This window comes from Terrabacter terrigena (genome assembly GCF_042676085.1).
Lineage (GTDB): Bacteria > Actinomycetota > Actinomycetes > Actinomycetales > Dermatophilaceae > Terrabacter > Terrabacter terrigena.
On record NZ_JBHTKH010000001.1, the window covers coordinates 849,515 to 905,271 of the forward strand.

Below are 55,757 nucleotides of genomic sequence, written 5' to 3' on the forward strand. Positions count from 1 at the left end.
GCAGGACAAGGCCCTGACGGCGCCTCGGCCCACACGCTCCGCCGACCCACGAGACCGGGCACCGGCTGGCTCTTGCGAGGCAACAGCACGAAGAGGACGCTCGTGGCATGGACCCGCAACACGAGGCCGCCGAGATCCAGAACGTGCAACAACGGCTCGCGGAGCGGTTCCCGGACCTCGATCCGGGGGAGGTCCGGAGCGCCGTCACCGAGGTGCACGCCGAGCTCACCGGCAGCATCCGCGACTTCGTCCCGGTCCTGGTCGAGCACGGCGCCAGAGACCGTCTGGCCCGGATCGCTCGATCAGTCGACGACCAGCACTGATGTTCACCGGTCACCCTGGCGACGTCCGGCCCGACTGAGTTCGTCACGTCGGAAGTTGGGCAAGGGTCATCCATGGGTTCCTTGCAGCAGAACGAGACCGAACGCAAGTTCGACGTCGATGAGCACACCGTCTTCCCGAACCTCGCAACGGTCGCCGGGGTGGCCTCTGTCGACCAGCCAGGGCTGTTCGAGCTCAGGGCCGTCTACTTCGACACCCCGCAGCTCGACCTGGCCAGTCGGGGCATCACCCTGCGCCGACGCACCGGTGGCACTGACGAGGGCTGGCACCTCAAGCTGCCGGCCCGCGGCGACACCAGGACCGAGGTGCGCGAGCCGTTGAGCACTTCCGACGATGCCGTTCCCACTGAGCTGCTGGCACGCGTACGCGCGATCGTCCGCGAGCGCCCCCTGGTCCCCGTCGCCGTCGTGAGCACCACGCGTCGCGAGTACGCCGTGCGCGACGACGAGGGAGTCGTCCTCGTCCGCGTGTGCGATGACGCCGTTCGTGGTCGTCGCCTTCGCGACGACCACGAACGTGCCTGGAGGGAGTGGGAGGTCGAGCTCGACGCCGGCACCGCATCGGTCCTGGACACCGTGGCCGACGCCCTGCTCGCGTCAGGCGCATCCCCCGCCTCCGCGGCGTCCAAGCTGCGCCGCACCCTGGGCAGGATCCCGACTGCGGACACGGCTGAGCTACCGAGCGAGCAGCTCGGGAAGGGCACCGCCGGCCGCCTGCTGACGGCGCATCTCGCGGCACACGTGGCCCGGCTGCACGAGCACGAAGCCGGGCTGCGGGCCGGCCATCCGGAGGGGGTCCACCGGCTGCGCATCGCCGCCCGACGTCTCCGGTCGTCGCTCAGCACCTTCCGGCCGATCCTCGACCGGGCCGCCACCGATCCGGTGCAGGCTGAGCTGCGTTGGCTGGGAGCCGTTCTCGCGCCGGCCCGGGACGCGCAGGTGCTGCGCGAGCACCTGCTCACCGTCGCCGCGTCCGAGCCGGCAGAGCTGGTCATCGGACCCGTGACCCAGCAGATCGACGACCGCCTCAGGGCCGACCACGCGGCCGGGATGGAGGCCGCCCGCGGCGCTCTCGACGGCGACCGCTACCTCCGCCTGCTCGCCACGCTCGACGACCTCGTCGCCAGTCCCCCGCTGAGGGCTGAGGCCGACGGGCCTGCCACCGAGGTGCTGCCGCACCTGCTCGCGCGCGACCTGAAGCGTCTCGGCCGTGCGGTGCGCGCCATCACGGCTGCGCCGCAGGGAGGTGAACGAGACGAGGCGCTGCACGAAGCCCGGAAGAAGTCCAAGCGCATGCGGTACGCCGCCGAGGCCGCCGCGCCGGCCCTCGGCAAGCGCGCCCGCTCGCTCGCCGAGGTCAGCAAGCGCGCCCAGAAGCTGCTCGGGGCGCACCAGGACTCGGTGAACGCCCGCGCGCGGCTTCGCGAGCTCGCGGTGCAGGTGCACCTGGACGGCGGCAACAGCTTCACCTTCGGACGGCTTCACGCCCTGGAGCAGGCCCGCGGCGAGCGTGCCGAAGCAGATGTCTCAAAGGTGTGGAAGAAGCTGCACCACAAGGGTTTCCGGAACTGAGTGGCGGACGGACCAGGACGACAGCGGCCCCACGTTTCCGTAGGGCCGCTGCCATCTCCTAGAAGCCGAGCTTGTCGGCCAGTCCCCCGGCTCCCCCGAGGAGGTCCTGCGGGTTGATGCCGAAGCGGCTCAGCAGGTCGGCGTGCTGGTCGGTGTCGACCTGGTCGGGCAGCTCGCCCTCGGCCTGCTGCGCCTGATCATGGTCGCCACGGTTCTTCAGGAGCTCGATGATCTGCTGCTTGTCGATCTGCATGGTGTCCTCCTTCTGTCGCGATGGAGGATGCACTGGTCCTTCGCTGGACCGGCACATCCGCCGGGATTAGGTCAGTGGCGGGGGTCGTAGCCGCCGTCGACCTCGGTCGCCCGGGTGGCGCCGCCGGTCATCCGGGTGTCTCCGTCGAGCGGGCGGTCGTGGTAGAAGTCGGCGTTCGCCTGCGCCTGCACCGACGCCGGCACCTCCTCGCCCACCTGCACCGGCTCCGAGCCCTTGCCCGCGTGCTGCGACTGGTCGAAGCGCGCCTTGGCCGCACGGGCCTGGTCCTTGGCCGACGGCGCCGACTGGACCTGAGCCTTGATGCGTCCGGTCTCCTGCGACATCGTCTCGAGGTACTGCTCCCAACGGGACTGCATCGGTCGCACGAGTCCTCCGCCGACGCCGACGATGAGGATGCCGGCGATCGTGGCGAGCACCGCGATCAGCACGGGAGTGGTGACCGTGGTGGCGATGCCGACCTGGTTGAGCGCGGCGATGATGCCCAGGCCGAGGATGAAGACGCTGGCGATGTTGGCCAGGACCTTCACGTAGGACAGGCCGCCGAGGGTGTTGCTGATGAGCTCACGCACCGCGGCCGCGATGGCGGCGGCAACCACGATGATGATGATCGCCACGATCGCCTTCGGCAGGAAGGCGATGACTCCGGTGATCAGGTCACTGATCGGGTTGGGGCCGAACACGCCGAACGCCAGCTGCAGCACGAAGAGCAGCAGGGCGTAGTAGACGAGCTTCCCGACGATCCCGGATGCGTCGTACTGGCTCTTGGCGAGGGCCTTCTTCACACCGCCGCGCTCGACGGCGCGGTCGAAGCCGACTCGTTCGAGGACCTTGTCGACAGCCTTGCCGATGGCCTTGGCGACGAACCAGCCGATCAGGAGGATCAGCAGGAATGCGATGAACTTGGGGACGAAAAGCGCGACCGATCTCCAGAGATCAGTTGCCGCAGCACTCAAGTTGTCAGTCATGGAAAGGACTCCCTTACGTTGTAAGTCGTTCGGGACTTCCCTTACCCGCCACCACCGTCTGGCTCACATCGCCAGCGACTTTCTGCTTCGGCCGGACGCCCGGTGGACGCGTCAGGCGCACCCCTACCCGTTCCGAGCGGCCCTGTCCCGCGATCGTCGACTCCCCCGACACCGTCGCGACCAAACTGTCCCGGGGGCGGTCACCCGTTTCAGGCGCCCGCGGGTCGCCCACGTCGTCGATGAGGTAGACAGGGAGCACAGGCACGAAGGGAGAGGGCCATCACGTCATCAGAGAGGGCCGCTGGAGCAGGGCAACCAGCATCCCGGCCTCCCTTGACCCGCGCCCGGATCGTCGAGACGGCGACGAGACTGATCGACACCGAGGGCGTGGCCGCCCTGACGATGCGCCGCCTGGGCGCCGCCCTCGACGTCGAGGCCATGTCGCTGTACCGCTATGTCAACGGCCGCGAGGACCTGCTCGAAGCTGTCGTCGACGCGTTGGTGGACTCGATCGAGATCCCGGCGGCCTCGGACCTGCAGCCCGTCGACGGCTGGCAGGCGTTCCTCCAGGTTCTCGCGCACAACGTCCGGCAGGTGGCCATCGAGCACCCCGCCGCCTTTCCCCTCATTGCGACGCGCCACCCGGCGGCGCCGTGGCTCCGCCCGCCGTTGCGCAGTCTCCGGATGGTCGAGGCGTTTCTCACCGGGCTCGAGGCGCGCGGGTTCTCGCAGAGACAGGCAGTCGGGGCCTACCGCTCGTTCACCAGCTTCCTCCTGGGGCACCTGCTGCTCGAGGCCGCCATGCAGGGGGCGCCGCTGGCTCCTGCGGAGGAGCCCTTGGACGAGGGGGACGCACACGTGCCCAACCGCGATGCCGAGCTGGATGTGCGCGAGTTCCCGACCGTTGCGCGGCTACGCCGGCCGCTCGCCGAGGACCACACCGACGAGGAGTTCGAGACGGCGCTCGAGCACCTGCTGGTGCGGCTGGACCTCGAGAACGCGCAGTAGCGGCTGTCCAGCGACATCGGGGCGGCCCCCTGTGAGCAGCGCGGTGACGGGCCTCCACGTGGGCCACAGCGCGCTCCGGCACTCGGCGCCACAGCTCCGCACGCCGCGCCGTGGCAGCGCTGGCATGGGCGGTATGCGAGTCGGCGCCGGCACCGCCGGGGCTGGCACGGCGGCCCGGACGGGAATGCCCTCGAGACGCAGGGGTTTCCCGACGCACCCAAGCAGCAGGGCTTTCCCTCAGCCGTGCTGCGGGTCGGCCACACGTACGTGCGCACCCCGATCTGGCGCCTTGGCCGCGAGGTCTGAGTCCCTGATCACATCCACCAGGATCGCGCGCAGGAGTGGATGGCCCGGAGGAGGAAACTCCTCGAGGCTGAACCATCCGATGTCGTGATGTTCCTCGGGAGCGACGTTCGCCGGCGTTCCGTGCCAGTCACGCACAGCCACGCGCTCAGGATGGCCGGTTCGTCTGGAGGTCCTGCGTCGTCGCCGCCGAGCGCTACCGCCGTGACCTCGCCAGGCTCACCCGCGAGCAGAAGCAGCGCGACTCGATCCTTCCCCGCGACCGGTGAGGCGCCCCTCAGGCTCGGGTCGGACGTGTCCCTCGTCCGGCGGACGTCGCGGTGCGCGTCAGGCGGAGGGCTTCTCGACGACCCGCCCCGAGTCGGGGTCGTAGCCGGCCGCGATCTCGGACAGCACCTGCTGGAAAGCCATCTCGGTGGCCGCGCGCACGCGGTCGAGCCGATGCGCGACGAGCACCCGCCGGTGCGGTGCGGTGTCGCCGAGTGACACGATGCGCACGTTCGGGTGCTTGTTGACGACCGCAGTGCGGGGTGCGAGCGCGATGCCCAGCCCGACGCTCACCATGGCCTGCGCCTCCTGGTAGTCATTGGCCTGGAAGGCGATCTGCGGCTCGAACCCGGCTGCCAGTGCGCTGCGGCTCAGCACCTCCACGACCGGGTGGTCGTCCGAGCGGATGATCCAGCGCTCGTCCGCCAAGGCGTCCATGGCGACCTGGCGGCGCCGGGCCAGAGGGTGGTCGGTGGCGACCACGAGGACCGTCGGGTCGATGAACAGGGTCGTCAGCGAGAGCTGGTCCGCCTGGATGCGGCCCCACTCGTAGTCCCACAGCATCGAGAGCCCGACCAGCCCCTCCTCGAGCATCTCGATGAGCTCGGCTTCGCGCGCACTGCGGATGTTGAGCTGGATCGACGGGTAGAGCTGACGGAAGCGCTTGACGGCCAACGGCAGGAAGCTGCTGCCGACCGTGGGAAACGTCCCGAGCTCGAGGCTCCCGCGGCGTAGTCCCGCGATGTCACGCAGGTCGTTCTCGGCGGCGGCCATCTGGCGAAACAGCTTGCGGGCGTGGACGGCCAGGACGTGTCCGGCCTCCGTGGGCACCATTCCGCGGGCGTGGCGCTGGAGCAGGGGCATCCCGACCTCGAGCTCGAGCCGGCGCAGCTGCTGCGAGACGGCCGAGGGCGTGTACGTCATGGCATCGGCCGCCGCTGTCACCGACCCGTGCTCCACGACCTTGAGAAGCACCTCGAGACGCCGGATGTCCAACACGAAGCCGCTCCTTAAGTGTTCCTACAGGTCATGTAAGCGAGGTTCCCGGGGACTGAACCGTGGGGCGTCGAGCGCCCTGCCAGCACGTCACCACCCAACCCGTCGACCACGTGTCAGGTGCGGATGACGTCAGTGGGGATCAGCATGCCCTGACGTTTTAACCAACAGTACAGCCCCGTGCAGAAATGCGTGCTGGTGCTTCAGTGGTGCGGCCAGCAGTCTGGAGAAGTCAGTCACTGCCGAACCCGTGGAGTTCCCATGAGCGCCGTTCCGGCCACCTGGATGCGCGGAGGCACCAGCAAGTGCTGGGTCTTCCGCCGCGCCGACCTCGACGTCCCCGGACGCACCCTCGACGCCACGCTCCTGGACCTCTTCGGCAGCCCCGACCCGCGGCAGATCGACGGCGTCGGCGGGGCGACGTCCACGACGAGCAAGGCCGTGATCCTCAGCCCGTCGCGTCGCCCGGACATCGACGTCGAGTACACCTTCGCCCAGGTCGGCATCGACGAGGCCAAGGTGGACTGGGGCAGCAACTGCGGCAACTGCTCGGCCGTCGTCGCGCCGTTCGCCGTGCGCGAGGGCTGGGTCACCCCCAGCGGCGAGCACACCAGGGTCCGCGTGCTCAACACCAACACCGGCCAGGTGATGGTCCAGGACGTACGCACCCGCGACGGCCTGCTCGACGAGACGCCCACCACGACGATCCCCGGCGTGACCGTCCCGGGCCCCCGAGTCGATCTCGGGTTCGTCTCCCCCGCCGGCCGGAGCACGGGCTCCCTCTTCCCCACCGGGTCACCTGTCGACGCCCTCACGGCACGAGGCGTACGCGTGGAGGCCAGTCTCGTGGATGCCGGCGCGCCCGTCGTCATCGTGGACGCCACCGCTCTCGACCTCACCGCTCGCGAGACCCCGGCGCAGCTCGACGCGCAGCTCGACCTGCTCGCGTCCCTGGACGCGATCCGGCGGGCCGGCGCGGTCGCCATGGGACTGGCCGACGCGCCGGATCTGGCCGAGCGGGCCGTCCCCAAGCTGGCCCTCGTTGCTGCGCCCGACGCCGCAGAACGCTCCGGGGGCGCCGACCTGGTGGTCCGGATGCTGTCGATGGGCAGGGTCCACCCCGCGTTGCCGATCACCGGCAGCGTCGCCCTCACCCTCGCCGCCCGCGAGGCGGGCACCGTCGTCTCCCGGCTCCTGGGAGGTACGCCGGTCGACGCCGACGAGTTCACCATGCTGACGCCGGCCGGCCCGGTCACCACCACCTACTCACTCGAGGCGGGCGAGCCGGTCGTCGCCGCCGTCCGCACCTATCGCCGCCTCGTCGAGGGCTCCATCGAGCTGCCCACCGCGGCCGCCGCGTCGCCAGAGCCACTGCGCGTCATCGCCTGACCGGGCCGTCGCCCCGCACCACCACGACACGAACAGACCCCAGCAGGTCCCGATGCCTGCACCGCCGGCCGAAATCAGGCCAGCAGACCGTTCCGGCACAGCGCCGTCCGAGAGAAGGTCATACCAATGAACCGTTCCACCCGCCCGCGGCTCCCCTGGTCGAAGGGGGCCGCACCAACCCCGACACCGTCACCGACCTCGGGACCCGACTCCGGCCCCCGTGCCGGGACGACTCGCGTCGCGGAGCCCGACGCCACCCCCGAGCGTGACGACGACGTGCCGTCCACCGACGACGACGAGACCGGCGACGACCTTCCCCTGCCGAGCCGCCGCACCGCCCTCGGCGTCATGGGAGGGTTCGCCGTCCTCGCCGCCGCCGGCACACTGCTCGGCAGCGACCTGCTCCATCCGCCGGCGTCGACCGCCGACGGCGACTACGCGGGCGAGACCGTCGAGCTGCTCATCCCCCTCGCCGAAGGCGGCGGAACGGACACCTGGGCACGCTTCGTGGGCACCCAGCTGACACACGCCATCCCGGGCTCGCCGGGCTTCGCTCCCACGAACGAGTCCGGCGGCGAGGGCATCACCGGCACCAACCACTTCGTCAGCTCAGCGCGCGCCGACGGGACCGAGCTGCTCGTGAGCACCGCGACCACCGTCGTCCCGTGGCTGCTCAAGCGGCAGGCCGTCCGCTACGACTTCACGAGGCTCGTGCCCGTCCTCGCCAACGGCACCGGTGCCGTCGTCTATGCCCGAACCGCGGCCGGCGTGTCGGGCCTGAAGGACGTCGTCGACCGCCCGTCCCCACTGAAGTTCGGCGGCATCGCGGCCACCGGTCTCGACCTGACGACCCTGCTCGCCTTCGACCTGCTCGAGATGGACGTCAGCGCGATCTTCGGCTTCGAGGGCCGCGGCCCGGTCAACCTCGCGCTCCAGCGCGGCGAGATCGACATCGACTACCAGACCACGTCGGCCTACCCGTCAGCGGTGAAGACCCTCCTGGAGGAGAAGAGCGCCGTGGCGCTCTTCTCCCTCGGCCAGCTCGACGAGAACCGCAACGTTGTTCGTGACCCGAACTTCACGGACCTGCCGACCGTCGTCGAGGCCTACGAGACGCTCCACGGGAAGGCACCTTCGGGGCCCAAGCTCGACGCGTACAAGACCGTGCTCGGCGTCACCTACACGTACCAGAAGGGTCTCTGGGTGCCGCCCGAGACACCGCCCGAGGCGATCGAGCTGCTGCGCACCACGGCAGAGAAGCTCGGCGCGTCGGCTGCTTTCAAGAAGGCAGCGAAGAAGGTCCTCGGCGGCTACCCGCTCGATGCGGGGGCCGACCTCCGGAAGCGCATCGAGACGGCATACGCCGTCAGCCCCGAGGTCCGCGAGCACGTCGTGCAGCTGCTCACCTCCACCTACAACGTCAAGATCGATTGAGGCCGTCATGTTCGACTCAGCGTTGAGTGCCCTCCAGTCCCTGGCCCAGCCGTCACTGCTCCTCATGCTGCTCATCGGAGTGGCCGCCGGCCTGGTCATGGGGCTCATCCCCGGCCTCGGCGGCACGGGCGCGGTCGCCATCCTGCTCCCGGTCACCTTCGGCATGGAGCCCGCCCAGGCGTTCGCCCTGCTCATCGGGGCACTGGCCGTCGTCCACACGTCCGACACCGTCTCCGCCGTCCTCCTCGGCGCGCCGGGATCGGCGTCCGCGAGCGTCACGATGCTCGACGGCTACGCCATGGCCAGGAGAGGACAGGCCAAACGCGCCCTCTCGCTGGCGTTCCTCTCGTCGATGGCCGGCGGCATCATCGGCGCCCTCGGGCTCACCCTCGCCATCCCGCTCGCAAGACCGCTCGTGCTCTCGTTCGCGAGCCCCGAGCTGTTCATGCTGACCGTGCTCGGCGTGTCCCTCGCCGCCGTCCTGTCCCGCGGCAACGTCGTCAAGGGCGTGCTCTGCGGCCTCCTCGGCCTCCTGCTCGGCATGGTCGGCACCTCGCCCACCACCGCCGAGGAGCGGTTCACCGGCGGCAGCCTCTTCCTCGGCGACGGCCTCTCCCTCGTCGCGGTCGCCCTCGGCATCTTCGGGCTGGCCGAGATCGCCACCCGCGTCGGCCAGCGACGCACCAGCCGTAACCTCATCACCCTCGGCGGTGGGTGGGGCGCCGGCATACGCGAATGGCTCACGCACTGGACGCAGGTCGTCCGCGGGTCGCTCATCGGCATCTGGGCCGGGGTGCTGCCCGGCGTCGGCGCCACCGCCGGCACGTGGCTCGCCTACGGCCAGGCTGTCGCCACCGCGAAGGACAAGCGCAAGTTCGGCAAGGGCGACCCTCGCGGCATCGTCGGCCCGGAGAGCGCCAACAACTCCGTCGAGGCCGGCGACCTCATCCCCACGCTGCTCTTCGGCATCCCCGGGGGTGTCCCCTCCGCGATGCTGCTCGGGATGCTGCTCACCTACGGCATCCAGCCGGGGCCGTCCATCGTCACCGAGCATCTCGACCTGATGTACCTCATCATCTGGTGCTTCGCGATCGCCAGCGTCGTCGGCGCCTTCCTCTGCTTCCTCGGTACGCCGACACTGGCCAGGCTGACGAAGGTGCCGTTCGCGGTGCTCGGCCCGGGGCTGCTCGTCGTCATGCTGCTCGGCGCCTTCCAGGGCGAGGCGCAGATCGGCGACCTCTGGGTGATGATCCTGCTCGGGGTGATCGGCTGGGTGCTCAAGGCCACCGACTCGCCCCGCGCCCCCTTCCTGATCGGCTTCGTCCTCGCGATCCCGATGGAGCGCTACTACTACCTGACCGAGTCACTCAACAACGGTCTCGGCTGGATGGCGCGACCGTGGGTCATCGTGTTCCTGGCCGTGCTCGTCGGACCCGCCCTCTGGGCGGTCGTCAAGCTGGTGCGGAGGCGACGCAACCTCGCGTCCGACGACGGCCACGCCGCGGCCGCCCAGCTCATGCACTCCGACGACGAGGCAGAGACCGATGGGCTGCTGAAGAACTCCCCCTGGTCGCTGGCGGTGGCAGTCGGCGCCCTCGTCGTGTTCGCCGGCGCCCTCTGGGCGAGCAGCAGCTTCTCACCCGAGGCCGCGCTGCTGCCCCGTCTCGTGTCGGTCGCGGGTCTCGCCGTCGGCCTCGTGCTGCTGGTGCAGGAGCTGCGTCACCGTCGGACGTGGGTGCGCTGGGGTCGCCAGGAGTCACTGACGATCAACACCGCGTTGCGCACCTTCGCCGTCATGATCGCCTTCCTTGCTCTCGTGATGCTCGTCGGGTACCTCGCCGCCGTGCTCGTGTTCGTCCCGGCATACCTGCTGTTCATCGCCCGAGCACGCACGCGCACGACCATCATCTACACGCTCGTGCTCGGCGGGGCGCTCATCGCGCTCCCCTCCCTCATCCCGGTCGCCCTGCCAACCGGGCTGCTCGGATGAGGCACGGCACGCTGCTCGTCCAGACCTCCCAGAGCCAGCAATGGCCCGCGACCGCCACCAGGAGAACCGCATGACCATCATCGCCGTCCACTCCGCGACGGAGCCCGGACGGGCCGTGCTGGCCCACGCCGGCCGGGAGGCACTCCTGACCGGGGACGACATCGTCGTGGTCTCCGCCGACTCCCGGCACCGGCCACCCACCGTCGACGAGATCCTCGGCGACCTCGGCGAGACCGCCGAACGGCTCGACGCCGCCGGCCTGACCGTCAGCCTCGGCCACTCCCCGCTGCCCGACTCCAGCGACGCCGTCGTGCAGGTCGCGCAGCAGCACGACGCCCGCCTCATCGTCCTCGGGCTGCGTCACCGCTCGCCCGTCGGCAAGCTCATCCTCGGGAGCACCGCCCAGCGCATCCTGCTCGAGGCCACCTGCCCGGTGCTCGCCGTCAAGGCCTGACCGGATCGGGCAGGTCGAGGTGCATCGGGCGAACAGCGGCATCCCGGGTGTAGCCCCCTCCACGAGGCGACGCCCGGGACACCGACGGCACCGTACCCACTGGCGCATGTCCCGTACGTCAGGACGCACGCCCACCGCACGGGCCAGCAGTCACGAGCCGAACTCCGGGCACATCGCGTCGAGTCGTCACCGATCGAGAGCGGTGGAGGAAGTCGACACCGCCGCCCCTGCTGGTTGAAGGGCGACGCTGCCGCAGCCTTCAAGTACCCAGACCTCAGCGGACCACGCGGACCACGCACCGCCAGTGAAGTGCCCCGCCCTGGAGCTGTGGGCAGGATCGCTCACTTCTGCACGTCGAGCGCTACGCCGGCGTTCCCGAGCTCCCGGACTCGCTCGCGGAGTGACTCGCGGCTGTCGGCAGGCACCCCTGCTCGATGACGTCGAGGGCGAGGGCGCTCAGCTTGCGGTTCTGGTTCTGGCTGGCCGTGCGCAGCATCTCGAAGGCCGCGTCCCGGCTGACCTTGTGCATGGCCATCAGGACTCCCATGGCCGCCCCGATGTCGCGGCTGTGCACGAGCGCCGTCTCGAGGTGGTGGACCTTCTGCTGCGACCGCTCCAGGGCGTGCCGCAGCTGGTCCAGCTCGTCCTGGTCGGGGGTGATGAGTACGAGAGCAGAACTTCGTCCCATGACTGCGCCTTCGGGGTTGAGGAGCGGGCGACGGCACGTGTCTGGACCCCGGATGCTCCAACACCCCATCGTATTCGGGTTCGGCTGCGCGCAGGGCCTTGCGAGTGACGCGGTCGGCGCGAGCTCAGGTGCCGTCGCCGGCCTGCTGAGGCCGGTCGGTACACCTAGCCCCGGCGCTTCGCCGCGGACGCTCGGCGAGTGTCGGACGTCATGGTGTGCTCCTCCAGCCATTGCATGAACAGCATGAGAGCGAAACCGATCAGCGGGGCGGTCAACGTCAGGACGATCATCGAAAAGCTCCATCGCGCGTCGTACCAGAGCATCCGCCCCGAAAGATGTCTGACAGTCCTTGTTGTGTCGACGTACCCCATCCCGCCCTCGTCAACCACCGCACGGAACGGGGCAAGCCCCTCATGGGGACGCCCCCTGTGGCGCCTGCCCGTGGATGCGTACCTGTCCGGCAAGCAGTGCGACCGTGCGGTCTCGAGCTAGCTTTGGTCGGGCCATCCGACCGCAACGGTGGGTACCCGCGCGGTCTCGGGTCGGCCCGCTCCAGGGCAGGGAGAAGGGAGCCGAGCATCACCGATGATGCTGACGCCACACGGTCTTCCGTGTGTTCAGTGCTGAGCGATGATCGGGCAGTTGACGATGAAACCGCTCGCACCCCACGGTCCTGAAGGAAAGGCAGTGACAAGACCTGCCTTGGCCAGGTCGGCGATCCGTGTGAACTCGGTCTGCAGGGTCGGAGTCTGACCGGGTGCCCAGGTCGTCAGGTGCACGTCCCACAGCGGGCTGTAGCGTCCTTGGTTCGGCGTCCACGCCAGCACGTTCAGCGGTGAACCCTCACCCAGCAGGGCCGAGTTCAGGCCCTGACGGTCGGGGTCGCCCACGCCCGTCCTGCCGTTCGTGAACGCCGCCAGGCTTGCCCGTGCCGAGTCGGTGCCGTCGCCATCGGCGAACGGTGCGGCGTTCAGGGCCGGCGCGAAGGTCACGTCCTCGATGGCGGCAGCGCCCGCGTCACTGGAGTCGGTCGAGGCGTAGACGACGGCGTTGCCCCGCGCGAAGCCGTCGGTGAGCTCGTACCGGACCGTGCGCCCGGCAACGTCCAGGACGGTCACCTTGTCGGCACGCCCAGTCGAGTTCGCCAGCTGCGGGGCGTTGAGGACAGCCCCGTCCGGCAGCTCGACGAGCGGGCTGTACCCGGGCTCGCCGACCGCTCCGGGCGCAGCAGCCGCGGGTGGGAACCCACTCGGACCGGGCGCGACGACGTGCTGGGGGCCGAAGTCGACCGTGGCAGGGAAGACGACTGTGCCGTCGCGGTCGACCGTGACCTTCTGCACCGCGTCAGTTCCGAGTGCGTTCCTGAGCTTCTGGGAGACCGAGGCACGCCAGGTCGCGGCGTGGGCCGAGTCGGAGGCCTCGGTGACGACGAACCACACGGTCTGGTCACCGGAACGGCCGCGATGCAACGGAAGAGTGACGGTGTGGTCAGCGTTCACGGTCGCACTGGGCACGAACACCTTGGCGGAGTCACCCGTCGCCGCGCCAGCAGTGGCAAGGCCGATCCCACCGGTCAGCACGACCGCGGTGAGAGCGCCGAGGAGGGGAGGTACGCGCATGATGGTCCTTCCTGAGGGGAGGCGCGGAAGGCGCCCACCCACCAGAGAAGCACCACGCCACCGAACGCGTCCACGCTTCGAGCCACCTCCGCCCGCAGGTGCCCGAGTTGCCGCCGTGCGTCCTCGACGATGTCCTTGGCGGTGTCCTCGAGCTGGCGACCTCCGGCCGTCGAGTCAGCGCCGTAGAGCTCGGCTCGGACCGCTCTTGCCGTCGCGGATCGCCTTCTGCAGGCGCAGGTCGTCCCGCAGCATCGGCGGCAGCGGCAGACCACGTCTGACGAGCTCGGCGGCGTACCTCTCCATGGATTGGAGCAGCACGCCACGTGCAGCCAGCAACAGCGCCGGATCGACCTTCCCGGTTCGTTGGGCGTGCACGTCATCACGAGCAGCGCGGACACGCGACAGGAGTTCGGTCAGCTGCACTCGAGGGGGCGTCGGAACGGGCCGATCGCCGGGCATCGACACTCCGATCTGTCGTCGCAAGGAGCGCCGACCACATCCCAGAGTACGCCCGGTGGGCCTCGTCCCGATCGACGGGTTTCCGTCTGGCAGGTCGGGGAGGTTGCCACACCCCCGTGACTCGCGTGGGGTGACGAGCGGCGGCTGCGCTTCCCGGGAAGGGGTGGCTCCCAAGGGTCGGTCCGTCCTCGGGGACACGTCATGACCCGTTCTGTTGCTCCAGCTCGTCGACGATGAACTTGGCCAGGGCCAGGACGTGGATGCCGGCTCGTGCCGCCGATTGGACGAGCCTTTCTCTGGCAGCGTCGGGCGCAAGCCCGTACCGAGCGACGAACACCCCGACCGCCATCTCCACCAGCGTCACGTCCGCGATACGACCCGGTGCCTTCGCCGCCTCGAGTCGTGTCGCGAACGACAAGTCAGCGTTCGCAACCGCACCCGGGGCCCATGCCCCGAAGACGTTGGCGACGGCTTGGTGGCGTCCACGGAAGGTGTCCTGGCGACTTCCGTACACGTTGACTCCGGCGATGACGTTCCCACCTCGGATGATCGGCAGTGACAGTGTGCTGAGCACTCCCTTTGCCGCACCCGCCCGGCCGAAGAGCACCCACGACTGCTCGTCGAGTGGATCCTCACGACCGAACTCGAGCGGCTTGCCTTCGCTCAGGGCGTCCTCGCACGGACCGCCGCCGAGGTACTGAACCGCATCGAGGAGGCGGAGGGACGGCTGCGAGGAGACGAATGTCAGGGTGATGCCCTCGGCAAAGACTCCAAGGCTGAAACCAATGGCGGTGGGGGCTGCTGCTGTCAGGTCGGTGCCCGCTCGGCGCATGTCGTCCGCCAAGTAGGAATCCTCGGTCCCCAGTAGCTGCAACGCGGCCTCTGTTTCCGGAACTGGCTCCACGAGTACACCTCTCGCCTCAGACTCAACGTCGAGGTCCCACTGACGTCCCATCGTTGTCGAGGGTTGCACGCAGGAGTCGCATGGGTACGGTAAGGGGACCCTCGTGTCGGATCCGTACCCACCCCGAGAGTGACGTGTCAGTCGGCCGCCGCTGACAACTGTGCGCACGCCGCCGAGCCAGGTCCGGAGGAGACGGAGTCCCGCAGATGGAAGACACGAGAAGAAGCCCCAGGACGAACTCAGAGCTGACCGAACATCTGAGTCGCGTGGCGCAGGACTTCCAGAGCCTGGGCCAGCAGCTCTCCCGGTCGACCCAGTCGAATGCGTTCGAAGCGGTCACGAGGCTGGCCGCTGAGCGCATTCCCGCTGCCAGGACCGTGAGCATCACCACGTACAAGCATGACCGCTTCATGACGGCCGCCGCCACGGATGACGTGGCGCGGCAAGCGGACGCCATCCAGTACAGCTTGGGGTCCGGACCGTGCATCGACGCGATCGTTGACGACACCGTGTACCAGCCGAAGGACCTCGCTGCGGACGACCGCTGGCCTGAGTACGGGCAGCGCGTCGTGTCAGAACTCGGGCTGCGCAGCATGCTGTCGTATCGAATGCATCTGGACCTGGCCGGCGTCATCGCCGGCCTCAACCTGTACGCCGAGGAGGACAACGCCTTCGACGACCGCGACCTCGCGGAGGGCCTGCTGCTCGTCACACACGCAGCGCAGGCGGTCACCGCCGCCCACCTCCGCGACAAGGCAGACAACCTGGAACGCGCCCTGGCAACCAACCGCGACATCGGAACGGCGATCGGGGTACTGATGGCCCAGCACCGGCTCACCAGAGAACAGTCCTTCGACCTGCTTCGGATCGCCAGTCAGAACACCAACCGCAAACTGAACGAGGTGGCTCTGGACGTCATCGACACCGGGGCGGTCGACATCACCCCGCACAGCCGCAAGTGATGCAGACCAGCGATCCCCGGTAGGTGAGCTCGCCACTCGAGTCTTCAGGCTTGGGTCAGGCGCAGTGCCGGGTGTTCCGAAGCGGTGCGCGCTGGGCGAGACAGACCCGGCCCGCGTGAACCCGTACGCCGTCGAGGCGTAGGCGTCGCGCTACGTGATGAGCGTCAGGCGCAAGAAGGAACACGCGGGCCGGGCAGCCTTGAGAACGGAAAGCGATGTAGAGCTGCTCTCAGGACACCACCGCCTCACTGACTCGGCTTGGGGACCGAGACGGGATCTCGTGGCCGCGCCGACGACCGCTCAGACCCTGCTCGGTCACTCCGTCTTCGTACTGCGCTCCTACCGGCATCCGCGAACCGCGAACGCCAAGGATCTCTGTCAGGTGCAATAGATTTGTTGTAGCACGCGTGGCATGCTGAAGCAAGAGGGACAACACGGCCCCGAGGATGGTGGATGCCATCAGATTGGAGGCTTTCCGATGACGGCACAGCGCCCTGACCCCCGTGTCGACGTCGCCGAGGCAGACCTGCTCGAGCAGGAGACGCCCGTGGCGCCTCTCGAGACCGACGAGGGCGTCGCCGAGGCGAGGTCCCTTCCCGCCCCAGGCACCGACTCCGCGGACGTGGTGGATCGTCTTGAACAGCTTCAGGACGTGGCCGACGCGGACGACGAGGAGTACCCGCACGAGGTCTAGCTCGTCACCGAAGGGTGGCAGGTAGGGGCCGTGACCCGCGCGTCGCGGGGCTACCCCTCACCGCCTTGGTCCGCGTCGTCGTCACTGTCGTGGCGCTCGTCCTCCAGCGCCTGCACGAGAAGGTGGGCCCGCTCATCGCGACCCAGTGTGTCCGTGTCCTCGTGGCCGTGCATCGCCTGCGCGAGAGCCCACTCCGGCAGGTCGAGGTCAGGTCCCTCAGCTGCTGAGCCCATCGCTGCCATCCGTTCCGTCGCGGCCCCTACACGGTCTCGACCGAGTGGCAGGCGAGCGACACCTCCCCAGTGTGCGCCTCCGTGGCAACGCGGTACAACGACGACTGGTCCACGGGTATGAGCCGTCGGGGCGGGAAGCGGCCGACCCGCACCGACAGGTAACACGGGGAAGTAGGGTTGGGCTGTCTCGCACACCGGAACTGTCTCGGACCGCGAGGGAGCCGAGGTCTCGAATGTCCACCGATCCGTTCGAGGGGCTCACTCCTGCAAGCGGTTCGTGGGCTGTTGTGGGAGACGCTGCGTCGTGCACGACTGACGACCTGGGGCTGCCCCCCATCGCCGCCAGTCGCAGACCGGGCGACTCGACCGACGAGTCCAGCTGGGGATGCCTGGCGTGGTCCGGATCAAGCCTCCCCGTCACGGAAGGTCATTCACTGACGGTGCGAACGAGGGTCAAGACATGATGCGCCGCCTGATCGTGCTGGACCTCTTCTCCGGGCCCGGTTGGCGCGACGCATCGAACATGGTCGGGCACGTTCCGCCCGGTGACGCCGGAGCATGGCTGTTCATCCAGGCAGACCGCATCGAAGTCGTGGCCGGTGAGCCCGACGACGCGCAGCTGCTACGGGATGCAGACGACGGGGGGCCGTCCTTCTACTGCCGTGCCTGGCGCACCACCTCGGGGCCCGACCGACCGACGGTCCACACCGTGGCCTCGGGCGACGCCGACCTCTACGAGGAGGTCCTGTTGAGCGTCGGTTTCCGGACCGGAGAGCCGGAGGGGATCCGGCTGGAGCAGGATGAGTCCGGCGCCTTCTGGGGCTACTACGCCTGAGGGCGCGACAACCCCCTACTCCTCGCCACCTGCTCCTGACCTACTACTCCTGGGACACCGACCTACTCCTGGGACAGCGGCCGGAACCAGGCCGCGGCCTCCGGCGACAGCAGGCTGGTGGTCGTTCCGGCGGAAACCCGCCCGGGCTCGCTGTTCAGGATGAGTCGCCCCGGGATCGGTGCTGGGCGCGAGGAGAAGTTGATCAGGCAGTGCCATTCGTCGGATCGCGCGAAGCGCAGGACCTGAGGGTCGCCGGTGTCGATCCACGAGAAGTGTTCGCAGTCCGCGAGGTCGCGGCGTAGGGCAATCGCTCGACGGTAGAGCTCGAGCGAGCTGTCGAGGTGGCCGCTCTGGGACGAGGCGGCGTAGTCGGTGAACCACGGGGGTTGCGGTAGCCAGGACCCGTTGCCCCCGAAGCCGAACGAGCTGCCGTCCGGGGTCCAGGGCAGAGGGACCCGGCAGCCGTCACGCCCCTTGAGGCGGTGACCCGTGCGTTCGTAGACCGGGTCCTGCAGGGCGTCGGCGGGCAGGTCAGCGACCTCGAGCAGTCCCAGCTCCTCGCCCTGGTAGAGGTATGCGGATCCCGGCAGGGCGAGCATCATGACGGTGGCCGCACGCGCCCGACCGCCGCGGTGACCGGGTTCAGGGGGAAGTGCGGCGTCGGCGCAGCACGTCAGCGACCCCGGGGCACCCGCCGCTCCGACCTGAGCGAACCGTCTCGAACCCGAGCCGGGGTGTGAGGGCGTCCCGGTCGCGGCCAAGCCCCTGCGCGGGACCTCGGACGACGACCGGGACGCTGTGAGCGACGTACCCGCAGCCCGGGGTGCTGACACCGCACCGGGCGCTTCTGCCGCGAGGCGGGAGCGCTGGACGCGGACACGACGCGACCTCAACGACCTCCTCAACGACTTGATCAATGACCTCGTCGCTGACGAGGCCGCCGTGTCGTCGTGAATCTGCGGATCGAGCTCCGAAGCCGTGCCCGAAGAGCAGCAGCGAGCAGGGCGAGGGCGCTCGGCGGACGAGCACCGACCTCCGGTTCTGCGCCAGCAGCCGCTTGGTCGATGGCGCGCGCGAAGTCCTCGAACATGCGCGTGCTCACGTCACCAGCGAGCGAGCGGCCAAACCCTGCGATGCGGCCGGTCAGGAACACCTTTGCGTCTGCGTGCAGCGAGGTGCCTGCTTCTGATGCTGTGGCGACCATGACGATCCCGGCCTGCGCGCTGCCGCCCCCAGTGTCCTTGCCCTGGGCGTTGAGGACGATGCGGTGGGGCTGCTGCTCGAGCACCTGCGCCACCCCTTGGAAGGAGAGACGCACCGGCCCGAGTGCGATGCGGGCACGTCCGCGGTACCAGCCATCACCCAGCTCATCCGTGAGCTCGGCGCCCGGGAGGCACCGGGCAAGCAGCCGCACGTCATCAGATGGGGACTGGCGTGGGCCAGCCGCTCGTGCGCGCCCTAGCGGAGCCCCGGAGCGTGGTGTGCGACGATCCCGGTGAGCCCCTCTGCTGATGTAGGTGCGGTCACCCAGCGAGATGGAATCTGCTGGCACAGCGCAGGATTGCATGTTCTCGTCCGGCCGCCGAAGACTGTCGAGAGTGACTGAGCCGACGGGGTGCCGTGAAGTCTGACGTACTAGAGGAACGGTGTGCACATGCGGCATATCGGGCACACTGAGCCCATGATCTTCTGCAATAGGCTTCCGTGCGCTAGTTGCGCGAGATGACCGCGGGCGAATTGGATGCTGGGCGAGAAGTCGAGCGCCGGATCTTGGTGGTCGACGATGACGAGCTCATTCGTGAAGTGGCGCAGATGAGTCTGGAGGTCATCGGCGGCTGGAGGGTGACGACGGCCGGAGGTGGTCAGGAGGCCATAGATCGGGCCCGCGCGGATCTGCCCGATGCAATCGTCATGGACGTGATGATGCCCGGCATGGACGGTCCAACCGCGGCCGTGGCTCTGCGCGCTGACCCGGCCACGGCCGGGATCCCCATTGTGTTGCTGACGGCCAAGGTGCAATCGATCCGCGATGGTGCCTTGGCCGGTCTTCCCGTCGAGGGTGTGCTCGGCAAGCCGTTTGACCCGATGCTGCTGCCCGGCGAGCTGTCAGCGATCCTGGGCTGGTCCTGATGATCCCCAGCCAAGGTGGAGCCCGCGATCGCGAGGCGACCGGAGTCGGGGGCGCCGGCGGCGAGTCATCCGAGTCCGGCCCCGTGGACTCGGCGATGGCTGGCTTCCGCGAACGTGCCAGGGTCTCCAACCTCGCCAGGACGGAGGCCATTGCTGAGGCACTTGAGGCAATGTGCGACGGAACGCTGCCAGACGAGGTGCGTTTGCGGGGGCGGGCCGCCGCGCACACGGTGGCGGGTTCGGCTGGGACGTTCGGGTTCCACGAAGCTAGTGAGCAGGCCCGCGCCATCGAGGCTCTCCTGGACGACGTCGGTGCGCGCGCGGACCTGGCGAGCGGTGCCCACCGTGGGCTTGCGCAGCTGGCTCTTCTGCGTCAAGACCTGGGCGACCCGTCCATTGCGGAAGGACACTCGGCTGGTGACGGATCCACCCGGCGAAGCGGGGACCAGCCGTGCCCATGACTCGCGGCGCGAGTGGCAGGACGTTGCGTCGCGGCCTGGTTCTCGCGGCCATCGTCGCCGTGGTGCTGCCGTTGCTGGTGGTGACCGTCGCCCTCGCCGGCTTCGCTGACGTCCGGCAGGCCCAGGGGAAAGCGATATCCGTACTGACTGCCCAACAGTTTCAGCAAGATGCGGACATGATGCATGACGCCATCCACGCGGACGTGCTTGCCGCTGCCGTCAACAGCCGGACGGGTGGGGAGGCCGGCCCCACGCTCGACCAGCGGGTGGACGCGCATGTCGCCCAGCTCAGGACGGACCTGACCAAGCTCGAGGGTTTCGACCTTCCGCCGGGCTTGGCCGCGGACGTCAGACAGCTTCGACCCCGGCTGGAGTCCTATGCTGACGAGGCCGCGGCTCTTGCCGATCTGGCACTGCGGAGTCCCGCCACGGCGCGCGCCCGACTGGGCGAGTTCGAGGCGGACTTTCGGGCACTGGAGCAGCCCCAGGCATCCCTGACGAGCAGGCTGGCCGAGGCGGCCGGGGCGGAGACGGAGGCAGCCGACAGCCGCCAGACCCAGGCCGTTTTCTGGACCGCCGCGGCAGCTACCGGCATGTTGCTGGCCATGCTGGTGCTCGCCTATTTCCTCCATCGGCTGGGCGTGGGCAACGAGGCCCTTCTGTTGCGTTTGCGCGAGCACAGCGAGCGGCTGGCGCGCAGCAACGACGAGCTCCGATCTGCACAGCAGATGGCCCGGGTGGGCAGCTGGCGGTGGGAGGCCGCTTCGGGGGCCTCCGAGTGGAGCGAGGAGCTCTACCGCATTCTGGGGTTGCAGCCCAACATGGCCGGAGACCATGCAGAACTGTTTGCCGGTCGGGTGCACCCCGATGACCTGCGTCAGGTCGAGCGGGAGCGGCGTGCGGCAGCCGACTCCGGGGGCGACATTCGGTCCGAGTACCGGATCGTGCGGCCCGACGGGGTAGTGCGTGAGGTGGTGGGGCTCGGCACGGCCGTTCGTGACGAGCAGGGCGCGGTGGTGCGTCTGGTCGGAACGATCCAGGACGTCACCGAGCAGCGGGCTCTCGAGAGGATGAAGGACGAGTTCGTCGCGGTCATCAGCCACGAGCTACGCACTCCGCTCACATCGATCAGGGGCGCCCTCGGGCTCATCGCAGGCGGAGCGGCCGGAGCCCTGCCGGCCAAGGCACAGCGGATGGCCGACATCGCCCTGCACAGCAGCCAGCGACTCGTGCGCCTGGTCAACGACATCCTCGATGTGGAGAAGATGGCTGCAGGCAAGCTGGAGCTCGACCTTGACTTGGTGCCCGCGGCCGAGCTGGTCGACGGCGCCATCGAGGAGATGCGGGCCATGGCCGATCTTGCCGACGTGACCATCGCCGCCCTCCCTATGGACGCGGTCGTGCTCGCGGACCGAGATCGCGTCGCGCAGGTGTTGACCAACCTGCTCAGCAACGCCGTGAAGTTCTCCCCTCCCGGCGGGGCTGTCCTCGTGTCAGCGGGTCCCTCGGATACGAGCGGCATGGCGCAGTTCATGATCACCGACCAAGGCGCGGGAATCCCGGCAGACCAGCTCGAGAAGGTGTTTGACCGGTTCACGCAAGCCGACGGGACGGATACCCGGGCCAAAGGGGGCACGGGCCTGGGGCTTCCCATCTGCCGCGGCATCGTTGATCTCCACGGCGGCACCATCCGGGCCACGAGCGACCCCGGCCGGGGTACAACGTTCACTTTCACCCTGCCCATGGCACCCCACTCGGGTGACCACGCCGCGTCAGGGCCACTCCCGGTCGGCGCAGTCCTCATCTGTGACGACGACCCCGACGTGGTGGAGGTCCTAGCCGCGATGCTCGAGGCGCACGGCTACTCCACCTTGCGCGCCCACAGCGGCGCCGAGGCCTTGACGCTCGCCGTCGACCAAGCCCCCAGCCTGGTGCTCATGGATCTGCGCATGCCGGGGATGTCCGGCTGGGAGACCATAGCGGGCCTGCGCGCCAACCCGGCCACCGCCGAGATCCCGATCATCATCTTGAGCGCTCTCGCTCCCGATGACATGGACGTGCCGGCCGCCTCGTCCTGGTTGACCAAACCAGTCGACCAACACGACCTGTTGGCCTCGCTCCGGCGGGCGCTCGGCGCCGACCAGACCACCAGCGTTCTGGTGGTGGAGGACGATGAGGAACTGGGCGAGGTTCTCAGGACGTTCTTCATCGATCATGGCGTACGGGCCAGGGTCGCCCACACCGGGGCACAGGCCCTGTCCATGTGCCGCGAAGTCCGTCCCGATATTCTCGTCCTGGACCTGGGCCTGCCCGATATCGACGGATATGCCGTCGTAGAGGCGATGCGCCAGGACGAGCGTCTGCGGTCGCTGCCGCTGCTCGTGTACACCGGCTCCCTGCTCACGGCATCCGACCGACATCGTCTGGTGCTGGGCGAGACTCGGTTCGCGACCAAGGCGGGTGAGTCGTCGACCGAGTTCGCGGCACAAATGATCAGCCTTCTGCGCAAGGTGACCTCCCGCCCCTGACCGAACGCGAACGCGAACGGCGCAGCAAAGCGCAACTCGCTTCTACCTGTCCCGCACGATGATGACGTTGCGGGTTGGTCCAACCCTGCAATGACCGATGGGGCGGGGCTCCGGCCAGCACTTCTGGGTTGGCCCAAGCCGCGCACGCCATCCCGCTGGCTGCTCGCCTGTGATCTTCATCGATGTGAGAGGCCTGTCACCTCGGGGCATCTTGAGGCCAAGGCCTCCTCACGGCCGTGTTCACACCCCGGGGCAAAGAGGACTCGAAACCGACCGTGCGGACCGCATAGGGGCGGGCGTCGAAGGTGCTGAAGCGTTCGCGAAACTCGGTTGCTCGCCCTGGCCAGAGCAGGGCCTGTCGTCCGTTGCGGGGGTCGACGTACCAGTTAGAGCAGCCGCTCGTCCATGGCTTTCCGCGGCTTCGATCGGCGATCTCGAGCGCAAGGGCCCGTTCTGCCTCGCTGGAGACCTCGAGGATCATGCCGGACTCAGTGTGGCGCAGGGCTCCGAGGAGATAGTCGATCTGTGTCTCGATCATCACCACAGCGGAGTTGTGGCTGAGGCTCGCGTTCGGGCCGTCGAGGATGTACATGTTGGGGAAGCCGTGGACCGCGGTGGAGGCGTAAGCCTGCATGCCGTCGGCCCAGTGCTCCTCAAGCGTGCGACCTGTGCGGCCGCGGACGAGGCCGGCATACGGCTGGCGAGTGGTGTGGAAGCCCGTCGCAAGGATCACGACGTCAACCTCAAACCGATTCTGCTCACTGTGGACTGCTTCGGGATCAAACCGGACCAGGGCCCCCGTGATGGTGACGTGTGGTAGCGAAGCAGTGCGGTAGAAGTCGTTGGAAAAGAGCACGCGCTTGCAGCCGAAATCGTGGTCTGGGGTGAGCCGCTCTCGCAAACCCGCGTCGGGGACCTGGTGGGCTAGATGCTGCAAGGCCCGCGACCGGGCTTGGAGCCGAGCGCCCAGGTCGCCGACCCGGGCGTCGTAGAGCCGTTCCGCGTCGGCGAAGAGGTCGGCGCGCAAGGCGACGAGATCGTCGGGGTGCTCCGCGAAGCGGGCGCGGGCCTGCGGGCTGTACGGTTCATCCTCGCGCGGCAGGATGTACGGCGCGCTGCGTTGCATCATCACGACAGACCGCGCGCGCCGGGCCACCTCTGGGAGGAGCTGGATCGCGGAGGCGCCGGTCCCGACGACGGCAACACGGGCACCGTCGAGCCCCACGGAGTGGTCCCACGCGGACGAATGGAAGGTTGGTCCTGCGAACTGGCCAGGCACCTCAGGCACGCGCGGCGCCGTGAGCCGTCCGGCGGCAAGGACGAGCACCTCGGCGCTCACAGGTCCAGCGGAGGTCGTCAGCTGCCATCCGCAGCCGTCCCATCTGGCCGCTTCCAGGTTCGTGTCGAGGCGAAGGTAACGACGGATGGGGTCTGCGGCGCGTTCGAGATAGTCGCGGATCTCGACGCCTGGCGCGAACCGCCGGGAGAACGAGGGGTTAGGCAGGAAGGAGAAACAGTAGAGGTGCGCGGGGACGTCGCAGGCGACTCCGGGATAGGTGTTGTCCCGCCAAGTGCCGCCCACGGCAGACGCTCGCTCGATGATGACGAACGAGTCCTCCCCCTCGGCCTTGAGGCGCAGGGCGGCGCCCAGCCCGGCGAAGCCGGCGCCGACAATCGCGACTCGGACTTTCATCTGGACGTCCTCACCGGTAGATCTTCATCGGGTTGAGGTGCCGTAGGTCGTCGTGCGCAGCCGAAGTGTACGGCCGAGGGAACGGGCGAGCTGGCGGGCCGTTTCGACGGTCAGTTCACGGCCGAACTCGGCACCAGCCTGCGGCAAGACGCGACCGTCAAGCAGGGTGCCGCCGAGGTCATCGGCCCCCGACCGCAGTGCGGCGGCAGCGCCTGCGAGACCCAAACGCGTCCACGGGGCCTGGTGGTGGTTGATGCTGCCGTGCAGCATGAGACGCGCCACAGCGTGCACGGCGCGTGCCTCGTCCATATCCGGCGTCGTGCCGGGCAGGGGCATCGGGATGAACTCAGTAAAACCGCCAGTCTCGGCTTGGATCGTGCGCAGCCGTCGTAGGTGCATCACTCGGTGCTCGTGTGTCTCGCCGTGGCCGTAGAACATCACCGAGGTCGACCGCAGCCCCGCCGCGTGCGCGGCCCTGATGCAGGCGAGCCATTTGGGGACCGCCAAGTCGCTGGGGAACGTCCGTGCCCGATAGACCTCGTCGAGGATCTTGACGCCTGTGCCGGGCACGGTGTCGACGCCGGCCGCTGCGAGGCTTTGGAGGTGTTCGTCGAGGTTGCGTCCGGTACGGCGCGCCCCGTCGACCACGTCGGCTGGCCGGAACGCGTGCAGGTGGATCCCAGGGGCGCCTCGTTTTACGGCGGAGGCGACCTGCTCATAGATGTCGTCGGGCGAGTCGGCGGGCGCCACGCCCTGAATGCATATCTCGGTGGCGCCGAGATCCCATGCGTCGGCGGCGGCCCGCTCGACCACCTCCGGGTCGGAGCAGAGGTCAGAGCCCAGGTTGCGGTTCACGACGAGGCTCGCTGTTGCGCCCACGACCGACCGTCGCAGCTCGTCCGCGATGGCCGAGAGCCGGTCGAGCTCGCCGCCGCGCGCTCTCAGAAGCTGGACGCAGTCCGCGTCGGTGAGGCTCGACGGGTCCGTAGCGGCTCGGCGCAAGAGATCGGCGCTGGCGGCTCTCCTCGGCGGATCCACCGGGTGCGGCAGACGTGTCCCGGAGGTGTGGCTTGCGGCGAGCACCGGACCATGGAGTCCGGCGTCGATCCATCGGTTGCGGTCATCCACGTATGGCTGGTGGACGGTGAGGCGCGGGCGCAACCTGAAACCAGCCCTACGCGTGATCCCCTCCAACTCGTCGAGGCCCGGCCACGGCCGTTCCGGATTGACGTGGTCGGCCGTCAACGGGCTGACGCCTCCCCAGTCGTCGACTCCGGCTGCGAGCAGCCCCATCAAATCGGACGGCTGGCTCAGGTTCGGCGGCGCCTGGATGCGCATGTCAGGGCCGAGCACGACGCGTGCGGTGGCCAGCGCCGCGTGGTACTCCTCCAGCCCGGCGTCTGCCACGCCCACCATCGCGGTTGCGGGCTTGGCGCGGAAGTTCTGGATGATGACCTCTTGGACGTGCCCGTGCCGCTCGTGCACCTCGCGCAGCGCGATGAGCGACTCTGCCCGGTCCTCGAGCGACTCCCCGATGCCGATGAGCAGCCCCGTTGTGAAGGGTACCTGGGCCCGACCAGCGTCCTCCAGCACCGCCAGGCGAACCTGCGGGTCCTTGTCCGGGGAGCCATAATGCGCTCCACCGGTCTGCTCGAAGATCGCGCGCGAGGTCGTCTCGAGCATCATCCCCATGGAGGGTGCGGTCGGGCGCAGGGCCTGCAGTTCAGCGAGACTGAGCACACCGGGGTTGAGGTGCGGCAGCAGTCCGGTCTCGGCGGTGATCCGCCGGGCAAGGTGAGCCACATATTCCAGGGTCGATGCGAAGCCGTGCTCTTCCAACCAGCTACGAGCCACCGGCCAGCGCTCCTCGGGACGGTCCCCCAAGGTGAGCAGCGCTTCCTTGCAGCCCAACCGAGCGCCTTGCTGCGCGACCGCCAGGACCTGCTCCTCCGAGAGATAGGGAGACAGGCCCTTCGTGGCGAGCTTGGCGGGGGTGTCGACGAACGTGCAGTAGCGGCAACGGTCCCGGCAAAGCGTCGTCACCGGGACGAAAACCTTGGGCGAGTAGGTGATGACACCGGGACGCCCGGCCCGCTCGAGCCCGATGTCACGGAGACGTCCCGCTTGCGCCATCAGCGCCGCGAGTGAGTCACCACTCGCGGACAACATCTCGACCAGCTCAGCGACAACTTGACGCACAGAATCTCCAGTTCATTTGAACGACCCAAGACCACGCCGAGTCCGGTCCCCGAGTGCCGCCGCACGCAGCCCTGGCGCCACGCCCGCCACGCGTCATCGCCGTCACAGTCGCACGGCGGAACGCCAACCAACCATACGGTGCAGTGTGACCGCAGTCGCCAGCAGCGAAATTGCGGACGCACCGAGACAGCCACTGCACGATCTCTCTTGCCTCGGCGACCTGGGCACGCAGCCAGCAGAGGCTCCCAGCCCTCGTCATCGTGACGCAGGCACCGTGTTTCGTCACCGCACGATTCGTTCGATCTCACCTCAGCGGATGGTCGTCAGCCCACGGCCATGGCGCCAAGCACGCGGCGCCCCCGGCCGAAGCCTCGATCTCCAGCAGGCGATTCCACTTGGTGGTGCGCTCTGAACGCATCGTCGAGCCCACCTTGATCTGCCCGGCGTCGAGGCCTACCGCGAGATCCGAGAGCCAGTGGTCCTCGGTGTCGCCGGAACGTGCGCTGACGACCGTCGCGTAACCCTGGCGTTGCGCGAGCTCCAGCACCCGTCGCGCCCTGCTGAACGTGCCCGCCTGGTTGGGCTTGACCAAGACTGCATTGGCCACAGACGTCTGGAACCCGCGCTCGAGCCGCGCGGCATTCGTGGCAAAGAGGTCATCGCCCACGATCTGGCAATCCGTCCCCAAGAGGCTCGTCGCGGCCGCCCAGCCGTGCCACTCGTCCTCGGCAAGGACGTCTTCCAGCGAGACAACAGGGTAGGCGTCGCACCAGCTCAGCAACCTCCGCAGCCACGCACGTTCGTCTAGCCGCTCGCCCTCGAGCTCGAGGTGGTACGCCTCGCCATCCCACAGTTGGTTCGCGGCGATGTCCACGGCCAGGCTCACGTCGGCGCCAGGGGCCAGACCTGCTCGGTGAATCCCGTCAACGACAGCCGCCAGTGCCGCCTCGTTGTCGGGCAGCGCCGCCGCGAGGCCGCCTTCGTCGGCCACCAGCGCAGTGGCGTGACCGCGCTCGCGGAGCACCTCCGCAGTCCCCGCCCGGACCCGGGAGACCCACTCAAGCGCCTGGGTGAAGGTGGTCGCGCCCACCGGGACGGCCAAGATGTCCTGGACGTCCAAGGCCCTGCCTGCATGGGCGCCTCCGGAGATGATGTTGACCATCGGCATCGGCAGCCGCGGGCGGTTCCCGCCGAGAAGGCGCCAGAGCGGCATACGAGCCGCATCTGCTCCCGCCAAGGCGGCGGCGAGCGAGATGGCGAGCACAGCGTTGGCTCCGACCCCGCCCAGGAGCGGGTCCGCGTCCATCCTCTCGAGCGCGGCGTCCACCGCCGCCGTGTCCCGAGCGTCGAGCCCCATCACGGCATCTCTCAGGACAGCCTCGACGTTCGCCACCGCCCGTCGCACGCCGAACCCGTCGTATCGCTCGTCACCATCGCGGAGCTCGCGTGCCTCGTGGCTTCCGGTCGACGCCCCGGACGGTGCCAGTGCCCGGCCATGGGCACCGTTCGCGAGGCTGACGACGCAACCCACGGTGGGACGGCCACGGGAGTCGAGGGCCTCCCAGGCCGTGACCCTGCTGATCGTGGCCCCGGTCATGAGACCAGCACGTTCCGGAGCTCGAACAACCCTTCAAGCTCGTCGCGGGGCTCCCGCAGAAGGGCGACGCCGAGTGCAAGGCTGTGCGCCTTCTCCTTTGCGCTGAGGTACTCGGCCGGCGACCGGCCGACGACCCTGGCGACGAGTAGCGCCCCCACGTGCGACAGCATCGAGCTCATCCGGGGCGAGAGGCCAGATTCCGCCGAGCCGCCGTCGGAACTGACCTCCCGGGCGTATGCCCCGAGGAACTCTCGCAGGCAGTTGTCGTAGCGCGGCGCCCAAGCCGGGCGGTGGATCGCCTTGAGCGTGAGGTGGGAGGCCATGAACGCCAGGTCGAAGACAGGGTGTCCATGGTGGGCCACCTCGAAGTCGATGACCCACAGAGGCAGCTCCTCCTCCGGAGGACCCACGAGGACGTTCTTGGGCGAGAAGTCACCATGCACCAAGCACAGCCGCCGTGTCGAAAGCTCCTCGGCCAAGGCCAGGATCTGGGCCGACAGCTCCGGCCTCCTCCGTGCCGCCGTGCGGTAGTAGGGCTCTAGCCTCAAGACGTCGAACGAGGACTGGCCGTGGACTTCGGCTGGCAGCTCTGCGCGGAGCGTCAGCCGCTGCCACCGACCCAGCACCTCGCCAAGCTGCCCGCCCACGGGCGGGTTGACGTCACCATGCAGGAGCTGCGTCTTCCAGTCCCGCCACTGCCCCGGAGCGCCCTCGATGACGATGACGTTGTTGGCCCGGTCCCGATGCACGACCCCCGGTACCCGGCTCGGCGTCAGGCACCGGACGTGGTCGAGCGCAGCCGCTTCGGCGATCACCCTCTCCCGCGGCGCATGCCACTCGTCTCGCACGCGCAGCCTGCCGAGTGACTGCTTCACCACGACGCGGCGGTGGCCGTCATCGACAGCCAGCACGACGTTGCTCACTCCGCCACTCAGCGCCGACGCCGTCACGGAGTGCCCGGCGAGCAGGCCCCTGTCCTGGACGTACGCAACGACGGACTGCTCGTCGAGCAGGCCTTCGACGACCTGGTGGTTCATGTCTCCTCCTGAGTAGGGCGGCAGGCGGCGGTCAGTACGTGGCCCTGCCGCCGGAGAGGTCGAACGTGAACCCGGTGGTGAAGCTGCACTCCGGCGACACCATCCAAGCGAGCATCTGGGCCGCCTCGAGAACGCTGCCCATGCGCCGCATCGGGATCTTGTCGGTCATGTACCGCAAGGTCTCCTCCGGCTGGGTGTCGAGGAACGCCGTGCGGATGACCGCCGGCGCCAGGGCGTTGATCGTGATGCCGTCCTCGGCGTACTCCTTGCCCTGCGCCTTGACCATGCCGATGATGGCGGCCTTGGTGGAGGAGTAGGCGACCATCCCCGGGTTGCCCTCCTTGCCGGCGATGGAGGCGACGTGGGCGATGCGCCCGTAACCATGCTTCAGCATGTAGGGCACCGCGCACTGGGTGACCACGAGCGCACCCCGGAGGTTGATCGCGACCACGTGGTCGAAGTCGGGCAAGGACACCTCATGGCTGCGCAGCCCCAAGGGCCCGGTGACGCCCGCACAGTTGACGACCGCGTGGACCTGACGGAGGTGCTCCTCCGCTGCAGCGAAGGCCTCCGCCACCGAGGCAGCGTCCGTCACGTCCGCATGCCATCCCCACGCCCGACCGCCTTCGGCGACGGCGCTGGACGCCGTGCGGTCGGCAGCAGCGGCGTCGCGGTCGACACAGACGACCGACGCGCCACGCCGTGCGAGGAGCAGCGCGCACGCCTCGCCGATGCCGGACCCGGCGCCCACCACGACCACGCCCTGTCCGGCTACTGCCGGGGCAGATGTCTCGACCCTCATGCGAGTCCTCCCGCCGGCTCAGGTTGAGGCAGGCGCGCGGCGTCGTCGGCGCGGCTGACGACGTAGCCGCGGAACGCGTGGCACTGCCCGCCGAGTCCGTCGATCCCGAGCTCGACGACATCGCCGTCGCGCACGAACCGCGGCGGTGTGAAACCGGACCCGACACCGGGCGGCGTCCCCGTGTTGATGATGTCGCCGGGGCGGAGCACCATGAACTGGCTGATGTACCAGATGAGGTGCTCGACGCCGAAGATCATGTCGGCAGTCGTCGAGTCCTGGCGCAGCTCGCCGTTGACGCGCAGGTGCAGCCGCAGGTCCTGCGGGTCGGGCACCTCGTCGGCGGTGACCAGCCAGGGGCCCAACGGGCTGAACGTCTCGCAGTTCTTCCCCTTGTCCCACTGGCCACCCCGCTCCATCTGGAACTCACGTTCCGAGACGTCGTTACTGACGACGAACCCCGCGACGTGGCTCAGCGCTTGCGCGGGACTGTCGAGGTAGCGGGTCTGGACGCCGATGACGACGCCGAGCTCGACCTCGTAGTCCGTCTTCTCGCTGCCGCGCGGGATGCGGACCGTGTCGTTCGGCCCGACGACGGTGTCGCCCGCCTTGAGGAACAGGATGGGCTCCGACGGCACCGGCAGGCCTGCCTCCCGAGCGTGCTCGCGGTAGTTGAGGCCGACACAGACGATCTTTCCTACGCCGTGGACGGGGGCAGCGATTCGCAGGTTGCCGTGCTCGAGCCGAGGCAGCTCCGGCCCGCGCTCCTCGAGCCGCTGCGCGAGCGGCCGCAGCATCTCCGGGTGAAGGGTCTGCGGGACGATGTCGGGAACCAGCTCACTGATGTCGACGAGGCTCCCGTCGGGAAGCAGGGCGGCCGGCCGCTCCGCACCGGGGGCGCCCACTCGCAGCAGCTTCATCGCGCTCCTCCCGCACTCTCGACCGCGCGCCGGGCGCGGTCCGCGAGCCCGGACAGGTCCTCGGCAGAGGACACCAGACCGGAGCCGAGGGCCACGGCGACGGCGCCCGCACCGAGGAAGTCGGCCACCGACGTCACGTCGATCCCGCCGGTCGGCACGAAAGCCACCTCCGGCAGTGGACCGCGAAGGGCCTTGAGATACTCGACCCCTCCCGGTCCCGCCGGGAAGAGCTTGACCATGGCTGCGCCGGCCTCGACGGCCCGACGCACCTCCGTGGCGGTGAAGGCGCCGGGGAGCGAGAGCATCCCTCGCCGAACCGTGGCCTCGATGACGTCGACGTTCACGTCCGGAGAGACGATGAACTGCGCTCCCGCGTCGGCCGCCTCCTCCACCTCACGGACCGACAGAACGGTCCCCGCACCGATGACGGCACGCTCACCGACCACCGCACGGGCGGCCGTCACCGCCCGGAGGGCGTTCTCGGTGGTCAGCGTGAACTCCATCGCGGTGACCCCGCTGCTGACAAGGGTCTCGGTGATGGCGGTGGCCGCGACCTCGCTCAGGCGGGGCAGTCGCACGATGGCTACGATCCGCCCGGCGCGGATGGCCCGCTCAGCCTGGTCCGCTCGCTCCGCCGGCCTGACGGTCATGCATTCCTCCATTGAGAGACGGCCTCCACGAGGCGCTGCGTGCCGGTGCGGAGCTGATCCAGATCGGTCGCCAGCGACAGACGGACCACGCCGGCACCCGCGGGGCCGAACGTCAGGCCCGGCGCCACCGCGACGCCCTTCTCGGCCACCAGCCGCCGCGCAAACGCGTAGGAGTCCGAAGACGCGGCCGAGATGTCGGCGAGGATGTAGAAGGCACCCTTCGGCTCGTTGATGAGCAGACCACCGGAGCGCAACAGGTCGACAACCACGTCACGGCGGGCGCGATACGACGCGGTCATCTCGCGCACGCACGACTGGTCCCCCTCCAAGGCTGCTTGGCCGGCCTTCTGCGTGACGGACGTGGCGCAGCTGACGACCGGCTCCTGCACCTTGGCGACCAGATCTATGAGCGAGCTCTCACCGGCGACGTAACCCATCCGCCAGCCGGTCATGGCATAGCTCTTCGACATGCTGAACACGCTGAGGACTCGGCCGTCGTGCTCAAGAGAACCGGGGCTGACATGCTCCCCCTCGAAGACGATCTGCTCGTAGCACTCGTCGGAGATGAGGTAGAGGTCGTGGCGACGCGCGATGTCCACGAGCTCCTCGATCACCCAACGCGGGAAGACCGCTCCTGTGGGGTTGCCGGGCGAGTTGATGATGAGCACCTTGGCGCCCGGCTCCGCCGCGAGAGCGTCGAGCCGCTCGAGATCGGGGATGTAGCCCTCGTCGGGCAACAGCGGGTACCGCGAGACCTGGGCGCTCAGCGTGTCGGCCATCATCTCGTAGTTGGGCCAGCCGGGGTCGGGCAGCAGGATGGCGTCACCCGGAGACACGAGGGCCACCAGACTCTCGAAGAGCGCGTTCACCGCGCCACAGCTGATGACGACGTCGTCTGCAGCAACGTCTATCGCGTTGTCCCGCTTCAACTTCGCGGTGATGCTCTCGCGGACCTCCAGCAGGCCCTTGTTCGCGGTGTACGTGGTGTAGCCCTGTGTCGCGGCCGCGCAGGCAGCCTCGACGATGTGAGTGGGCGTCGCGAAGTCGGGTTGGCCCACCTCGAGGTGGAGCACGTCGGAGCGCTGCGCCGCGAGGTCCATGATCTCGCGGATGCCCGAGCGCTTCATGTCTCGGATGCGTGGTGCCGGCACGGCCATGGTTTCTCCTACTGCACTGAGGACGTCTGGTGGGCGGTGACCTGGGGTAGCACGTGACGAGCCAGCAGGTCGATGGTGTGGTCGGCATGTTCGGCGGGAGTCGGAAAGAGCGCCACCTGGTCGGAACCGGCGTCGATCAGCCGCTCGATCTTGCGGGCGCACTCGTCGGGGTCGCCGGCCACCGCGAGGTCCTCCACCCAGGCGTCGGGCATGTCGGCCAGCACCTTCTGCAGGCCACCTGCCTCGATCATCGCGACGAGCTGGTCGTTGATGCCGTATGCCGCGGTGATGGCGTTCGGGCCTCCGGCCGCCAGGTAGAAGGCGACTGCCGCCCGGGCGCGCTGTCTGGCGAGGGCGCCGTCCTCGTCGACCGCGCAGAGCGCGAAGGTCGTGACCCGATGGTCCTGCGACCTGCGTCCACTCGTGGCCACACCCTTGCCGATCTGGTCGCGTGCCCACCTGACGTAGCCCGTGCCGGCCAGGACCGACAGCAGGGTGCCGTCGGCGATGGCGCCCGAGAGCTGCAACATCTTCGGGCCCGCCACCCCGAGCTGCAGCGGGACCGGCTCGGTCACCGGATAGACCAGCTCGACACCGTTGAACGTGAACAGGCCGGAGGACTCGTCGAGCCTGCCGCCTTGGAGCAGGGTACGCAGCGCAGAGACGCACTCGCGCACGGCGCGGAGGGGAGACGAGGGCTGCAGGCCCATCTGCTCGAGCCAGACCGGGACGCCCAGCCCGACCGCAGGCATCAGCCGGCCTGGGAACGCCCTCGCGAGCGTGGCGATCTCCATGGCCAGCACGGCGGGGTGCCTGGTGACGGCGGAGACCACGCCGAGCCCCACGGGGATCGAGCTGCTCGCGCCGAGCGCCAGGGCCGCGCCGGAGATCCCACCCGTGAAGAAGCAGTCCTCCGACAACCACACCTCGCTGAAGCCTTGCTGCTCCGCTGAGGCGACCATGCCGCGCAACCGCTCGGGCGGGATCTCGCTGCCGAGCACGAGCCCTACGTGACCGCTGTTCATGATGTGCTCCTGGAGTCGTCGGCAGCTGCGAGCGACCGGTCCGCCGGCCGGTAGGGCGGTAGGTAGCGGTACACCTGCCGGGTGTCGTTGTTCTCGTGGAGGGCGACGACCAGGCCGTCACGGACCCTCACGACGTCCACGCCGTGGTTCGACCACGGGTGGCCGTCGGCTGTCACTGCGGTCTCCTCCCAGATGCCCGCACCCCACTCCCCGTCCACGAGGACCTCACCCAAGGTGAAGCGCACGTCGGTGAGCAGGCCGCCCGCGAACTCGAAGAACGCGTTCGCAGCGACCTTGCCCCGCACCTCGGCCTGGCCGAGGAACCGGACCTCGACGTCGTCGTGCATCACGGCGAGCATCCCGTCCTTGTCGCCGGCGAGGAACGCGGCATACATGGCCTCGATGACCTCCTGAGTCGTCCTCATGAGCTGTGTGCCTCCAGGGGTGGGTGGACGTCGAGGTAGCTCTCGAGCAGTCGTTCGGGGCTCTGGCCCGCGGGGACGGCTTCCCAGTCCCCGGACGTGGTGACGGCCCGGGCCCCGAGAAGGGCGCCGAGGCGGACACCGTCAAGCAACGGCCAGTCGCGCAGGAGTCCCGTCACCACCCCCGCGGCGAAGGCGTCGCCCGCGCCGACAGGGTCGACCACTCTCGCAACCGGAAACGGCGCCACCGGCGTGGCCCTTCCACGCTCGTAGAGGACGGCGCCCTGGGAGCCCGCCTTGACGATCACCGCTCGCAGGCCGTCGGCGCACAGTGCCTCCGCCGCCTGCTGCACCGCAAGGCCCGGGGCGAGCACAGCCATCTCGTCGTCGCCGGCGATCAGCACGTGGACGCTGGCCCGGATCCGAGCGAAGTCGTCGCGTGCTCGTTCGCCGTCCCACACGCCAGGGCGGATGTTGGGGTCGAAGACCACGGTCGATCCCGCCGCCGCGAAGTGTTCCACCGCGTTGCGGACCACGGCCGACAGTCCCTCGGGACGTCCGAGTCCGAGCGACAGCCCGCTGACGACGAGGACTCCGGGCGTCCCGATGCCCTCCAGACGCGCGGCTGCAGCGGTGAGCCGGGACGCTGCCGAGCCGCCTCGGTAGTAGTAGACCCGGCGCAGGCCGTCGTCGAACCGCTCCTTGAAGAACACCCCCGTGGGCGCCGCGGCGTCGGTCTGGACGAAGCTGGCGTCCACTCCCTGATCCTCGAGCGTGCGTCGCACGAGCCGACCCACCGGGTCGTCCCCCACCGCCGACACCAGGGCGGCCCGGTGGCCCAGCCGCGCGGCCGCGATCAGGACGTTCGTCTCGGCCCCGGCCACCCGCAGCGTGAAGTGCTCGGCGTCCTCCAGCGGACCGGGCCGGTCCGGGTCCAGCATCCCCATGACCTCGCCGATGCCCAAGACCTCTGGCGGCCCCGCCGCGGCGTGCGCGCTCATCCGCTCACTGCTGCCTGCGTAGCCGGCGCCGCCGTGCGGGTCGAGTCGAGACGTCCCGCCGCCCTGGCGCGGATGCGCACCGCGTCGCCCGGCAGGTAGGCGAGCTGGATCTCCTCGAGGTCGACGTCGCGCACACTCGAGGGGATGGCGCCACTCTGGACGGCCCGGTCCCTGGCCTCTGTCTGCGCCTCTTCGATGAGGCTCTCGCGGGACCGTCCCTCGGCGCGGAAGATGCGGTCCACCTCACCGCTGACCTCCGCGATCGCGGCTCCGACGGCGTTGGCGACCTCGTGGTGCGGCGGCCGCAGCACCTCCAGGGCGCCCGGCAGGTCCTCGGGCACGAGGAACGAGCCGCCACCGACGGCGATGACGGTCACCGGGTCGGCGGTGGTCCGCATCCGGTCCAGCGCCACGGCCATGAGCTCGGTGGTCGCCGCCGAGACCGACTCGGCCAGCTCGGGAGTCACCTGGGGTGTTGTCGTCTCCCGGTCGTGCAGTCTCAGACCGCGCGCCACGGCGACGTCGGTGAGCGTGAGCGTGTCGCCGCCGAAGCAGAGCGCGCGCCGCGTGATCTCGTAGCCCACGCTGTCGGGTCCGAGGCGCACGGCGGCACCGCCCTGGCCGCCGCGGACGATCGTGCCGCCGCCGAGGGCCACGGACACGAGGTCGGGCATGCGGAAGTTCGTGACGACGCCGCCGACGTCGACGGCGATGCCGGACTCACGCGGAAAACCGGCCACGAGCGCGCCGAGGTCAGCCGTCGTGCCGCCCACGTCGATGACGATCGCGTCGCTGCGGCCGGAGAGCAGCGCTCCGCCGCGGAGGCTGTTGGTCGGGCCCGAGGCGACGGTGAGGACCGGGTACTCCGCGGCCTGGGACAACGACATCAGCGTGCCGTCGTTCTGAGACAGGTAGGTCGCGGCACTGACGCCGGCCGCAGTCAGGGCCTGCACGAAACCGTTGGTCGCGCGCTGGGCCACGCCGGTCAGGGCCGCGTTCATGACGGCCGCGTTCTCCCGCTCGAGCAGGCCGATGGAGCCGATCTCGTGGCTCACCGTGATGGGCAGGTCGAGCATCTCCCGCAGGAGCTCTGCTGCCGCCCGCTCATGGTCCGGGTTGGCCGGCGAGAACACGCTGCTGATGGCCACGGCGTCGACTGCTCCGCCCCAGTCCCTGCCAGCCCGGCGGACCGCCGCCACGTCGAGCGGTGCGATCTCCCTCCCGTCGTAGTGGTGGCCACCACCGACCACGCGGGAGTCGGCCAGCACCACGTCCCGCAGGTCTTCCGGCCAGTCGGCGAGAGGTTCGATCGCCGTGGTGGCGGGTGCGCCGATGCGCAGGACCGCGACCCGGCGCAGGCCGCGTCGCTCGACGATCGCGTTCGTGCACTGGGTGGTCCCGAGCATGGCGAGCGTGACGCTCGCCGGGTCGTGCCCGACGAGGACTGCGTTGAGGGCGTCCACCACACCGGTCTCGATGTCGAGGGTCGTCGGCCGCTTCACCGACGCCAAGATCGTGTTGGCGTCGTCGAGCAGCACCGCATCGGTATTGGTGCCGCCCACGTCGATGCCGATACGAACGGTCACTGTGCGTCCTCCAGCCGGATCGGGTCCATGTCGTAGCCGAAGGCGCGAGGCTCCACGAGCCGCAACGCCTCGGGTCGCCACCACAGTGGCGACGACGGGATGCCGACCACGTGCACCCGCAGCCCGTAACGCATCCCTTCGGTGGTCAGCGGTTGACCGCTGTCCGCCTCCACGAGGCTGATGAGGTCCGGAACGGCAGCGAGGACCTCTCCCCCGGACCGGACGATGAGGTTCTCGTTCTGGAAATCCACCTCGGCGGAGCTGCCACCGTCCTGGTCCAGGCCGGACAGCGAGAGCCGGCCCCGTACGAAGCCGGCCGCAGTCGTGCGCTTCACGTCGACGACCTTGCCGGTGAAAAGGCGCCGCGCACCACACAGCGGCGCGATCGCGGCGATGGCGTCGCGGCCCTCCGTCCGGGCGTCGCGCAGCGCGCGACCGATGCCGACCGCCAGGCTCACGCTGCGCGGGACGGCCCACTCACGCAGGAACGGGCCGTCAACCGCGTAGTGCGCGACGACCGCCGAGCCGCCCATGCCGACGACGACGGAGCGCGCGAGCCGCTCGGCCGACGCGTTGTCCGCCGCGTCCGTCAGCGCGACGACGTTGCGCGACTCGTCGGCCAGCACCAGAGGCCATGCTTGGGCGCCGCCGGCTCCCAAGGTGACCATCTGCACCTCCGGGAACGCCCGGCCCATGCCATCAGCGTCGACGAGCGGCAGGCCGCGACGCGCCGCCAGGACGATGGGAATCGTCGAGTTGATGCCACCGGCCTCGATCGGCATGGTGGCCACCACGGGCTGTCGCACGAGTCGCTCGAAGCCCTCCATCACCAGATCCAGCTCGTGGCCGCCCGGGATCCGCTCGAGGATCACCGTCGGCGCGCCGATCATGGCGACCGGCACTACGACGCCCTCGTCCGGGACATCCTCGGGGGGGATCACGGTCACTGGTCCGTGCTCTCGCACGGCGGCCAAGGCCATCAACGTCCCGACGCGGGGATCGCCACCGCCTCCGGTCCCGAGCAGGGTCGCGCCGAGCGCCAGGTCCCTGATCGCCTGCTCGTCGAGCGTCCGCACCTGCGGTGGGGCTTCAGCGTGCACGGTCATACTGGCTCTCCTGGTTCGTTGAAGCGGCCCAGCTCTCGGCGGGCGCCCGCAGGTGTTCGAGCACCCGCTGCGGCGTCAGGGGCAGCTCTCGGGTGGTCCTCCCGATGGCACGCGTCACCGCGTTCGCGATGGCCGCGCCGGGCAGGATGATCGGTGGCTCACCGACGCCCTTGGCGCCATGGGGGCCATCCTCGGAGGCGTTCTCGACGAGGATGCATTCCAGCGGTGGGGTCTCCATGGCCGTGGGCAGCTTGTAGGTGTCCAACGACTGGTTGCGCACCAGTCCGCGGTCGAGGACCTCCTCCTCGTAGAGCGCCAGACCAAGACCCTGCAGGACGCCGCCCTGGATCTGCCCCTCCACGGCCGGGGGCACGAGGGCCTTGCCCACGTCTTGGGCTGCGACGTAGCGCAGCACCTCGATGCGACCCGTCTCCTCATCGACGGCGACCTCGACGGCGTGACAGTGGAAGCTCGGCGAGTTGAAGGTCGGGTAGAAGTGGTGGGGCCCGACACACGAGGGGTTGTACTCGGTCGGTGGAGCGACGTACCGGGCGGAGGCATGGATCGGCCCACGACGGTTGAGCGCCGACTGAGCCACCGCGGACAGCTGGAGGGTGACCGACGGCAGCCCGCGCACCTGCACGGTGCCGTCGATGAGCTCGAGGTCACCCTCCCCCACCTCCAGCAGCTCCGCCGCCTCGGCGAAGACCTGCGCGCGCACCAGGTCGCAGGCCTCGAGGACGGCGTTCCCGACGTTGAACGTGGTCCTGCTGCCCTGGGCGCCGAAGTCGAAGGCACCGGTGCCCGTGTCACCGGTCGCCGCCAGCCGCACCGACTCGGGACTCACGCCCATGCGTTCTGCGACCAGGTGCACGACACCCGTGGCGAGGGCCCCCGAGCCGATCTCGGTCGCTCCCGTGATCACTGACACCGTGCCGTCGCCCTCGAGCAGGGCGGTCGCCCCTGCGGGGCCGGCTGTCGTGGTCCACCAGCTGCAGGCGAAGCCGACGGCCGTCCCCGGCTCGCGCGGCCTGTCGTACTCGATCGCCTCCAGCGCACGGTCCACGCACTCGGCGATGCTCGGGGAGGTGATCACCTGGCCGTTGAGGGCCACGTCGCCAGGCTGGAAGAAGTGACGCCGGCGCAGCGCGACGGGGTCTTCGCCGAGGTGGCGGGCAATCTCGTCCATGTGCGCCTCGACCGCGAGCACCATCTGCGGGCCGGAAGGGCCGCGGTACGCGCCGGTGGGCTGGGTGTTCGTGTAGACCGACAGGGCGGTGCTGCGAACATTGTCAATGCGGTAAGGCCCGGTCGCCTGCAGCGTCGCCACCGAGGCGATGAAGGGAGTGTCGTGCGCATAGGCGCCCGAGTCGAGCAGACAGGTCACCTCCCTCCCGATGATCCGGCCGGCGGCGTCGACGGCGCTCCGGATCAGGACGACAGAGTTCTCCCGGGGGTTCGCGGATGCCAGCTCCTCGGCTCGCGAGCTCACCATCTTCACTGGTCGCCCGGACTTGCGGGCCAGCAGGGCAGCGAAGTGCTCGAGGGTGACGTCCAGCTTGCCGCCGAAACCGCCGCCGACCGTCGAGGCGCTGATCCGCACGCGTGACTCCGGGACCCCGAGGATCTTGGCCAGTGTGCCGCGCACACCGAACGGGTTCTGCGTGCTCGTCGTGACCTCGTAGCTGCCATCAGGCGCCACGGTGGCCAGGCAGGCGCGCGGTTCGATGTAGCCCTGATGCACGCGTGGCGTGACGTACCGGCCCTCGAGCACGTGGGTAGCCTCGGCGAAGGCTGCGTCCACATCACCGGCGGTCACGACGCTGCGGCCGTTGATGTTGCCATCGCGGTGCGTCTCGAACACCGTCGAGTAGCCCTGGTAGTCCGTGTGCACCAGCGCGCTGCCGTCACCGAGTGCAGCCTCCACGTCGAAGACGCCGGCCTCGGCATCGGCCTCGACGACCACGGCGCCCATGGCGGCGGCGAGGGTCTCGCGGTCCGGGGCAGCGACCACCACGACGGGCTCTGAGGCGAACCGGATGAACGCGCTCGCCAGCGGCGGCTGGTCGTTGACCACCATCCCGTATGCCGGGACCGGCAGGTCCGCCGCCGTGACCACCGTGACGCCGTCCATCGCCTCAGCGGCGCTGGTGTCGACGCGGCGGATCCGTCCGCGCGGGATCCGGGCCCGGACCACGCCGCCCAGAAGCATGTGAGGGGCGTAGAGATCCACGCCGTAGACCGCACGACCGGTGACCTTGCCGCGCGCGTCGCTGCGGTGGAACTTCTCAGCCACGGGAACCTGCCTGTGCGCGCAGGGTGAGAGACTCCACCGCGTCGAGGATCTTGGTATAGCCAGTGCACCGGCAGAGGTTGCCGACCAGGCCGGCCTTGATCTCCTCGCGCGAGGCGTCCGGCTTCTCCTCAAGGAGCGCCCGAGCGGCCAGGATCATCCCGGGCGTACAGATGCCGCACTGAACCGCACCCGCGCGAGCGAACGCTCCTTGCACCTCGTCGAGGTCGTCGCCCGGTCCGGTCAGACCCTGCACGGTGGTGATCTCCCCATCCTCAGCGCGGGCCACCGGCAGCAGGCAGGACAGGACGGGCAAGCCGTCGAGCAGCACCGTGCACGAGCCACAACGCCCTTCTCGGCAGCCGGGCTTGGGCGAGGTGTCACCGACCTCGTCACGCAGCACGTCGACAAGAGGCGTCATGGGTGCGGCCGACACCGGAACGCGGCGGCCGTTGACTCGAAGGTTCATCATGCGAGTGCGTCTCCGACCTGTGGGGTTACAGAAGGGCCCAGGGCCAGGGCCAGCGTGAGGGTGCGACGGACCAGCGGGCCGGCTACCCGGCCGCGGTATTCGGCGGTGGACTCGTCGTCGTCGTGGAAGCGGCGGCCCTTGACGCCGATGACCTCGACGAGTTCGGCCATGGTCTCCGCGCTCGTGTCGGCACCGACCAGGGCGGACTCGATGGCGGGCAACCGGCTCGGACGGTCGTGGAGCGAGCCGACCGCGACCCGGGCCTGCACGATCTCGTCTCCGTCGACCTGCAGGACGGCGCTGACCAGACCGGTGGAAAGGTCCATGCCCCGCCGCGCGAGCTTGATGGTGGCCCCGGTCCAGCCCGCCTCGGAGGCCAGGTCGTGGGTGACACGTGCGATGAGCTGGGAGGTCAGCAGGCCGCGGTCCACGACGTCATGGATGGACAGCCTCTGCCCGTTCGCGAGGTGCACGTGCGCGTCGAGGGCCAGCAGGGCCGGCACCAGGTCGGCCTGCGGGAACCCCGAGGCCAAGTTGCCGCCCAAGGTGGCAAGGCTGCGCACGGCAGGCCCGGCGGTCACGGACGCAGCCATCGTCAACGCCCGTTGCGCACCGGTCCGGGGGCCTCGCTCGATGCGGCGGAGGGTGGCGAGCGCCCCGACGGACCCGTCGGCCACCTCGTCGTGGCCTGCGATGCGGTGCAGGCTGATGAGGTGCTCTGGCATCGGCTCGCCGTGGGCGGCGCGCCACATGAGGTAGGTCGCGCCCCCGGCCACGGCGGAGTTGAGCGGGTGCGCGTCCACGAGAGCAGACGCCTCCTCCCAGGTCGCCGGGGCGTGCACGAGCCCCACCTGTCCGCGTGCGTCGATCTGCGTCATCAATTTCTCCTTGTTGCATCTTTCGCAACGCCGTTGCGCAAACTACCGTGGGTCGCGGCGCAAGGCAACCATCCCTTCCGCCCGTCTCACCTTCGCCCCCGTCCACCAGCCCACGCCACCTTCGGAGGAACAGATGACCAGCACCCATGACCACCAGCGCGCGCTCCTCGCTCGCGCCTTCGAGGAGCTCGTGCATGGCGATGCCGCCGCGCTGGGCGACATCTCGGCACCGGACGTGTCCTGGTGGCTACCCTTGGGAGGACCTGAGCACTGCGGGATCTCCAACGTCGTCCAAGCCCTCGATCGCGCCCTGGCTGGCAAGGAGGTCGCAACGCAGACGGTCGTGTTGGGCGCCGACTCGCGTTCTGCGGTGGTCGAGCAGCTGGTCCGAGTCGCGAAGGGCGTCAGCACTCCGGTGACCTCAGTCCTGACGCTGCGTCACGGTCTCGTCGCGGCCGGCCGGACTTACCTCGACGTCGCGGCCTGGCAGGGCGAGAACACGGACGCGGGTAGCGCCACGGTCATGGACCCCCGGCGTGGCTGACCTCCACGGGGCCGACCAGCCCCTCGCCGGGCACCGGGCTCTCGTGACCGGCTCGTCGCGGAACCTGGGGGCCCAGATCGCGCGGACCTTGGCAGAGCGGGGCGCCGTCGTCGCCGTCACCTACCAGGGCTCGGAGCAGCTCGCGCGCGACCTGGTGGCCGACCTCGCCGACCGCACCGGCAGGGCGCACGTGGCTGTCGAGGGGGACTTCCACCAGGCGGACGCGGTCAGGCGCACGGTCGAGGCGGCGCAGGACGGCCTCGGCGGCCTCGACATCCTCGTGAACAACTTCGGTCCGTTCTCCGCCGTTCCGTTCGCGGACCTGCCTCACGAGACCTGGCAGAGCGTCTGGGCCGGCAACGTCACGGCCGCCTACCTCGCCACCCAGTCGGTCATACCTGGCATGCGCACCGCGGGCTGGGGCCGGATCGTCAACCTGTCCGCAGGTTCGGCCTACTTGCGCAACCACTCCGTGTACGGCCTTGCCAAGCAGGCGGTCATCACGCTCACCGAGGCCCTGGCCCTCGAGCTGGGTCCCGAGATCACGGTGAACGCCGTGGCGCCCGGGCAGGTCGAGGAGAGCGCCGACGACATCGCCGACATCGACCCGACCTTCGTCGAGCGCGCCGTGGCACGCACCCCGGCAGGACGGCTCGTCACTCGTGCCGAGGTCGCAGATGTCGTTGCGCTGCTGTGCACCCCCGCCTTCGACATGCTCACCGGTGCGGTCCTGCCGCTGGACGGCGGGTGGCGGTTCAACCGCTTCTGACGTGCGCTGAGGCATGGCCGGCCCAGCGTCTCGCCTGCCAACGCATCACTTGACACGCCGAGTGAGGACTGAGGTAATCGCGGGACACATTCCGCAACGCTATTGCGCATGATGCAACAGGAGCGACGATGATCTTCTCCCAGAACGCCGGCCCCGAGCAGGTCGTCTTCAGCCAGGACAACAGCTGCGGCCTCAAGGCCATCATCGGCATCTACTCGACGGCGCTCGGCCCGGCATTGGGTGGCACGCGGTTCTATCCCTACGAGACCGAGCAGCAGGCGCTCCAGGACGTCCTGAACCTCTCGCGCGGGATGGCCTACAAGAACGCGCTGGCCGGTCTCGAGCTCGGGGGCGGCAAGGCCGTCATCATCGGTGACCCCCGGACCGACAAGAGCGAGGCGCTGCTGCGGGCCTACGGGCGTGCCGTGGCCTCCTTGTCAGGGCGGTACATCACCGCCTGTGACGTGGGCACGTACGTCGAGGACATGGACGTCGTGGCCCAGGAGTGTGAGTGGGTCACCGGCCGCTCGCGTGCGAACGGTGGTGCGGGTGACTCCTCGGTCCTCACCGCATACGGGGTGTTCCAAGGGATGCGCGCTTCGGCGCAGTGGCTTTGGGGCGCCGACGACCTCGAGGGCCGGCACGTGGGCATCGCCGGAGTCGGCAAGGTCGGTCGGCACCTGACCAAGCACCTGCTCGAGGCCGGGGCGATCGTCACGGTCACGGACATCGACCCGGCCGCGGTCGACCGGCTGCGCGCCGCGTACCCCGAAGTGCAGGTCTCGCGGTCCGTGGAAACCCTCGTGTCCGGCCCCGTGGACGTCTACGCGCCCTGTGCACTCGGTGGCGCGCTCACGTTCGAGAGCGTCGACGCCCTGCGGGCCCAGGTCGTCTGCGGTGCCGCAAACAACCAGCTGGCTCACCCGGCTGTGGCCGAGCTGCTGCGCAACCGGGGCGTCCTCTATGCCCCCGACTACCTCGTCAACGCCGGCGGGGTCATCCAGGTCGAGGACGAGCGGCACGGCTTCGACTTCGAGCGCGCCAAGGCGAAGGTGTCGCAGATCTTCGCCACCGCCCTTTCGGTCTTCGAGCTGGCCGACGAGCAGGGGGTCTCCCCCGCCCTCGCGGCGGACCGACTCGCCGAGGAGAGGATCGCCGGGTCAGCGTCAAGGCACCCCGTCGAGGCCGCCTGACGTGGTCGCGGCAAGGCCGGGGGCACGGTCGTGGTGAGGACCGAGTCAGACGGCATCCCTGTCGGGCTCCACCGACCTGCCCCCGAGGGCGCGGCTGATCTCCCTGGTCGCGTCCAGCAGCAGGGGGACGTGGCGCGCCAGCTGCTCGGCGGAGAGCCGACTGGTGGGGACGGAGATGCTCACCGCCGCGGCCACGGCCCCCCCGGGCCCGAAGACGGGCGCCGCGATGCAGCGGATGGAGTCTTCGTGCTCACGCTCGTCCCAGCCCCACCCCTCCTGCCTGATCTCCTTCGCGGCCTGCAGCATCTCCTCGCGGGAGGTGATGGTGTTGTCCGTGAAGCGCCGCATGTCCATCTGCGGCCAGGACGCCGGGTCCGTGTAGGCGAGCAGCACCTTCCCGACGCCGGTGCAGTAGGCGTCCGCTCGGGCGCCCACCTGCGAGTACATCCGCACCGGGTGGATGCTCTCCACCTTGTCGAGGTAGACAACCTGGGCGCCGTCGCGCAGCGCCAGGTGGATGGTCTCACCGGTCTCCGCGCCCAGTCGCATCAGCTGGGCACGCGCGACCTGTCGGATGTCGAGCTCCTCGAGAAGGGTCTGGCTGAGCTCGACCAGCCGCAGCCCGAGCGTGAACTCGGGCGGGTCTCCACGACGCTGGACGAAGCCGTGCTTCTCGAGAGTCTGGAGCAGCCGCAGCGCGGTCGACTTGTGGATGCCGAACTTGTCGGCCAGTGGACCCAGCCGCTTCGGTCCGTCTCCCAGTTCGGCGAGCAGCAACAATGCACGGTCGAGGCTCTGGGTCACGCTGTACTCACTTCCAGATAATGGTGCTGTGGCGACAAGCATCGCACCGGTCGGGCGAAGCTCGGCGGCATCCGGCGCCGGGTCATCGGCCACTCTGACTCGCGAGCGCCTCCACCGCGAAGCACTCGACGTCGTGTCCCGGCTGCGTGGCCGCGAGCAGCGGCCGCTCGACCCTGCAGCGGTCGTGCACGAGCGGGCACCGATCTTGGAACGAGCATCCCACGGGCAGGTTCGCCGCGCTCGGCGTCTCGCCGGCCAGGCGAGCGCGTGAGCCTCGACGGCGAGGGTCCGGCACGGGCGCTGCCGCCAGGAGGGCACGCGTATACGGGTGTTGTGGCGCCTCGAAGAGCTGCTCGGTATCGGCGATCTCCACGACCCGGCCGAGGTACATCACGGCGACGCGGTGAGCCAGGCGACGCACCGTGACCAGGTCGTGGCTGATGAACAGGTAGCCCACCTGTCGCTCCTGCTGCAGCTCTTTCAGCAGGGCGATGACCCTGGAGCGCACGGACTGGTCGAGGCTCGCAGTCGGCTCGTCCAGCACGACGAGCCGCGGGTCGCAGATCAGGGCTCGGGCGATGGCTACGCGCTGCTGCTGGCCACCGGAAAGTTCTCGTGGACGCCGGTCCCGGTACTCGGGTCCGAGACCAACGGCGCGCAGCGCGCGGTCGACACGGCCCCTGACATCGTCATCGTCCATGAGCAGGCGCACCGGTTCGGCCAGCGTCTGGCCCACGGTGAACCGAGGGTCGAGCGACTGGTCGGGGTGCTGAAAGACCATCTGGATGCTGCGACGCAGGTCGCGGTCGCGGGGGGCATCGCGAACGTCCCGTCCGTGGAGCTCGACGGTGCCGTCGCTAGGCGCAGTGAGGCCGACGACCACCCGCGCCGTGGAGGACTTGCCGCAGCCGGATTCCCCAACGAGGGCCAGGGTCTCGCCGGCCGCGACGTCGAAGCTGACGCCGCGCACAGCCGGCAGCAGGCTCTTGCCCGAGCCGTAGGTCTTTTTCAGATCACGAACGCGCAGCAATGACAACTGGGATCTCCCGTCCGAGGAAGCACGAGTAGTGGTGTCGCTCGCCAGCGGGGAACATCGGGGGAAACTCCTTGCAGGCGTCGAACACATGAGGGCATCGGTGAGCGAACCGACAGCCAGGGAGCGAGAAGTCGACCCCCTTCTCCTCGGCCACGACACCGGCGTCCGCGGTCTGCCCCTGCTCGACAGGCGCCGGCGCCTCAGGAGCCAGCGAGGCGAGCAGGAACTCGCTGTACGGATGCCGGGGACGTTCGAACAGCTCGACCGTCTCGGCGGTCTCCATCACCTGTCCGGCGAACAGGACCGACACGCGGTCGCACATCTCGGCGACTGCAGCGAGATCGTGCGTGATGAACAGCACACTCGAGCCGGTCTCCGCCACGAGGTCGCGCAACAGGTCGAAGATCTGGGCCTGGACCGTCACGTCGAGACCCGTGGTGGGCTCGTCCGCGATGAGGACGCGCGGCTGGAAGGCCAGGGCCATCGCGATGACGGCACGCTGGCACATCCCGCCGGAGAGCTGGTGGGGGTAGGCCTGGGCCACCCGGGCGGCCCCCGGGATGCCGACCCGGCCGAGCAGGCGTAGCGCTTCGGCCTCTGCCTCACGCCGCGGCATCCCTCTGACCGCCGTCAGGACGCGCCGGATCTGAAAGCCGATGCGCAGCGTGGGGTTCAGAGCCGCGCGGGCGTTCTGAAAGATCATGGTGATGTCGCCGGTGCGACGGTGCACCGCACCGCCCGGCCCGGCCAGCAGGGGGGCACCGTCGAGCGTCGCCTCCCCGGCGCGCACCTCCACGGCCGGTGGCAGCAGCCCGAGCAGGGCGAGCGAACCCATCGTCTTGCCCGAGCCGGACTCTCCGACCAGGCCGACGATCTCGCCGCGCTCGAGGGTGAGGTTGAGGTCCCGGACCAGGAGCTCGTCGTGGTGCTTCAGCCCCAGGCTGAGACCGCTCACGGACAGAAGTGTCATCGCCGGCTCCCTTGCACGTCGTCGCCGACCATCTGGAACGCGAGGGCCAGCAACACGATCAGTGCACCAGGAACCAGGGCGGTCCACCAGGCACCCGTCAGCACGTCGTTGGCACCTTCGGCGACCATCACTCCCCACTCGGCGGCCGGTGGTTGGATGCCGACCCCGAGGAACGCGAGACCGGCGACGTCGAGGATCGCCCAACCCGCTACCAGCGTGGCCTGGGTGTAGGCCGGCCCGAGCGCGTTCGGGAGCACGTGCCGCAGGGCGATGCGCCATCGCGGGTTTCCGGAAAGGGCTGCGGCGTCGACGTACTCGCGCTCTCTCTCCGCCAGGGCCTGAGACCTGGTCAGGCGGACGAAGTAGGGCGAGTAGGCGACGGCCACGGCAACGACGACGTTGGGGACGCCGTCGCCCAGGACCGCCACGATGATCAGGGCCAGGACGAACCCCGGGAAGGCGAGGATGACGTCGGTCACCCGCATGATGACCTCGTCGACCCAGCCGCCCGCGTAACCGGCCACCACTCCGATCACCGACCCGACCACAGCGGCGGCCAGGGCGATCACGAGGCCAACGAGCAGGTCCATCCTTGCAGCGACAACCGCCCGGGCAAGCACGTCGCGCCCGAACCGGTCCGTGCCGAGCAGGTGCGTGGCGCCAGGGCCCGTGAGGGCATCGACGGCCGAGGTGCGCAGCGGATCGCCCACGAACGCGGGGCCCACGATCGCCACGACCACGTAGACGAGAAGCAGGAACAACCCCACGGCGGCCATTGGGTGCTTGCGAGGGCTCGCGAGCTCCCGCACGCGTGGCGCCCTGGACCGCAGAACTCGCATCGTGTCGGTGAGTGCCATCAGCTCGACCTCCTGCCAAGACGGATTCGGGGGTCCAAGAGCCCGTAACAGATGTCGATGACCACGTTCAACAGCACGTAGAGCACGCCGACGAAGATGACGAAACCCTGGAGCGCGTCGAGGTCATGGTTCTTGATCGCCTGGTTGGCGTAACGCCCGACACCAGGCCAGGAGAACAGGGTCTCGACGATGATGTTGCCGCCGAGCATGTAGCCGAAGACGATGCCGATGGCGGTGATCACCGGCAACATCGCGTTTCGCAGCCCGTCCCTGAACAGCACCTCCCACCGCGACAGACCCATGGCCCTGGCGGTGCGGACATAGTCCGTTGCAAGGACCTCGGTCATTGAGCCGCGGACCATCTTCAGGATGGGTGCCACCAGGACGATGACCAAGGTGAGCACCGGCAGCATGAGGGCTCGGGCCGCCTGCCAGGCCACATCGGGACGGCCCTCCAGCAGCGCGTCGACCGTGTACATGCCGGTCACGGTCGCCGGTGGATCGACTCCGCTTGGCAGGCGGCCCACTGGGCCCGGGAACCACCTCAGGCGGTAGAAGAGGAAGTAGATGAGGAGAAGCCCCAACCAGAACAGGGCCATCGCCGAGCCGGCGGCGGCGACGAGCCGCACGACGCGGTCGATCCAGCCGCCTTCACGGGATGCCGCCAGAACCCCGATCGGTATTCCGATCAGGCACGCCAGCACCACGGCATACAGGCCGATCTCCAGCGACGCGGGCATCCGGCCCATCAGCTCATACGTAACGGAGCTGCTCGACACGGTCGAGGTCCCGAGATCCCCGCGCAGGACGCCCGCAAGGTAAGTGCCGTACTGCTCGAGGAGAGGGCGGTCCAAGCCGTACTGCGCCCGAACCTGCGCCAGTCTGGCCGGGTCGGCGTAAGGACCGGCTCGCAGCACCGCGGCATCGCCCGGAAGCACGCGCACGAGGAAGAACACGACTGTCACGATGCCGAACAGTGTGATCAAGGTGGTCAGAGTCCGTCTCAGCAAGAACCGATTCATCCGGCTGTCTGCTCCTCAGGAATGGTCAGTGGTAGGAGGCGCGCGGGAGGTGTCCCGCGCGCCTCCCGGCGGCTCAGCCGGTCTTGGACAGGTACTCGAACCGCAGCGTCTGGTCGAACGGCCGCGTCACGCCAGAGACGCCCTTCCGGGTAACCACCAAGTAGTCGGACGAGTAGAGGAACGCCCACGGGGCGTCGTCGATGGCGAGCTTCTGGGCCTGCTTGGACAGGTCGTCCCGCTTGCCGGGGTCCAGCTCGAAGGTGCCCTTCTGGAGCAGGGCGTCGAACGCGGGGTTCGAGTAGTTGGCGTAGTTCGTGAACGCCTTGCTCTTGAGCAGGAAGCCCATCTGGAAGAAGGGGTCCTCACCCCACGAGAACCAGTCGTGCAGGAACATCGGCAGACTGTGCTCGTTGAGGCGCTTGTAGTAGGTGGCGTCCGGCAGCTTTTGGATCTCGACGTCGACGCCGACCTGACGCAGGGCCTCCTGGATGAAGACGGCCGCCTCGGTGTCCTGGGGCTGCGCCTCGCGGACCGCCAGCTGGGTGGTGACGTGAGTCTTACCGGCCTGCTTCAGCAGCTCGCGCGCCTTGGCCGCGTTGGTGTCGTAGTGCCAGTACTGGTCACCGGCGGCCGACCTCATCGCCGGCGGGACCGGTCCCTTGGCCATGGACGCGTAGCCGAACTGCACCTTGTCGATGATGTCCTGGTACGGAACCGCGTAGGAGATGGCTTGGCGAACCAGCTTGTCGTTGAGCGGCGCCACCGTGTTGTTCATGCCGAGGTAGGTGATTCGGCTCGACGGGATGCGATTCACCGTGAGCGAGTCGTCGCTCTTCAGCTGCGAGACGAGGCGAGGCGGCAGGCTGTCTGCGACGTCGATGTCACCACTGCGCAGCAGCAGTGCGCGCTGGTCCGGGTCCGGGACGGACTTGAGGGTGACCCCGCCGTTCTTCAGAGCGGCCGCGTCGTAGTAGCCGGGGTTAGGGGCGAGGACGGCCTGCTGTCCCCGGTTCAACTCCTTGACCTGGTAGGCGCCTGACGCGGTGACGTTGTCCTTGAGCCATGCGGTCGCCCATGGGTCGGCGGCGGTGCTGTGAGCCTTGGCAGCCTTCTGGTTGATCGCTCCGAAGACCTGGAACGTCAGGAAGCGCTCGAAGAGCGGCGACTTGAAGGTGGGCGTCAGCACGAAGGTGTGCGCGTCGGGAGTCTGGATCTGCTCCGGCTTGCTGACGCCGACGAATGGCAGGAGCGCCGCGATGTAGCCCGGACCCAGCATGGCCCGCTTGAACGTGTAGGCAACGTCAGCCGACGTGACGGGTGTGCCATCCGCGAACTTCGCGCCCTTGCGCAGGTGGAACACCGCCCGCTTGCCGTCGGGGGTCACCTCCCAGCGTTCGGCCAGACCCGGCTCCACCTCCGGCTGCCCTTCGAGGACACCGGCCTCGTCTGCGTACTTCTGGCGTAGGAGCGGCTCGTACACGTTGGCGGTGACGACGTATGCCGCATCTGTCCGGAACATGTGCGGGTCGAGAAGGTCCACGTCTGACCCGAGGGCGACGGTCAGCTTGGCGTCCTTGCTGGCGGCGCCGTTGGGTTCAGCGGCCTTCTGCTGGTCCGCGGCTGCAGAGCAGGCGGCGAGGGACACGGCGAGCAGAGCAATGCAGGCGGTGGACCGCAGGGATGGGCGGCTGATCCGTCGGTTCATGTTCACTCCGAATGAGACGTCGATCGTTGCTGATTGTGCAACGTCGTTGTAGCCTCCGCATTCATAGGCGTCTTGTCAATACCTCTCCTCGGTAAATCCCACTCGTTGGATCGCGCCGAAACGAGCCCCCGGAGGCCACCTTGCAGTGGGAAACGCACCGCCCTGGCGTCACCGAGGAAGCAGCGCCCGGTGTCGGCGGGCACCTCCCGACGGCGAGCCGCCTCGTGCGCGGGGCGTGTCCAGTGCTCGAGGTTCCGTTCACCACGGCGGGTGAGATCGACACTTCCTGCTTCGCGCGGCTGGTACGTCACGTGCTGGCCTCCGGCGTGACGGCCGTCATGTTCCCGGGTTTCGCCTCGGAGGTCCTCAAGCTGACGGACGCTGAACGCGAGGAACTGACGCACACGCTGCTGCAGCACACGAAGAACCGAGACGTCGCCGCCATCGTCTCGATCCCCGATCACTCCACGGAGGTGGCCGTCCGCAGGGCGACCGATGCCGCGGCCGCAGGCGCCGACGTCGTCAACATCCTCCCGCCTCACCAGCTCTCCCCTGGGCCGAGCGCCGTGCAAGGGCACCTGGAGGCGGTGCTGGCGGCGGTTGCACCGACTCCGGTGATGGTGCAGTTCGCACCGGCCCAGACCGGTTCGGCCCTTACCGCCGATGACCTCGCGCGGCTGCGCCAACGCTCCCCCAACCTGAAGTTCGTGAAGGTCGAGTCGACACCACCGGGGGCCATGATCACCGCCCTGCGGTCCCGGGCACCGGACGTGGGGACGCTGGTCGGGTACGCGGGACTGCATCTGATGGATGCGTGGCGCCGGGGCGCGGTGGGCGTGCAGCCCGGATGCTCGTTCATCGAGCTCTACCTTCGGGTCTGGGCTCTGCTCGAGGCCGGCGAGGAGGCCGCCGCCGAGCGACTTCACTCGCGGATGCTGCCCTACCTCAGCTATTGGATGCAGGGTGTCGAGATCATCGTTGCTGCGGAGAAGCTGATCTCTGCACGGCGAGGTCTGGTCGACGACCCCTACTGCCGCCGCCCACGACACACTCTGGACACCACCGAGGTCGCGATGGTCGACCGGTTCCTCGACGAGTTCGCGGACCTGCTGCCGGATGTCCGGGCATGAGGCATCGACCCGATTTCCCTTGTCCCGTCTCAGTTTTCGACACGCTCTTGACCCCCGAGCGGCGCGTGGAGCAGCCTGCGCGCCGTGACGCAAGACCTGCGCATCATCCCAACTGCGTGTGCTCGCTGGCCCGGCCAGTGCACACTCGCGTTTCCCGATGCCCGACCCGGGCCCGGGGATTTCTCGTCTCCCCCACGACCTGGAAGGCATCTGACATGCCGGCACCGACCGAGACTCCGAAGCTCCAGCCCGACCTGCTCCTCGAGATCGACGTGCGGAGCGGGGATGCCAGCCTGCTGCGCGTGATCTCGACACTGCACCACCGCCACGCGCGGGTGCAGTCCCTCACCTACGAGGGCAGCGGCGGCCAGATCTCTCACCTGCGCGTGCGGGTGGCGGTCGGGGCACCGCGGCGGGGCCACTTGGTCAGCGCTCTTGACCGCTGTGTCGATGTGGTGCGCGTCCTGCCGGTTCCGACCTTCGAGGGGGCCACGGCATGAGCAGGTCGACCCACGCCATGACGCCGGACGGATCCCTCACCGTCGGGTACGCGGCGATGCTCGAGCAGTTCGACCCGCGCGAGGCCGTGGAGCTGACCGCCTTCGCCGAGGCGAACGGCTTCTCAGGGTGCATGGCGGCCGACCATTTCCAACCCTGGGTGCCTCAGCAGGGCCAGTCCTCCTTCGTGTGGAACGTGTTGGCTGCCGTCGGAGAGCGCACGGTCGGCGACATGGGCCCCGGCGTCACGTGTCCTTCCTTCCGGTTCCACCCCGCGGTCGTCGCGCAGGCGGCGGCCACGCTCGAGGCGATGTACCCGGGTCGCTCGTGGCTGGGCCTCGGGACCGGGGAGGCCTTGAACGAACATGTGGTGCCCGGCTACTGGCCGGAAGCCGGGGAGCGGTCGCGGCGGATGTGGGAAGCCATCGACCTCATGAACAAGCTCTTCGCGGCGTCGATCAAGGGCCGCGACACCAAGTTCTCCGGTGAGTTCTTCAGCATGGAGACGTGCCGCCTCTGGACGATGCCTGAGCAGGCTCCGCCGATCCTCGTTGCCACTGCCGGGCCCATCAACGCCAAGAAAACCGGGATGTATGCGGATGGCATCATCACAGTCGGTGCCCCGCTGGAGAAGATCGCCGCCCTCTTCGCCGAGTTCGAAGAGGGTGCCCGCGAAGCTGGCAAGGACGCGAGCTTGATGCCGCGGATCCTCCAACTCCACCTGTCGTGGGCAGAGACTGATGAAGAGGCCCTGCTGAACGCTATGGCGGAGTGGCCGAACGGTGGGATGAAGTTCCCGAAGGCCGACATCCGCAGCCCTCAGGACTTCGAGCAGATGGCCAAGCTGGTGCGGCCTGAGGATTTCAAGGGCCGCATGGTCATCTCATCCGACCCGGATCTTCACAGGGCCGAGATCCAGCGCTTCGTCGACCTCGGGTTCGACCGGGTGTACCTGCACAATGTCGGGCGCAATCAGCGCGACTGGATCGACGTCTTCGGCCGTGAGGTTCTTCCCAAGCTGTCCCGCTGACGACCTCGCTACACCTGGCGCCTGCACACATCAGCATCGGCCGAACCCACGCCGGAACCTAGGTCCGGCTCCTGATCCAGGACCTCGACATCACCATCATCGACGCGAGCACCGCCGAGATCCTGCGCGACTCGTCCTCGACTGCAGCCGTGACTACCAACCAACCAGGAGCCCCTCAGGCACACCCCCGAAAACCAACAGTGGCCCTACGTTTCCGTAGGCCACTGTCGCCGAAATCTCCTGAGACATCACACAGGTGGCAGGTGAGGGATTCGAACCTTTGAGGTTTTCGCGCCGGATTTACAGTCTGGACAAGGCATTTCGCTGACGTACGGGTTTGCAGCGCACGCCGAACTTCCCCGCGATCTCCCCACGGACGCTCGAGGTCAACCGCCCTGTTCCCCCTCAGCCGGACATCATCTACGGGCCTCCGCCGTCCAGACACGCCGCAGTGGCCAAGAGACCTTGCTGCACTCGGCCTCGTCCGCGACGCGAGCGCACGCACCGCTCAGAAGTCCGTAGGACGCTGATGGTGGGTCGGAGGCTGACCTGCAAGAGCCCAGCTCCCCATGCGCCATCTTGCGGCCCGTGCGACTGGAGGGCAACAACGTCGAGCACGCCATGATTGGCCGCAGTGAGCCCTCGGCCGGCGGCTCAGGTCGTCTTCGCCAGCCCGACCAGCGCCGTCAGCTGCGACGACGATCAGCTGGCCATCGGGCTGTTCCAGGGGGCTCACCCGGCTCCTGGTCCGCATCCCCGCCAACGTCAGCGTCATCGGCTTCGACAACACCCAGATCGCCGACCTCCTCACGCCAGGGCTCACCACCGTGGCCGGCGCTCCGCTCGGCACCTCGCCTCGACGCGGGTGCAGACGCTGACGCCTGAACGACGGAGCGCGCGCGCAGACACCCCCTCCGCGGTCGGCGCGAAGGGGCCGATCTGGCGCACCCGGAGCCCGGCTCGGCGCCCACGGTTCGGCACGCACGCCACAGCATGCCGTCGGGTTACGAGGCCTGTGGACCGGAGACCACGTGAGGCTGGAGTGGCCTGCCGCGCGAGGTGTTCCAGCGCCCGACTGGCACCGCCGGCGTTGTCGGTGATGACGCTCGGCACGTCTGACACCGCTTAGACAGCGACGCCAACGCCTTGGTCTCCCCGGAGCTTGCACCGGAGTCGACGGCGCAGCAGCGCAGCCAGAGCGGGCAAGGCGGGAATGCCCACCGTCGAGAGCACGATCAGCTCCAGGTGGGCGGACACGACGGGGATTGCCCCGAGCCAGTAGCCCCCGCCGAACATCAATGTCGCCCAAGCCGTGGCACCGGCAAGACTGTGGCCGAGGAAACGCCGCAGGTCCATGCCCGTGACGCCGGCCACGACGGGTGTGAGGGTGCGGACCAGGGGCACGAACCGCGACAGGACAACGGCTTTCGCCCCGTGCCGGTCGAACATCGCGCGGGCACTGTCCACCCGCTGGGCGGAGATGAATCGCGATGTGTGCCCATTCTCCAGCCGAGCCCCGAGTCGGCGCCCGACGAGGTAGGCCACGTGGTTTCCTGCGACAGCGGCGAGTATGACGGCTGCCAGGGAAAGCCATACGGGAAGCTGAAGCGCACCGGCGGCGACGAGAACTCCTGCACTGACGAGCAGGGTGTCTGCCGGCAGGAGGAATCCGGCGAGGAGCCCCGTCTCGGCGAAAGCCACTGTCATGAGGAGGAGCAGTGCGAGGGGGCCGAGCGGCGTCAGCAGTGCGAGCAGGAGGCCGTTCACGGAGGCACCTCGGTTTGCGTCAGGGTTCGGGTGGCGTCCGGTCGGTGGCCGGGCGTCGCAGCGCCGATCCCTCACACAACCCTCTTCGTGAGCGCTGTGCCGTCCCCCGTCCGCCCCTGTGCCTCGCCTGTGGTTTTCCGGCCGTGCCCACCACAGCGCGCCCGACAGCCGAGCGGGGAGGCCGGCCTCGGCACCAGATGACCAACGTTGCAGCAGCGGCGGCCGATACCCATAAACGCCTGCCAATCCGTGCACAGCGTCGGCATAGGGGAGCCCGTGAGTCTCTTGGCAACGGTCGACTCCGACCGCCACGAACTGACGATAGGAGTCAGAAATGCGTAACAACAGGGTAGTCACGGGCATCGCGGCGATCGTCGCTGCTGCAGGTCTCATCGGCACGGGCGCAGTCTTGTCGAACGCCGCGTCGACGACACCCACGGCGACGGCGACTTCGCAGAACGGGTCCGCCAACCCCAACAACGACACCCCCGTCACCGGTGACGAGCTGTCCAAGGTCACCTCGGCGGTCAAGGGAAACGACTCGACCGTCACAGTGACGTCCGCCCGCAGGGATCCGGACGGCTCGTACGACGTCTTCGGCACCAAGGCTGGCGCGGACGTCATGCTCGAGGTGTCCAAGGACCTCAAGACCATCACCGCCGGCGGCCACGACGGGGGGCACCACGGCGGAGGCGGCAGCAACGACACCCCCGTCACCGGCGCCGAGCTGTCCAAGGTCACCACGGCAGTCACGGCGAACGACTCGGCGGTCACCGTCGCATCGGTACGCATGGATCCTGACGGTTCGTACGACGTCTTCGGCACCAAGGCTGGCACGAGCGTGCGGCTCGAGGTGAGCAAGGACCTCAAGACCATCACCGCCGACGCGGGTGGCCACCGCGGCTGACCGCGTTCCAAGAGCTCACGAGGCCCTTCGACCCGTCAAAGGTCGAGGGGCCTCATGCGTGCGAAGAGGACCCGACCGGAACACGACCCCCTTGGAGCCGCGCCTCCGGCGAGTCGGCGGGTAGGCCGGGGTGCTCGTCACCGGGGATGCGGGGCTGGAACATCGAGTTGAGCCGGAGCAGGTC

Annotated in this window: 56 protein-coding genes (1 of these 56 cut by a window edge); 22 read left to right on the plus strand and 34 right to left on the minus strand. The window is 69.1% G+C overall.

Translation table 11 applies throughout. The features are described from left to right. From ACFQ2V_RS03980 to ACFQ2V_RS03990, 3 genes are all read left to right on the plus strand, one after another. Positions 1-17, plus strand: partial view of a sortase domain-containing protein gene (locus tag ACFQ2V_RS03980; protein ID WP_386050916.1) — the final stretch only. 760 nt of this gene lie to the left of the window's left edge; 17 of the gene's 777 nt are visible here — the last part of the coding sequence; its start codon lies beyond the left edge, outside the window; the stop codon is at positions 15-17. A gap of 90 nt (positions 18-107) precedes the next feature. Further along, complete coding sequence (locus ACFQ2V_RS03985; protein ID WP_386050918.1) at positions 108-323, plus strand: three-helix bundle dimerization domain-containing protein; 216 nt, start codon at positions 108-110, stop codon at positions 321-323. Between the two features lie 72 nt (positions 324-395). Further along, positions 396-1,913 (plus strand): CYTH and CHAD domain-containing protein, encoded by a 1,518-nt coding sequence (locus ACFQ2V_RS03990; RefSeq protein WP_386050920.1) that lies wholly within the window; start codon positions 396-398, stop codon positions 1,911-1,913. A gap of 58 nt (positions 1,914-1,971) precedes the next feature. Here ACFQ2V_RS03990 and ACFQ2V_RS03995 read toward each other — a convergent pair whose 3' ends face one another. Together ACFQ2V_RS03995 and ACFQ2V_RS04000 are read right to left on the minus strand one after the other, a co-directional pair. Further along, positions 1,972-2,166: a hypothetical protein gene (locus ACFQ2V_RS03995; protein WP_386050921.1), complete on the minus strand. Its 195-nt coding sequence runs from the start codon at positions 2,164-2,166 to the stop codon at positions 1,972-1,974. A 71-nt stretch (positions 2,167-2,237) separates the two neighbouring features. After that, entirely contained in the window at positions 2,238-3,152 is a 915-nt protein-coding gene (locus ACFQ2V_RS04000; protein ID WP_386050923.1) for a mechanosensitive ion channel family protein, read from the minus strand. Positions 3,153-3,485: 333 nt separating this feature from the next. On the opposite strand from ACFQ2V_RS04000, the gene ACFQ2V_RS04005 reads away from it, so the two are divergent. Continuing rightward, the gene (locus ACFQ2V_RS04005) at positions 3,486-4,160 is read left to right on the plus strand and encodes a TetR/AcrR family transcriptional regulator (RefSeq protein ID WP_386050925.1); all 675 of its coding nucleotides are present in this window, start codon (positions 3,486-3,488) and stop codon (positions 4,158-4,160) included. A 237-nt stretch (positions 4,161-4,397) separates the two neighbouring features. Here the strand turns inward: ACFQ2V_RS04005 and ACFQ2V_RS04010 are convergent, their stop codons facing one another. Both ACFQ2V_RS04010 and ACFQ2V_RS04015 read right to left on the minus strand, forming a co-directional pair. Beyond that, positions 4,398-4,607, minus strand: a complete 210-nt coding sequence (locus tag ACFQ2V_RS04010) for a hypothetical protein (protein ID WP_386050927.1) — start codon at positions 4,605-4,607, stop codon at positions 4,398-4,400. Between the two features lie 183 nt (positions 4,608-4,790). Continuing rightward, positions 4,791-5,729, minus strand: coding sequence for a LysR family transcriptional regulator (locus ACFQ2V_RS04015; RefSeq protein WP_386050928.1), 939 nt, complete (start codon positions 5,727-5,729; stop codon positions 4,791-4,793). Positions 5,730-5,987: 258 nt separating this feature from the next. Here ACFQ2V_RS04015 and ACFQ2V_RS04020 point away from each other — a divergent pair, with 258 nt between their 5' ends. From ACFQ2V_RS04020 to ACFQ2V_RS04035, 4 genes are all read left to right on the plus strand, one after another. Beyond that, positions 5,988-7,115 (plus strand): PrpF domain-containing protein, encoded by a 1,128-nt coding sequence (locus ACFQ2V_RS04020; RefSeq protein WP_386050930.1) that lies wholly within the window; start codon positions 5,988-5,990, stop codon positions 7,113-7,115. A 126-nt stretch (positions 7,116-7,241) separates the two neighbouring features. Beyond that, a complete protein-coding gene (locus ACFQ2V_RS04025) occupies positions 7,242-8,549 on the plus strand; it encodes a hypothetical protein (RefSeq protein ID WP_386050931.1) in 1,308 nt (435 codons plus the stop codon). Between the two features lie 7 nt (positions 8,550-8,556). Further along, a complete protein-coding gene (locus tag ACFQ2V_RS04030; RefSeq protein WP_386050932.1) occupies positions 8,557-10,539 on the plus strand; it encodes a tripartite tricarboxylate transporter permease in 1,983 nt (660 codons plus the stop codon). A 70-nt stretch (positions 10,540-10,609) separates the two neighbouring features. After that, positions 10,610-10,993, plus strand: coding sequence for a universal stress protein (locus tag ACFQ2V_RS04035; protein ID WP_386050933.1), 384 nt, complete (start codon positions 10,610-10,612; stop codon positions 10,991-10,993). 361 nt (positions 10,994-11,354) lie between these two features. Here ACFQ2V_RS04035 and ACFQ2V_RS04040 read toward each other — a convergent pair whose 3' ends face one another. The 4 genes from ACFQ2V_RS04040 to ACFQ2V_RS04055 all read right to left on the minus strand — a co-directional run bounded on the left by ACFQ2V_RS04040 (position 11,355) and on the right by ACFQ2V_RS04055 (position 14,714). Then, a complete protein-coding gene (locus ACFQ2V_RS04040; protein WP_386050934.1) occupies positions 11,355-11,681 on the minus strand; it encodes an ANTAR domain-containing protein in 327 nt (108 codons plus the stop codon). A 617-nt stretch (positions 11,682-12,298) separates the two neighbouring features. After that, complete coding sequence (locus ACFQ2V_RS04045; RefSeq protein WP_386050936.1) at positions 12,299-13,300, minus strand: DUF7482 domain-containing protein; 1,002 nt, start codon at positions 13,298-13,300, stop codon at positions 12,299-12,301. Positions 13,301-13,474: 174 nt separating this feature from the next. Continuing rightward, positions 13,475-13,723, minus strand: a complete 249-nt coding sequence (locus ACFQ2V_RS04050) for a hypothetical protein (RefSeq protein ID WP_386050938.1) — start codon at positions 13,721-13,723, stop codon at positions 13,475-13,477. 235 nt (positions 13,724-13,958) lie between these two features. Beyond that, positions 13,959-14,714: a GAF and ANTAR domain-containing protein gene (locus ACFQ2V_RS04055; RefSeq protein ID WP_386050939.1), complete on the minus strand. Its 756-nt coding sequence runs from the start codon at positions 14,712-14,714 to the stop codon at positions 13,959-13,961. A 215-nt stretch (positions 14,715-14,929) separates the two neighbouring features. Here ACFQ2V_RS04055 and ACFQ2V_RS04060 point away from each other — a divergent pair, with 215 nt between their 5' ends. Both ACFQ2V_RS04060 and ACFQ2V_RS04065 read left to right on the plus strand, forming a co-directional pair. After that, a complete protein-coding gene (locus ACFQ2V_RS04060; protein WP_386050941.1) occupies positions 14,930-15,625 on the plus strand; it encodes an ANTAR domain-containing protein in 696 nt (231 codons plus the stop codon). A gap of 478 nt (positions 15,626-16,103) precedes the next feature. Continuing rightward, on the plus strand, positions 16,104-16,319 hold the full coding sequence (locus tag ACFQ2V_RS04065) for a hypothetical protein (RefSeq protein ID WP_386050942.1): 216 nt from the start codon (positions 16,104-16,106) through the stop codon (positions 16,317-16,319). A 50-nt stretch (positions 16,320-16,369) separates the two neighbouring features. Here the strand turns inward: ACFQ2V_RS04065 and ACFQ2V_RS04070 are convergent, their stop codons facing one another. After that, a complete protein-coding gene (locus ACFQ2V_RS04070; protein ID WP_386050944.1) occupies positions 16,370-16,552 on the minus strand; it encodes a hypothetical protein in 183 nt (60 codons plus the stop codon). A gap of 460 nt (positions 16,553-17,012) precedes the next feature. On the opposite strand from ACFQ2V_RS04070, the gene ACFQ2V_RS04075 reads away from it, so the two are divergent. Next, positions 17,013-17,387 carry a hypothetical protein gene (locus ACFQ2V_RS04075; RefSeq protein ID WP_386050946.1) on the plus strand — a complete coding sequence of 125 codons (375 nt, stop codon included), beginning with the start codon at positions 17,013-17,015 and terminating at the stop codon, positions 17,385-17,387. 62 nt (positions 17,388-17,449) lie between these two features. On the opposite strand, the gene ACFQ2V_RS04080 is transcribed toward ACFQ2V_RS04075, so the two are convergent. After that, on the minus strand, positions 17,450-18,220 hold the full coding sequence (locus tag ACFQ2V_RS04080) for an alpha-amylase family glycosyl hydrolase (RefSeq protein WP_449343038.1): 771 nt from the start codon (positions 18,218-18,220) through the stop codon (positions 17,450-17,452). An 80-nt stretch (positions 18,221-18,300) separates the two neighbouring features. After that, positions 18,301-19,050, minus strand: coding sequence for a CoxG family protein (locus ACFQ2V_RS04085; protein WP_386050950.1), 750 nt, complete (start codon positions 19,048-19,050; stop codon positions 18,301-18,303). 59 nt (positions 19,051-19,109) lie between these two features. Between ACFQ2V_RS04085 and ACFQ2V_RS04090 the strand changes: the two genes are divergently transcribed. The 3 genes from ACFQ2V_RS04090 (at position 19,110) to ACFQ2V_RS04100 (ending at position 22,506) form a co-directional block, all read left to right on the plus strand. Further along, entirely contained in the window at positions 19,110-19,517 is a 408-nt protein-coding gene (locus ACFQ2V_RS04090; protein WP_386051049.1) for a response regulator, read from the plus strand. Positions 19,518-19,612: 95 nt separating this feature from the next. Beyond that, on the plus strand, positions 19,613-19,978 hold the full coding sequence (locus tag ACFQ2V_RS04095) for an Hpt domain-containing protein (RefSeq protein ID WP_386050951.1): 366 nt from the start codon (positions 19,613-19,615) through the stop codon (positions 19,976-19,978). Next, positions 19,975-22,506, plus strand: a complete 2,532-nt coding sequence (locus ACFQ2V_RS04100) for a hybrid sensor histidine kinase/response regulator (RefSeq protein WP_386050953.1) — start codon at positions 19,975-19,977, stop codon at positions 22,504-22,506. The genes ACFQ2V_RS04095 and ACFQ2V_RS04100 overlap by 4 nt, the downstream gene beginning before the upstream one ends. A gap of 196 nt (positions 22,507-22,702) precedes the next feature. Here the strand turns inward: ACFQ2V_RS04100 and ACFQ2V_RS04105 are convergent, their stop codons facing one another. From ACFQ2V_RS04105 to ACFQ2V_RS04180, 16 genes are all read right to left on the minus strand, one after another. Further along, positions 22,703-24,199, minus strand: a complete 1,497-nt coding sequence (locus ACFQ2V_RS04105; protein ID WP_386050955.1) for a flavin-containing monooxygenase — start codon at positions 24,197-24,199, stop codon at positions 22,703-22,705. Positions 24,200-24,223: 24 nt separating this feature from the next. Then, the gene (gene cofG, locus ACFQ2V_RS04110; protein ID WP_386050957.1) at positions 24,224-26,398 is read right to left on the minus strand and encodes a 7,8-didemethyl-8-hydroxy-5-deazariboflavin synthase CofG; all 2,175 of its coding nucleotides are present in this window, start codon (positions 26,396-26,398) and stop codon (positions 24,224-24,226) included. 304 nt (positions 26,399-26,702) lie between these two features. Further along, positions 26,703-27,995, minus strand: a complete 1,293-nt coding sequence (eno, locus tag ACFQ2V_RS04115; protein ID WP_386050959.1) for a phosphopyruvate hydratase — start codon at positions 27,993-27,995, stop codon at positions 26,703-26,705. After that, complete coding sequence (locus tag ACFQ2V_RS04120; protein WP_386050961.1) at positions 27,992-29,032, minus strand: phosphotransferase family protein; 1,041 nt, start codon at positions 29,030-29,032, stop codon at positions 27,992-27,994. The genes eno and ACFQ2V_RS04120 overlap by 4 nt, the downstream gene beginning before the upstream one ends. Positions 29,033-29,063: 31 nt before the next feature. Then, a complete protein-coding gene (locus tag ACFQ2V_RS04125) occupies positions 29,064-29,834 on the minus strand; it encodes an SDR family NAD(P)-dependent oxidoreductase (protein ID WP_386050963.1) in 771 nt (256 codons plus the stop codon). After that, positions 29,831-30,751, minus strand: a complete 921-nt coding sequence (locus ACFQ2V_RS04130) for a fumarylacetoacetate hydrolase family protein (protein ID WP_386050965.1) — start codon at positions 30,749-30,751, stop codon at positions 29,831-29,833. The genes ACFQ2V_RS04125 and ACFQ2V_RS04130 overlap by 4 nt, the downstream gene beginning before the upstream one ends. Beyond that, positions 30,748-31,413, minus strand: a complete 666-nt coding sequence (locus tag ACFQ2V_RS04135; protein ID WP_386050967.1) for a bifunctional 4-hydroxy-2-oxoglutarate aldolase/2-dehydro-3-deoxy-phosphogluconate aldolase — start codon at positions 31,411-31,413, stop codon at positions 30,748-30,750. The genes ACFQ2V_RS04130 and ACFQ2V_RS04135 overlap by 4 nt, the downstream gene beginning before the upstream one ends. After that, complete coding sequence (locus ACFQ2V_RS04140) at positions 31,398-32,558, minus strand: pyridoxal phosphate-dependent aminotransferase (RefSeq protein ID WP_386050969.1); 1,161 nt, start codon at positions 32,556-32,558, stop codon at positions 31,398-31,400. The genes ACFQ2V_RS04135 and ACFQ2V_RS04140 overlap by 16 nt, the downstream gene beginning before the upstream one ends. An 8-nt stretch (positions 32,559-32,566) precedes the next feature. Next, positions 32,567-33,583: an LLM class flavin-dependent oxidoreductase gene (locus ACFQ2V_RS04145; RefSeq protein ID WP_386050971.1), complete on the minus strand. Its 1,017-nt coding sequence runs from the start codon at positions 33,581-33,583 to the stop codon at positions 32,567-32,569. After that, complete coding sequence (locus ACFQ2V_RS04150) at positions 33,580-34,008, minus strand: nuclear transport factor 2 family protein (protein WP_386050972.1); 429 nt, start codon at positions 34,006-34,008, stop codon at positions 33,580-33,582. The genes ACFQ2V_RS04145 and ACFQ2V_RS04150 overlap by 4 nt, the downstream gene beginning before the upstream one ends. After that, positions 34,005-35,006 carry a sugar kinase gene (locus ACFQ2V_RS04155; protein WP_386050974.1) on the minus strand — a complete coding sequence of 334 codons (1,002 nt, stop codon included), beginning with the start codon at positions 35,004-35,006 and terminating at the stop codon, positions 34,005-34,007. Before ACFQ2V_RS04155 ends, ACFQ2V_RS04150 begins: the two co-directional genes overlap by 4 nt. Beyond that, on the minus strand, positions 35,003-36,592 hold the full coding sequence (locus ACFQ2V_RS04160; protein WP_386050976.1) for a hydantoinase/oxoprolinase N-terminal domain-containing protein: 1,590 nt from the start codon (positions 36,590-36,592) through the stop codon (positions 35,003-35,005). Before ACFQ2V_RS04160 ends, ACFQ2V_RS04155 begins: the two co-directional genes overlap by 4 nt. Beyond that, positions 36,589-37,668 (minus strand): DUF917 domain-containing protein, encoded by a 1,080-nt coding sequence (locus ACFQ2V_RS04165; protein ID WP_386050978.1) that lies wholly within the window; start codon positions 37,666-37,668, stop codon positions 36,589-36,591. Before ACFQ2V_RS04165 ends, ACFQ2V_RS04160 begins: the two co-directional genes overlap by 4 nt. Before the next feature lie 13 nt (positions 37,669-37,681). After that, a complete protein-coding gene (locus ACFQ2V_RS04170; protein ID WP_386050980.1) occupies positions 37,682-39,994 on the minus strand; it encodes a xanthine dehydrogenase family protein molybdopterin-binding subunit in 2,313 nt (770 codons plus the stop codon). Next, positions 39,987-40,460, minus strand: coding sequence for a (2Fe-2S)-binding protein (locus tag ACFQ2V_RS04175; RefSeq protein ID WP_386050981.1), 474 nt, complete (start codon positions 40,458-40,460; stop codon positions 39,987-39,989). Before ACFQ2V_RS04175 ends, ACFQ2V_RS04170 begins: the two co-directional genes overlap by 8 nt. Next, on the minus strand, positions 40,460-41,341 hold the full coding sequence (locus ACFQ2V_RS04180) for an FAD binding domain-containing protein (RefSeq protein ID WP_386050983.1): 882 nt from the start codon (positions 41,339-41,341) through the stop codon (positions 40,460-40,462). Before ACFQ2V_RS04180 ends, ACFQ2V_RS04175 begins: the two co-directional genes overlap by 1 nt. Before the next feature lie 133 nt (positions 41,342-41,474). Between ACFQ2V_RS04180 and ACFQ2V_RS04185 the strand changes: the two genes are divergently transcribed. The 3 genes from ACFQ2V_RS04185 to ACFQ2V_RS04195 all read left to right on the plus strand — a co-directional run bounded on the left by ACFQ2V_RS04185 (position 41,475) and on the right by ACFQ2V_RS04195 (position 43,847). Continuing rightward, positions 41,475-41,885 carry a nuclear transport factor 2 family protein gene (locus tag ACFQ2V_RS04185; RefSeq protein WP_386050985.1) on the plus strand — a complete coding sequence of 137 codons (411 nt, stop codon included), beginning with the start codon at positions 41,475-41,477 and terminating at the stop codon, positions 41,883-41,885. Next, a complete protein-coding gene (locus tag ACFQ2V_RS04190) occupies positions 41,878-42,654 on the plus strand; it encodes an SDR family NAD(P)-dependent oxidoreductase (protein WP_386050986.1) in 777 nt (258 codons plus the stop codon). Before ACFQ2V_RS04185 ends, ACFQ2V_RS04190 begins: the two co-directional genes overlap by 8 nt. Before the next feature lie 128 nt (positions 42,655-42,782). Continuing rightward, entirely contained in the window at positions 42,783-43,847 is a 1,065-nt protein-coding gene (locus ACFQ2V_RS04195) for a Glu/Leu/Phe/Val family dehydrogenase (protein ID WP_386050988.1), read from the plus strand. Positions 43,848-43,892: 45 nt separating this feature from the next. Here ACFQ2V_RS04195 and ACFQ2V_RS04200 read toward each other — a convergent pair whose 3' ends face one another. The 6 genes from ACFQ2V_RS04200 to ACFQ2V_RS04225 form a co-directional block, all read right to left on the minus strand. Then, complete coding sequence (locus ACFQ2V_RS04200) at positions 43,893-44,651, minus strand: IclR family transcriptional regulator (protein ID WP_386050990.1); 759 nt, start codon at positions 44,649-44,651, stop codon at positions 43,893-43,895. An 82-nt stretch (positions 44,652-44,733) separates the two neighbouring features. Continuing rightward, complete coding sequence (locus tag ACFQ2V_RS04205) at positions 44,734-45,777, minus strand: oligopeptide/dipeptide ABC transporter ATP-binding protein (RefSeq protein ID WP_386050991.1); 1,044 nt, start codon at positions 45,775-45,777, stop codon at positions 44,734-44,736. Further along, the gene (locus ACFQ2V_RS04210; RefSeq protein ID WP_386050993.1) at positions 45,665-46,642 is read right to left on the minus strand and encodes an ABC transporter ATP-binding protein; all 978 of its coding nucleotides are present in this window, start codon (positions 46,640-46,642) and stop codon (positions 45,665-45,667) included. The genes ACFQ2V_RS04205 and ACFQ2V_RS04210 overlap by 113 nt, the downstream gene beginning before the upstream one ends. A gap of 11 nt (positions 46,643-46,653) precedes the next feature. Further along, positions 46,654-47,514, minus strand: a complete 861-nt coding sequence (locus ACFQ2V_RS04215; protein ID WP_386050995.1) for an ABC transporter permease — start codon at positions 47,512-47,514, stop codon at positions 46,654-46,656. After that, positions 47,514-48,536 (minus strand): ABC transporter permease, encoded by a 1,023-nt coding sequence (locus ACFQ2V_RS04220; protein ID WP_386050997.1) that lies wholly within the window; start codon positions 48,534-48,536, stop codon positions 47,514-47,516. The genes ACFQ2V_RS04215 and ACFQ2V_RS04220 overlap by 1 nt, the downstream gene beginning before the upstream one ends. A 73-nt stretch (positions 48,537-48,609) precedes the next feature. Further along, the gene (locus ACFQ2V_RS04225) at positions 48,610-50,241 is read right to left on the minus strand and encodes an ABC transporter substrate-binding protein (RefSeq protein ID WP_386050999.1); all 1,632 of its coding nucleotides are present in this window, start codon (positions 50,239-50,241) and stop codon (positions 48,610-48,612) included. A gap of 242 nt (positions 50,242-50,483) precedes the next feature. On the opposite strand from ACFQ2V_RS04225, the gene ACFQ2V_RS04230 reads away from it, so the two are divergent. The 4 genes from ACFQ2V_RS04230 to ACFQ2V_RS04245 all read left to right on the plus strand — a co-directional run bounded on the left by ACFQ2V_RS04230 (position 50,484) and on the right by ACFQ2V_RS04245 (position 53,777). Further along, positions 50,484-51,371, plus strand: a complete 888-nt coding sequence (locus tag ACFQ2V_RS04230) for a dihydrodipicolinate synthase family protein (RefSeq protein ID WP_386051001.1) — start codon at positions 50,484-50,486, stop codon at positions 51,369-51,371. 215 nt (positions 51,372-51,586) lie between these two features. Next, positions 51,587-51,871 (plus strand): hypothetical protein, encoded by a 285-nt coding sequence (locus ACFQ2V_RS04235; protein ID WP_386051003.1) that lies wholly within the window; start codon positions 51,587-51,589, stop codon positions 51,869-51,871. Then, a complete protein-coding gene (locus ACFQ2V_RS04240) occupies positions 51,868-52,899 on the plus strand; it encodes a TIGR03557 family F420-dependent LLM class oxidoreductase (RefSeq protein ID WP_386051004.1) in 1,032 nt (343 codons plus the stop codon). Before ACFQ2V_RS04235 ends, ACFQ2V_RS04240 begins: the two co-directional genes overlap by 4 nt. Positions 52,900-53,672: 773 nt before the next feature. Beyond that, a complete protein-coding gene (locus ACFQ2V_RS04245) occupies positions 53,673-53,777 on the plus strand; it encodes a hypothetical protein (protein ID WP_386051051.1) in 105 nt (34 codons plus the stop codon). A 247-nt stretch (positions 53,778-54,024) separates the two neighbouring features. On the opposite strand, the gene ACFQ2V_RS04250 is transcribed toward ACFQ2V_RS04245, so the two are convergent. Continuing rightward, the gene (locus ACFQ2V_RS04250; protein ID WP_386051006.1) at positions 54,025-54,666 is read right to left on the minus strand and encodes a DedA family protein; all 642 of its coding nucleotides are present in this window, start codon (positions 54,664-54,666) and stop codon (positions 54,025-54,027) included. Positions 54,667-55,000: 334 nt separating this feature from the next. Here ACFQ2V_RS04250 and ACFQ2V_RS04255 point away from each other — a divergent pair, with 334 nt between their 5' ends. Then, positions 55,001-55,573 carry a hypothetical protein gene (locus ACFQ2V_RS04255; RefSeq protein ID WP_386051008.1) on the plus strand — a complete coding sequence of 191 codons (573 nt, stop codon included), beginning with the start codon at positions 55,001-55,003 and terminating at the stop codon, positions 55,571-55,573. Positions 55,574-55,757: the final 184 nt, after the last annotated feature.

Coding starts and splice junctions, on each gene's coding strand:
- ACFQ2V_RS04145 (WP_386050971.1), bottom strand. CDS start 33,583: ATGAACAGCGGTCACGTAGGGCTCGTGCTCGGCAGCGAGATCCCGCCC.
- ACFQ2V_RS04140 (WP_386050969.1), bottom strand. CDS start 32,558: ATGGCCGTGCCGGCACCACGCATCCGAGACATGAAGCGCTCGGGCATC.
- ACFQ2V_RS04150 (WP_386050972.1), bottom strand. CDS start 34,008: ATGAGGACGACTCAGGAGGTCATCGAGGCCATGTATGCCGCGTTCCTC.
- ACFQ2V_RS04130 (WP_386050965.1), bottom strand. CDS start 30,751: ATGAAGCTGCTGCGAGTGGGCGCCCCCGGTGCGGAGCGGCCGGCCGCC.
- ACFQ2V_RS04220 (WP_386050997.1), bottom strand. CDS start 48,536: ATGAATCGGTTCTTGCTGAGACGGACTCTGACCACCTTGATCACACTG.
- ACFQ2V_RS04240 (WP_386051004.1), top strand. CDS start 51,868: ATGAGCAGGTCGACCCACGCCATGACGCCGGACGGATCCCTCACCGTC.
- ACFQ2V_RS04090 (WP_386051049.1), top strand. CDS start 19,110: ATGACCGCGGGCGAATTGGATGCTGGGCGAGAAGTCGAGCGCCGGATC.
- ACFQ2V_RS04185 (WP_386050985.1), top strand. CDS start 41,475: ATGACCAGCACCCATGACCACCAGCGCGCGCTCCTCGCTCGCGCCTTC.
- ACFQ2V_RS04105 (WP_386050955.1), bottom strand. CDS start 24,199: ATGAAAGTCCGAGTCGCGATTGTCGGCGCCGGCTTCGCCGGGCTGGGC.
- ACFQ2V_RS03985 (WP_386050918.1), top strand. CDS start 108: ATGGACCCGCAACACGAGGCCGCCGAGATCCAGAACGTGCAACAACGG.
- ACFQ2V_RS04000 (WP_386050923.1), bottom strand. CDS start 3,152: ATGACTGACAACTTGAGTGCTGCGGCAACTGATCTCTGGAGATCGGTC.
- ACFQ2V_RS04135 (WP_386050967.1), bottom strand. CDS start 31,413: ATGGAGGAATGCATGACCGTCAGGCCGGCGGAGCGAGCGGACCAGGCT.
- ACFQ2V_RS04025 (WP_386050931.1), top strand. CDS start 7,242: ATGAACCGTTCCACCCGCCCGCGGCTCCCCTGGTCGAAGGGGGCCGCA.
- ACFQ2V_RS04075 (WP_386050946.1), top strand. CDS start 17,013: ATGATGCGCCGCCTGATCGTGCTGGACCTCTTCTCCGGGCCCGGTTGG.
- ACFQ2V_RS04045 (WP_386050936.1), bottom strand. CDS start 13,300: ATGCGCGTACCTCCCCTCCTCGGCGCTCTCACCGCGGTCGTGCTGACC.
- ACFQ2V_RS04085 (WP_386050950.1), bottom strand. CDS start 19,050: ATGCCGCATGTGCACACCGTTCCTCTAGTACGTCAGACTTCACGGCAC.
- eno (WP_386050959.1), bottom strand. CDS start 27,995: ATGACCGGGGCCACGATCAGCAGGGTCACGGCCTGGGAGGCCCTCGAC.
- ACFQ2V_RS03990 (WP_386050920.1), top strand. CDS start 396: ATGGGTTCCTTGCAGCAGAACGAGACCGAACGCAAGTTCGACGTCGAT.
- ACFQ2V_RS04235 (WP_386051003.1), top strand. CDS start 51,587: ATGCCGGCACCGACCGAGACTCCGAAGCTCCAGCCCGACCTGCTCCTC.
- ACFQ2V_RS04205 (WP_386050991.1), bottom strand. CDS start 45,777: ATGTGTTCGACGCCTGCAAGGAGTTTCCCCCGATGTTCCCCGCTGGCG.
- ACFQ2V_RS03995 (WP_386050921.1), bottom strand. CDS start 2,166: ATGCAGATCGACAAGCAGCAGATCATCGAGCTCCTGAAGAACCGTGGC.
- ACFQ2V_RS04120 (WP_386050961.1), bottom strand. CDS start 29,032: ATGAACCACCAGGTCGTCGAAGGCCTGCTCGACGAGCAGTCCGTCGTT.
- ACFQ2V_RS04180 (WP_386050983.1), bottom strand. CDS start 41,341: ATGACGCAGATCGACGCACGCGGACAGGTGGGGCTCGTGCACGCCCCG.
- ACFQ2V_RS04225 (WP_386050999.1), bottom strand. CDS start 50,241: ATGAACCGACGGATCAGCCGCCCATCCCTGCGGTCCACCGCCTGCATT.
- ACFQ2V_RS04100 (WP_386050953.1), top strand. CDS start 19,975: ATGACTCGCGGCGCGAGTGGCAGGACGTTGCGTCGCGGCCTGGTTCTC.
- ACFQ2V_RS04125 (WP_386050963.1), bottom strand. CDS start 29,834: ATGAGGGTCGAGACATCTGCCCCGGCAGTAGCCGGACAGGGCGTGGTC.
- ACFQ2V_RS04255 (WP_386051008.1), top strand. CDS start 55,001: ATGCGTAACAACAGGGTAGTCACGGGCATCGCGGCGATCGTCGCTGCT.
- ACFQ2V_RS04155 (WP_386050974.1), bottom strand. CDS start 35,006: ATGAGCGCGCACGCCGCGGCGGGGCCGCCAGAGGTCTTGGGCATCGGC.
- ACFQ2V_RS04035 (WP_386050933.1), top strand. CDS start 10,610: ATGACCATCATCGCCGTCCACTCCGCGACGGAGCCCGGACGGGCCGTG.
- ACFQ2V_RS04065 (WP_386050942.1), top strand. CDS start 16,104: ATGACGGCACAGCGCCCTGACCCCCGTGTCGACGTCGCCGAGGCAGAC.
- ACFQ2V_RS04020 (WP_386050930.1), top strand. CDS start 5,988: ATGAGCGCCGTTCCGGCCACCTGGATGCGCGGAGGCACCAGCAAGTGC.
- ACFQ2V_RS04215 (WP_386050995.1), bottom strand. CDS start 47,514: ATGGCACTCACCGACACGATGCGAGTTCTGCGGTCCAGGGCGCCACGC.
- ACFQ2V_RS04055 (WP_386050939.1), bottom strand. CDS start 14,714: ATGGGACGTCAGTGGGACCTCGACGTTGAGTCTGAGGCGAGAGGTGTA.
- ACFQ2V_RS04070 (WP_386050944.1), bottom strand. CDS start 16,552: ATGGGCTCAGCAGCTGAGGGACCTGACCTCGACCTGCCGGAGTGGGCT.
- ACFQ2V_RS04175 (WP_386050981.1), bottom strand. CDS start 40,460: ATGAACCTTCGAGTCAACGGCCGCCGCGTTCCGGTGTCGGCCGCACCC.
- ACFQ2V_RS04195 (WP_386050988.1), top strand. CDS start 42,783: ATGATCTTCTCCCAGAACGCCGGCCCCGAGCAGGTCGTCTTCAGCCAG.
- ACFQ2V_RS04095 (WP_386050951.1), top strand. CDS start 19,613: ATGGCTGGCTTCCGCGAACGTGCCAGGGTCTCCAACCTCGCCAGGACG.
- ACFQ2V_RS04040 (WP_386050934.1), bottom strand. CDS start 11,681: ATGGGACGAAGTTCTGCTCTCGTACTCATCACCCCCGACCAGGACGAG.
- ACFQ2V_RS04030 (WP_386050932.1), top strand. CDS start 8,557: ATGTTCGACTCAGCGTTGAGTGCCCTCCAGTCCCTGGCCCAGCCGTCA.